The 54,122-nt window shown below is 61.7% G+C and carries 58 protein-coding genes, 1 tRNA gene and 3 pseudogenes (1 of these 62 running past the window's edge); 29 read left to right on the top strand and 33 right to left on the bottom strand.

The annotated features are described in order from the left end of the window. A protein-coding gene (gene hemB / locus AC0L2K_RS15605) for a porphobilinogen synthase (RefSeq protein WP_287237380.1) crosses the window boundary here: on the top strand, window positions 1-527 show its 3' portion. It extends 505 nt beyond the left edge of the window; the window shows 527 of its 1,032 coding nt (coding positions 506-1,032); the start codon falls outside the window, past its left edge; it ends in the stop codon at window positions 525-527. 418 nt (window positions 528-945) lie between these two features. Next, entirely contained in the window at window positions 946-1,590 is a 645-nt protein-coding gene (locus tag AC0L2K_RS15600; protein WP_287237379.1) for a dihydrofolate reductase family protein, read from the top strand. A 216-nt stretch (window positions 1,591-1,806) separates the two neighbouring features. Here the strand turns inward: AC0L2K_RS15600 and ppk2 are convergent, their stop codons facing one another. Further along, on the bottom strand, window positions 1,807-2,727 hold the full coding sequence (gene ppk2, locus AC0L2K_RS15595; RefSeq protein WP_287241815.1) for a polyphosphate kinase 2: 921 nt from the start codon (window positions 2,725-2,727) through the stop codon (window positions 1,807-1,809). A gap of 255 nt (window positions 2,728-2,982) precedes the next feature. Here ppk2 and AC0L2K_RS15590 point away from each other — a divergent pair, with 255 nt between their 5' ends. Continuing rightward, window positions 2,983-4,026 (top strand): aldo/keto reductase, encoded by a 1,044-nt coding sequence (locus tag AC0L2K_RS15590; RefSeq protein ID WP_473531731.1) that lies wholly within the window; start codon window positions 2,983-2,985, stop codon window positions 4,024-4,026. 34 nt (window positions 4,027-4,060) lie between these two features. On the opposite strand, the gene AC0L2K_RS15585 is transcribed toward AC0L2K_RS15590, so the two are convergent. After that, window positions 4,061-4,393: a glycosyl transferase family 90 gene (locus tag AC0L2K_RS15585; protein WP_473531730.1), complete on the bottom strand. Its 333-nt coding sequence runs from the start codon at window positions 4,391-4,393 to the stop codon at window positions 4,061-4,063. Next, window positions 4,329-5,030 carry a hypothetical protein gene (locus AC0L2K_RS15580; RefSeq protein WP_473531729.1) on the bottom strand — a complete coding sequence of 234 codons (702 nt, stop codon included), beginning with the start codon at window positions 5,028-5,030 and terminating at the stop codon, window positions 4,329-4,331. Before AC0L2K_RS15580 ends, AC0L2K_RS15585 begins: the two co-directional genes overlap by 65 nt. A 203-nt stretch (window positions 5,031-5,233) precedes the next feature. On the opposite strand from AC0L2K_RS15580, the gene AC0L2K_RS15575 reads away from it, so the two are divergent. Beyond that, window positions 5,234-5,392, top strand: a complete 159-nt coding sequence (locus AC0L2K_RS15575; protein ID WP_023798419.1) for a hypothetical protein — start codon at window positions 5,234-5,236, stop codon at window positions 5,390-5,392. 269 nt (window positions 5,393-5,661) lie between these two features. On the opposite strand, the gene AC0L2K_RS15570 is transcribed toward AC0L2K_RS15575, so the two are convergent. Beyond that, on the bottom strand, window positions 5,662-5,919 hold the full coding sequence (locus AC0L2K_RS15570) for a DUF982 domain-containing protein (RefSeq protein ID WP_023798420.1): 258 nt from the start codon (window positions 5,917-5,919) through the stop codon (window positions 5,662-5,664). Between the two features lie 148 nt (window positions 5,920-6,067). On the opposite strand from AC0L2K_RS15570, the gene AC0L2K_RS15565 reads away from it, so the two are divergent. Further along, complete coding sequence (locus AC0L2K_RS15565) at window positions 6,068-7,321, top strand: multidrug efflux MFS transporter (protein ID WP_287241809.1); 1,254 nt, start codon at window positions 6,068-6,070, stop codon at window positions 7,319-7,321. A 34-nt stretch (window positions 7,322-7,355) separates the two neighbouring features. Continuing rightward, window positions 7,356-7,730, top strand: a complete 375-nt coding sequence (locus tag AC0L2K_RS15560; protein ID WP_287241808.1) for a DUF423 domain-containing protein — start codon at window positions 7,356-7,358, stop codon at window positions 7,728-7,730. 32 nt (window positions 7,731-7,762) lie between these two features. On the opposite strand, the gene AC0L2K_RS15555 is transcribed toward AC0L2K_RS15560, so the two are convergent. Together AC0L2K_RS15555 and AC0L2K_RS15550 are read right to left on the bottom strand one after the other, a co-directional pair. After that, a complete protein-coding gene (locus tag AC0L2K_RS15555; protein WP_473523621.1) occupies window positions 7,763-7,918 on the bottom strand; it encodes a hypothetical protein in 156 nt (51 codons plus the stop codon). A 69-nt stretch (window positions 7,919-7,987) separates the two neighbouring features. Continuing rightward, window positions 7,988-8,131, bottom strand: coding sequence for a hypothetical protein (locus tag AC0L2K_RS15550; RefSeq protein WP_287241803.1), 144 nt, complete (start codon window positions 8,129-8,131; stop codon window positions 7,988-7,990). 121 nt (window positions 8,132-8,252) lie between these two features. Between AC0L2K_RS15550 and AC0L2K_RS15545 the strand changes: the two genes are divergently transcribed. Continuing rightward, window positions 8,253-9,335: a LacI family DNA-binding transcriptional regulator gene (locus tag AC0L2K_RS15545; RefSeq protein ID WP_287241801.1), complete on the top strand. Its 1,083-nt coding sequence runs from the start codon at window positions 8,253-8,255 to the stop codon at window positions 9,333-9,335. 318 nt (window positions 9,336-9,653) lie between these two features. Here the strand turns inward: AC0L2K_RS15545 and AC0L2K_RS15540 are convergent, their stop codons facing one another. Then, entirely contained in the window at window positions 9,654-10,868 is a 1,215-nt protein-coding gene (locus AC0L2K_RS15540) for an OpgC family protein (RefSeq protein ID WP_473531728.1), read from the bottom strand. 203 nt (window positions 10,869-11,071) lie between these two features. On the opposite strand from AC0L2K_RS15540, the gene AC0L2K_RS15535 reads away from it, so the two are divergent. Continuing rightward, the gene (locus AC0L2K_RS15535; RefSeq protein WP_473531727.1) at window positions 11,072-11,743 is read left to right on the top strand and encodes an alpha/beta hydrolase; all 672 of its coding nucleotides are present in this window, start codon (window positions 11,072-11,074) and stop codon (window positions 11,741-11,743) included. A 13-nt stretch (window positions 11,744-11,756) separates the two neighbouring features. On the opposite strand, the gene sthA is transcribed toward AC0L2K_RS15535, so the two are convergent. Beyond that, complete coding sequence (gene sthA / locus AC0L2K_RS15530) at window positions 11,757-13,145, bottom strand: Si-specific NAD(P)(+) transhydrogenase (RefSeq protein WP_091591857.1); 1,389 nt, start codon at window positions 13,143-13,145, stop codon at window positions 11,757-11,759. Window positions 13,146-13,365: 220 nt separating this feature from the next. Here sthA and AC0L2K_RS15525 point away from each other — a divergent pair, with 220 nt between their 5' ends. The 3 genes from AC0L2K_RS15525 to AC0L2K_RS15515 all read left to right on the top strand — a co-directional run bounded on the left by AC0L2K_RS15525 (window position 13,366) and on the right by AC0L2K_RS15515 (window position 15,757). After that, window positions 13,366-13,830: an RDD family protein gene (locus tag AC0L2K_RS15525; RefSeq protein WP_023798430.1), complete on the top strand. Its 465-nt coding sequence runs from the start codon at window positions 13,366-13,368 to the stop codon at window positions 13,828-13,830. A gap of 137 nt (window positions 13,831-13,967) precedes the next feature. Continuing rightward, complete coding sequence (locus tag AC0L2K_RS15520; protein ID WP_027154654.1) at window positions 13,968-14,732, top strand: arginyltransferase; 765 nt, start codon at window positions 13,968-13,970, stop codon at window positions 14,730-14,732. A 128-nt stretch (window positions 14,733-14,860) separates the two neighbouring features. Beyond that, window positions 14,861-15,757 (top strand): DMT family transporter, encoded by an 897-nt coding sequence (locus AC0L2K_RS15515; RefSeq protein ID WP_473531726.1) that lies wholly within the window; start codon window positions 14,861-14,863, stop codon window positions 15,755-15,757. Here the strand turns inward: AC0L2K_RS15515 and AC0L2K_RS15510 are convergent. Together AC0L2K_RS15510 and parC are read right to left on the bottom strand one after the other, a co-directional pair. Further along, the gene (locus AC0L2K_RS15510; protein WP_023798433.1) at window positions 15,745-16,953 is read right to left on the bottom strand and encodes an AI-2E family transporter; all 1,209 of its coding nucleotides are present in this window, start codon (window positions 16,951-16,953) and stop codon (window positions 15,745-15,747) included. The two genes, AC0L2K_RS15515 and AC0L2K_RS15510, sit on opposite strands and share 13 nt — an antisense overlap. A gap of 258 nt (window positions 16,954-17,211) precedes the next feature. Continuing rightward, a complete protein-coding gene (gene parC, locus AC0L2K_RS15505) occupies window positions 17,212-19,464 on the bottom strand; it encodes a DNA topoisomerase IV subunit A (protein WP_473531725.1) in 2,253 nt (750 codons plus the stop codon). A gap of 251 nt (window positions 19,465-19,715) precedes the next feature. Between parC and AC0L2K_RS15500 the strand changes: the two genes are divergently transcribed. Beyond that, a complete protein-coding gene (locus tag AC0L2K_RS15500) occupies window positions 19,716-20,906 on the top strand; it encodes a hypothetical protein (protein WP_128170676.1) in 1,191 nt (396 codons plus the stop codon). A 243-nt stretch (window positions 20,907-21,149) separates the two neighbouring features. On the opposite strand, the gene aspS is transcribed toward AC0L2K_RS15500, so the two are convergent. Further along, the gene (aspS, locus tag AC0L2K_RS15495) at window positions 21,150-22,940 is read right to left on the bottom strand and encodes an aspartate--tRNA ligase (RefSeq protein ID WP_473531821.1); all 1,791 of its coding nucleotides are present in this window, start codon (window positions 22,938-22,940) and stop codon (window positions 21,150-21,152) included. Window positions 22,941-23,198: 258 nt separating this feature from the next. On the opposite strand from aspS, the gene AC0L2K_RS15490 reads away from it, so the two are divergent. From AC0L2K_RS15490 to rnd, 3 genes are all read left to right on the top strand, one after another. Continuing rightward, window positions 23,199-23,702: a DUF3280 domain-containing protein gene (locus tag AC0L2K_RS15490; protein ID WP_473523625.1), complete on the top strand. Its 504-nt coding sequence runs from the start codon at window positions 23,199-23,201 to the stop codon at window positions 23,700-23,702. 161 nt (window positions 23,703-23,863) lie between these two features. Continuing rightward, a complete protein-coding gene (locus tag AC0L2K_RS15485) occupies window positions 23,864-25,108 on the top strand; it encodes an MFS transporter (RefSeq protein WP_023798438.1) in 1,245 nt (414 codons plus the stop codon). 97 nt (window positions 25,109-25,205) lie between these two features. Beyond that, window positions 25,206-26,357 (top strand): ribonuclease D, encoded by a 1,152-nt coding sequence (gene rnd, locus AC0L2K_RS15480; protein WP_023798439.1) that lies wholly within the window; start codon window positions 25,206-25,208, stop codon window positions 26,355-26,357. A gap of 375 nt (window positions 26,358-26,732) precedes the next feature. On the opposite strand, the gene AC0L2K_RS15475 is transcribed toward rnd, so the two are convergent. Then, on the bottom strand, window positions 26,733-27,272 hold the full coding sequence (locus AC0L2K_RS15475) for a hypothetical protein (RefSeq protein WP_031254642.1): 540 nt from the start codon (window positions 27,270-27,272) through the stop codon (window positions 26,733-26,735). Window positions 27,273-27,297: 25 nt separating this feature from the next. Beyond that, on the bottom strand, window positions 27,298-28,800 hold the full coding sequence (guaB, locus tag AC0L2K_RS15470; RefSeq protein WP_128170730.1) for an IMP dehydrogenase: 1,503 nt from the start codon (window positions 28,798-28,800) through the stop codon (window positions 27,298-27,300). A 378-nt stretch (window positions 28,801-29,178) separates the two neighbouring features. Between guaB and AC0L2K_RS15465 the strand changes: the two genes are divergently transcribed. After that, window positions 29,179-30,600: an MFS transporter gene (locus tag AC0L2K_RS15465; protein WP_128176023.1), complete on the top strand. Its 1,422-nt coding sequence runs from the start codon at window positions 29,179-29,181 to the stop codon at window positions 30,598-30,600. A 221-nt stretch (window positions 30,601-30,821) separates the two neighbouring features. On the opposite strand, the gene AC0L2K_RS15460 is transcribed toward AC0L2K_RS15465, so the two are convergent. Beyond that, window positions 30,822-31,532 (bottom strand): RlmE family RNA methyltransferase, encoded by a 711-nt coding sequence (locus tag AC0L2K_RS15460; protein ID WP_023798443.1) that lies wholly within the window; start codon window positions 31,530-31,532, stop codon window positions 30,822-30,824. A gap of 136 nt (window positions 31,533-31,668) precedes the next feature. After that, a complete protein-coding gene (locus AC0L2K_RS15455; RefSeq protein ID WP_128176027.1) occupies window positions 31,669-33,042 on the bottom strand; it encodes a Ppx/GppA phosphatase family protein in 1,374 nt (457 codons plus the stop codon). A gap of 514 nt (window positions 33,043-33,556) precedes the next feature. On the opposite strand from AC0L2K_RS15455, the gene AC0L2K_RS15450 reads away from it, so the two are divergent. The 3 genes from AC0L2K_RS15450 (at window position 33,557) to AC0L2K_RS15440 (ending at window position 35,266) form a co-directional block, all read left to right on the top strand. Beyond that, window positions 33,557-34,489: a lysylphosphatidylglycerol synthase domain-containing protein gene (locus tag AC0L2K_RS15450; protein WP_027154667.1), complete on the top strand. Its 933-nt coding sequence runs from the start codon at window positions 33,557-33,559 to the stop codon at window positions 34,487-34,489. 140 nt (window positions 34,490-34,629) lie between these two features. Next, a tRNA-Gln gene (locus AC0L2K_RS15445) sits at window positions 34,630-34,703 on the top strand. Between the two features lie 413 nt (window positions 34,704-35,116). Then, window positions 35,117-35,266, top strand: coding sequence for a hypothetical protein (locus AC0L2K_RS15440; protein ID WP_473531724.1), 150 nt, complete (start codon window positions 35,117-35,119; stop codon window positions 35,264-35,266). 297 nt (window positions 35,267-35,563) lie between these two features. On the opposite strand, the gene AC0L2K_RS15435 is transcribed toward AC0L2K_RS15440, so the two are convergent. Further along, window positions 35,564-35,914: a hypothetical protein gene (locus AC0L2K_RS15435; RefSeq protein WP_023803151.1), complete on the bottom strand. Its 351-nt coding sequence runs from the start codon at window positions 35,912-35,914 to the stop codon at window positions 35,564-35,566. Between the two features lie 227 nt (window positions 35,915-36,141). Here AC0L2K_RS15435 and AC0L2K_RS15430 point away from each other — a divergent pair. Further along, a pseudogene (locus tag AC0L2K_RS15430) lies at window positions 36,142-36,273 on the top strand (XRE family transcriptional regulator); the annotation flags it as partial. A 440-nt stretch (window positions 36,274-36,713) separates the two neighbouring features. Here AC0L2K_RS15430 and AC0L2K_RS15425 read toward each other — a convergent pair. After that, complete coding sequence (locus AC0L2K_RS15425; RefSeq protein WP_473523644.1) at window positions 36,714-37,094, bottom strand: hypothetical protein; 381 nt, start codon at window positions 37,092-37,094, stop codon at window positions 36,714-36,716. Between the two features lie 233 nt (window positions 37,095-37,327). Between AC0L2K_RS15425 and AC0L2K_RS15420 the strand changes: the two genes are divergently transcribed. Continuing rightward, entirely contained in the window at window positions 37,328-37,501 is a 174-nt protein-coding gene (locus AC0L2K_RS15420; protein ID WP_473523645.1) for a hypothetical protein, read from the top strand. Between the two features lie 361 nt (window positions 37,502-37,862). Here AC0L2K_RS15420 and AC0L2K_RS15415 read toward each other — a convergent pair whose 3' ends face one another. From AC0L2K_RS15415 to AC0L2K_RS15400, 4 genes are all read right to left on the bottom strand, one after another. Then, a complete protein-coding gene (locus tag AC0L2K_RS15415) occupies window positions 37,863-38,057 on the bottom strand; it encodes a hypothetical protein (RefSeq protein ID WP_023803155.1) in 195 nt (64 codons plus the stop codon). A gap of 123 nt (window positions 38,058-38,180) precedes the next feature. Continuing rightward, entirely contained in the window at window positions 38,181-38,987 is an 807-nt protein-coding gene (locus tag AC0L2K_RS15410) for an ATP-dependent DNA ligase (protein ID WP_473531723.1), read from the bottom strand. A 514-nt stretch (window positions 38,988-39,501) separates the two neighbouring features. Continuing rightward, complete coding sequence (locus tag AC0L2K_RS15405; protein WP_473531820.1) at window positions 39,502-39,720, bottom strand: KTSC domain-containing protein; 219 nt, start codon at window positions 39,718-39,720, stop codon at window positions 39,502-39,504. 87 nt (window positions 39,721-39,807) lie between these two features. Continuing rightward, window positions 39,808-39,993 (bottom strand): hypothetical protein, encoded by a 186-nt coding sequence (locus AC0L2K_RS15400; RefSeq protein ID WP_128170739.1) that lies wholly within the window; start codon window positions 39,991-39,993, stop codon window positions 39,808-39,810. A gap of 177 nt (window positions 39,994-40,170) precedes the next feature. Between AC0L2K_RS15400 and AC0L2K_RS15395 the strand changes: the two genes are divergently transcribed. Beyond that, the gene (locus AC0L2K_RS15395) at window positions 40,171-40,521 is read left to right on the top strand and encodes a hypothetical protein (RefSeq protein ID WP_473531722.1); all 351 of its coding nucleotides are present in this window, start codon (window positions 40,171-40,173) and stop codon (window positions 40,519-40,521) included. 106 nt (window positions 40,522-40,627) lie between these two features. On the opposite strand, the gene AC0L2K_RS15390 is transcribed toward AC0L2K_RS15395, so the two are convergent. The 4 genes from AC0L2K_RS15390 to AC0L2K_RS15375 form a co-directional block, all read right to left on the bottom strand. Next, complete coding sequence (locus tag AC0L2K_RS15390) at window positions 40,628-40,861, bottom strand: hypothetical protein (RefSeq protein WP_023803160.1); 234 nt, start codon at window positions 40,859-40,861, stop codon at window positions 40,628-40,630. A 231-nt stretch (window positions 40,862-41,092) separates the two neighbouring features. Then, window positions 41,093-41,392, bottom strand: coding sequence for a DUF1236 domain-containing protein (locus AC0L2K_RS15385; RefSeq protein ID WP_473531721.1), 300 nt, complete (start codon window positions 41,390-41,392; stop codon window positions 41,093-41,095). Between the two features lie 491 nt (window positions 41,393-41,883). Further along, the gene (locus tag AC0L2K_RS15380; RefSeq protein ID WP_473531720.1) at window positions 41,884-42,702 is read right to left on the bottom strand and encodes a DUF982 domain-containing protein; all 819 of its coding nucleotides are present in this window, start codon (window positions 42,700-42,702) and stop codon (window positions 41,884-41,886) included. Between the two features lies 1 nt (window position 42,703). Continuing rightward, window positions 42,704-43,132: a patatin-like phospholipase domain-containing protein gene (locus AC0L2K_RS15375; RefSeq protein ID WP_473531719.1), complete on the bottom strand. Its 429-nt coding sequence runs from the start codon at window positions 43,130-43,132 to the stop codon at window positions 42,704-42,706. A gap of 28 nt (window positions 43,133-43,160) precedes the next feature. On the opposite strand from AC0L2K_RS15375, the gene AC0L2K_RS15370 reads away from it, so the two are divergent. Further along, window positions 43,161-43,412 (top strand): hypothetical protein, encoded by a 252-nt coding sequence (locus tag AC0L2K_RS15370; protein WP_023803162.1) that lies wholly within the window; start codon window positions 43,161-43,163, stop codon window positions 43,410-43,412. On the opposite strand, the gene AC0L2K_RS15365 is transcribed toward AC0L2K_RS15370, so the two are convergent. Genes AC0L2K_RS15365 through AC0L2K_RS15355 form a run of 3 tightly spaced genes read right to left on the bottom strand, consistent with a single transcriptional unit; the run spans window position 43,409 to window position 44,139 of the window. Continuing rightward, entirely contained in the window at window positions 43,409-43,606 is a 198-nt protein-coding gene (locus AC0L2K_RS15365; RefSeq protein ID WP_473531718.1) for a hypothetical protein, read from the bottom strand. The genes AC0L2K_RS15370 and AC0L2K_RS15365 overlap by 4 nt on opposite strands. Beyond that, on the bottom strand, window positions 43,593-43,832 hold the full coding sequence (locus AC0L2K_RS15360) for a hypothetical protein (protein WP_023803165.1): 240 nt from the start codon (window positions 43,830-43,832) through the stop codon (window positions 43,593-43,595). Before AC0L2K_RS15360 ends, AC0L2K_RS15365 begins: the two co-directional genes overlap by 14 nt. Next, entirely contained in the window at window positions 43,825-44,139 is a 315-nt protein-coding gene (locus tag AC0L2K_RS15355; RefSeq protein WP_473531717.1) for a hypothetical protein, read from the bottom strand. Before AC0L2K_RS15355 ends, AC0L2K_RS15360 begins: the two co-directional genes overlap by 8 nt. A 1,024-nt stretch (window positions 44,140-45,163) precedes the next feature. On the opposite strand from AC0L2K_RS15355, the gene katE reads away from it, so the two are divergent. From katE to AC0L2K_RS15335, 4 genes are all read left to right on the top strand, one after another. After that, entirely contained in the window at window positions 45,164-47,275 is a 2,112-nt protein-coding gene (katE, locus tag AC0L2K_RS15350; protein WP_473531716.1) for a catalase, read from the top strand. Window positions 47,276-47,357: 82 nt separating this feature from the next. Then, entirely contained in the window at window positions 47,358-47,798 is a 441-nt protein-coding gene (locus AC0L2K_RS15345) for a hypothetical protein (RefSeq protein WP_473531715.1), read from the top strand. Window positions 47,799-47,913: 115 nt separating this feature from the next. Continuing rightward, the gene (locus AC0L2K_RS15340; RefSeq protein WP_128248427.1) at window positions 47,914-48,522 is read left to right on the top strand and encodes a cysteine hydrolase family protein; all 609 of its coding nucleotides are present in this window, start codon (window positions 47,914-47,916) and stop codon (window positions 48,520-48,522) included. 24 nt (window positions 48,523-48,546) lie between these two features. After that, complete coding sequence (locus AC0L2K_RS15335; RefSeq protein WP_023803170.1) at window positions 48,547-49,185, top strand: DUF6766 family protein; 639 nt, start codon at window positions 48,547-48,549, stop codon at window positions 49,183-49,185. A gap of 24 nt (window positions 49,186-49,209) precedes the next feature. Here the strand turns inward: AC0L2K_RS15335 and AC0L2K_RS15330 are convergent, their stop codons facing one another. The 5 genes and pseudogenes from AC0L2K_RS15330 to AC0L2K_RS15310 form a co-directional block, all read right to left on the bottom strand. Then, window positions 49,210-49,416 (bottom strand): KTSC domain-containing protein, encoded by a 207-nt coding sequence (locus AC0L2K_RS15330; protein WP_473531714.1) that lies wholly within the window; start codon window positions 49,414-49,416, stop codon window positions 49,210-49,212. Window positions 49,417-49,487: 71 nt separating this feature from the next. Continuing rightward, window positions 49,488-49,718 carry a hypothetical protein gene (locus AC0L2K_RS15325; protein ID WP_473531713.1) on the bottom strand — a complete coding sequence of 77 codons (231 nt, stop codon included), beginning with the start codon at window positions 49,716-49,718 and terminating at the stop codon, window positions 49,488-49,490. A 121-nt stretch (window positions 49,719-49,839) separates the two neighbouring features. Then, a complete protein-coding gene (locus AC0L2K_RS15320) occupies window positions 49,840-50,985 on the bottom strand; it encodes an extracellular catalytic domain type 1 short-chain-length polyhydroxyalkanoate depolymerase (RefSeq protein ID WP_473531819.1) in 1,146 nt (381 codons plus the stop codon). A gap of 150 nt (window positions 50,986-51,135) precedes the next feature. Further along, window positions 51,136-52,062: pseudogene (locus tag AC0L2K_RS15315) on the bottom strand (hypothetical protein). Between the two features lie 162 nt (window positions 52,063-52,224). Then, on the bottom strand, window positions 52,225-52,722 hold the full coding sequence (locus AC0L2K_RS15310; RefSeq protein ID WP_027153941.1) for a YciE/YciF ferroxidase family protein: 498 nt from the start codon (window positions 52,720-52,722) through the stop codon (window positions 52,225-52,227). A gap of 709 nt (window positions 52,723-53,431) precedes the next feature. On the opposite strand from AC0L2K_RS15310, the gene AC0L2K_RS15305 reads away from it, so the two are divergent. Together AC0L2K_RS15305 and AC0L2K_RS15300 are read left to right on the top strand one after the other, a co-directional pair. Further along, entirely contained in the window at window positions 53,432-53,644 is a 213-nt protein-coding gene (locus AC0L2K_RS15305; RefSeq protein ID WP_023803175.1) for a hypothetical protein, read from the top strand. 211 nt (window positions 53,645-53,855) lie between these two features. Further along, window positions 53,856-54,122, top strand: a pseudogene (locus AC0L2K_RS15300) (hypothetical protein); the annotation flags it as partial.

Here is a 54,122-nt window from a genome sequence, read left to right as displayed (position 1 = left end):
CCGTCATCCAGGCTTCTGCCGGCGCCGATATCATTGCCCCTTCCGACATGATGGACGGCCGCATCGGCGCCATCCGCGATGCGCTCGACGCCAATGGTTTTCAGGATGTGGCGATCATGTCCTACGCGACGAAATTCGCCTCCGCCTTCTACGGACCCTATCGCGAGGCGGTCGGCACCGCCGGCCTGCTCAAGGGCGATAAGAAGACCTACTATCTCGACCATGCCAATTCCGACGAGGCCGTGCGCGAGGCCGAGCAGGACCTCGCCGAGGGCGCCGACATGCTGATGGTCAAGCCCGGCCTGCCCTATCTCGACATCATCCGCAGGCTGAAGGACGAATTCCGCATGCCGACCTTCGCCTATCAGGTGTCGGGCGAATATTCGATGATCAAGGCGGCCGCCGCCAATGGCTGGATCGACGGCGACAAGGCGATGCTGGAATCGCTGCTCGCCTTCAAGCGCGCCGGCTGCGACGGCATTCTCACCTATTTCGCGCCTGAAGTGGCGGCGATGCTGAAGGGATGATGTGCATCTGTAGCGCCTAAATTTGGTCCTTCGTCCAAGCGCGCCATGGCCGCCGCAGGGCAAGCGTTTCAGGTTTGCGCTGCCCCTCATTGCCCTGCCGGGCATTTCTCCCCGTATAGTGACGGGGAGAAAGACGCCTTCGCAGAGGATTTCGCCAATCTCCAACATTGCAGAAGGCGAGCCGAGGTTGCGGCCAGCCCCTTCGCCCCGTCACTATACGGGGAGAAGGTGCCGGCAGGCGGATGAGGGGCGGCACCGACATCGACAATTGCTTATTCCAACACGAGTCGAAGCTTCTTTTACTGAATCCCTAGCGGCCGCCGGCCACCTCCACTCCTAAAATACCGCTTGCAAAATGCAATCAGTCTGGCTAATAACAACTGCTTGCATTTCACAACTGGATTAGAGGGAGGTCCTCATGTCAAAGCTTCGCGTCAACGCTTTCACCGTATCTATCGACGGCTTCGGCGCCGGTCCCGACCAGGACCTGAAAGAGCCGCTGGGCGTCGGCGGGGAAGCCCTGCACACATGGATGTTCGGCACCCGAAGCTTCCGCAACATGTCCGGCGAAGAGGACGGGACCACGGATACCGACGACGCGTTCGTAACGCGCAGCTTCGAAAACATCGGCGCGTGGATCATGGGCCGCAACATGTTCGGACCGATCCGCGGCGCTTGGCCCGATGACACCTGGAAGGGCTGGTGGGGAGACAATCCGCCCTACCATGTGCCGGTTTTCGTACTCACCCACCATCCGCGGGAACCTATCGTCATGGAGGGCGGCACGACTTTCCATTTCGTGACCAACGGCATTCACTCGGCGCTGGAAAAGGCAAAAGCCGCGGCTGACGGCAAGGATGTCCGGCTCGGCGGCGGCGTCGCCACGATCCGGCAATATCTGAGGGAAAAGCTCATCGACGACATGCATCTGGCGATATCGCCGATGCTGCTCGGCTCAGGCGAGAACCTTTTTGCCGGCATTGACATGGTCAAACTCGGCTACCGCTGCAGCGAGCAGGTGGGCACGCCGAATGCCATGCATGTCACCATCGAGCGGGCGTGAGCCTGGTTAAGTTCCCCTTCTCCCCTTGTGGGAGAAGGTGGCCGAGCGAAGCTCGGTCGGATGAGGGGTGTTCCAGCTTGGCGCAGACCTACGTTCAAATCGGGCGCACAGCGCCAGGATCACCAGCGCCTCATTTCTTCCAACACCCCTCTTCCGTCTCGGCGCTGCGCGCCGATCCACCTTCTCCCACAAGGGGAGAAGGAAGAGGCGCGCTCCTCAATACTTCTCCGGAACATACAGCTCGCGCGGCAGCACCTGGCGCTCGTATTCTGGATTGAAGACGCGATCGGGCAGCGTGATCTCTTCGTGCGGCACTTCCTCATAAGGCATCTGCTTGAGGAGATGATCGATGCAATTCAGCCGCGCCCGCTTCTTGTCGTTGCCCTCGACGATGAACCAGGGGGCTTCGGGAATGTTGGTGCGGGCGAAGGTCTCTTCCTTGGCCTTGGTATACTGTTCCCAGCGCACGCGCGACTGCAGGTCCATCGGCGACAGCTTCCACTGCTTCATCGGATCATGGATGCGCATCTGAAAGCGCATCTGCTGCTCCTCGTCGGTGATGGAGAACCAGTATTTGACCACGGTGATGCCGGAGCGGACCAGCATGCGCTCGAACTCCGGCACGTCGCGAAAAAACTCCTCGACCTGGTCCGGCTCGGCGAAGCCCATCACACGTTCGACGCCGGACCGGTTATACCAGGAGCGGTCGAACAGCACGATCTCGCCGCCTGCCGGCAGATGCGGCACGTAGCGCTGAAAATACCATTGCGATTTCTCGCGCTCGGTCGGCGCCGGAAGTGCGACGACGCGGCAGATGCGCGGATTGAGCCGCTGGGTGATGCGCTTGATGACGCCCCCCTTGCCGGCCGAATCGCGGCCCTCGAAAACCACCACCAGCTTCTTCCTGGTGTAAGCCACCCAGGACTGCAGCTTGATCAATTCGGATTGCAGCGTGATCAGGTCGCGAAAATATTGCAGGCGATCCATCGAGGGCGGATGCGCGTTCTTGTAGATCTTGGCGATTTCCAGCGACAGCGCCGGTTCCGACATCTCCAGCTCGTAGTCCTCGTCGAGCGTGTCGGCGAGTTCCGCTTCCAGCCAGTCCCTGGCGGGAGAATTCTGTTTTGCTTCGGTCATTTATGCTGCTCCGCGTGCACGCCCGCGTCGGCCTCGGCCTGCCGGCCGAGATCGGACACCTTGAGCCGACTTGCATATAGGCCGGCAATGACGGTTTTATTGCAGCCGGCCCGCACGCCGGTCGCCCAACTCCGCGAGATGGGATCGATCAGCCTCCTGGCACACACGACAAGCGGCTCGAATTGTCCTACAAATGCCAGGTTTCCCCGAGCAACCTTCAAAACACTCTTTTCAACGCAATCGCGAGGATCTGACATGGAATACCGCACACTCGGCCGTTCCGGGCTGAAGGTTTCGACGCTGACCATGGGCACCATGACTTTTGGCGGCGCTGGCGCATTTTCGGCGGTCGGCAAGACCGATCTCGACGAGGCACGCCGGATGATCGACCTCTGCATCGATGTCGGCATCAATCTCATCGACACCGCCAATGTCTATTCGAACGGGCTTTCGGAAGAGATCATCGGCGAAGCGCTCGGCGGCAAACGCAAGGGCGATGTGCTGATCGCCTCCAAGGCGCGCATGCGGATCGGCGACGGTCCCAACGATGAGGGCCTGTCGCGCTATCATCTGATCCGAGAGTGCGAGAAGAGCCTGAAGCGCCTCAGGACCGACGTCATCGACATCTATTTCCTGCACGAATGGGACGGCACGACGCCGCTCGAAGAGACCATCGCCGCGCTCGACACGCTCGTCAGCCAGGGCAAGATCCGCTATGTCGGCTGCTCCAACTATTCCGGCTGGCAAGTGATGAAGGCGCTGGGGATCAGCGACCGCCAGCACCAGCCGCGCTTCGTCACCCAGCAAATCCACTACACGCTGGAAGCGCGCGAAGCCGAATATGAACTGCTGCCGATCTCGGTCGACCAGGGGCTTGGCGTGCTGGTATGGAGCCCGCTCGCCGGTGGACTGCTGTCCGGCAAATACCACCGCGACCAGGCCACCGCCCGCCAGATCAGCGGCTGGACCGAACCGCCGATCCGCGACGAGGACCGGCTGTGGCGGATCGTCGACGTGCTTGCCCATATCGGCGAGAACCATGGCGTTTCGGCGGCGCAGGTGGCGCTTGCCTGGCTGCTCGGCCGGCCCGCAGTCAGTTCGCTGGTGATCGGCGGACGGACCGAAGCGCAGTTCAAGGACAATATCGCCGCAGCCAGCCTGGTGCTGACCAGCGATGAGCGCGCACGCCTCGACGCTGTGAGCCGCCCGCCGGTTCTCTATCCCTATTGGCACCAGCAATTCACGGCAAAAGACCGGTTTGGTCCGGCCGATCTGGTTCTTGACCGGGAAGACATCTGACAACGATCCGGATCAGCTCGAAGTCGCCGCGGGCTTAGCCTGAAATAAAACGCCAGACATCGGGATCAGGCTCGATCTGGCCGCTGAGCACGAAATATTTGTAGAGCACGAGCAAGCAGATCGCCTGCTCGGCCCGCTCGTCGGCGAACTTGCGGCAATAGGCGTTGGCGGCGGCAACGATGCGTTCGGCCTCAGTCGGATGCCGTTCGAGATATTGCACCCGCTCGGCAAGATCCGTGAAATCGGGTTCGAGCGGCACATAGTGAACACCAGCCACGAGTTCGCTTTCGGCGAACCATGTCTCATATGTCGGTGGCATCAGGCACAGCGAATTCGAACTCATGACCCATTTCAAGTTGGTCGCCACATCGTTGCCTTCGAGCGAAATGATGTAGCGACAGCGCCGCTGCTGGGTCGATGCTCAGATAAGACTTGCGATATTCCGGCGCTGCCGTCGGTTTGGGCGTTCCGACATCGCAAAAGGGCAGATCGCGCGCAACCTCCAGAAGCAAGGTCCTTATCGGGTTGTTGAGCTCGCCGCGCCACACCGCAACCGGAAGCTTGTCCGCGAAGGCTACATCGTCGGCGGGCATGTGGAAGTGGCGGAACTTGTTGAGCTTGAACAGCACCCCGTTGCTGTTGTCGCCGGCGATCGGCCGATCCTTGACGATCGACGGCATCGCAGGCACGTCGACGACGTCGCCGAATTCGAGATCGATGCGCAAATCGGGATCGAAGTAGCGGGTAAATTCCTTCAGATCGTAGTAATACATGCTCCGGCCTCTCGGTAGCCGGCTGACCGGCACGGCCCCGCCGCTCGGCGCGAAAGCGTCCTGCAATCTGTTGTAGCAGTTGAGACGCGCGCGGACCGATCCGTCCGAAAGCCTGGCCTGATCGAGCAACCCGGCGAGCCTGCGGCGGAACAGCGCCTGCGGTGCGATATCGCGCACGGCATTGCGCGCATAGTAGAATAGCTTCTGTGCGTTTCTTTGAAGGGTGGCCATCGGTCACTTGGTGAAAAATCGGCTTGTGATTTGCCCCCCGGTCCCTCCTACACCATTGTGCCGGCTATCTTGCAAGCCACGGAACCGTGTTCAGCCGGCCTGCCTGGCTGTCCATGGAGCCGATCGCTCTTTGCGGTGTTGTGTTTGTAGCCCAATGCTCCTAGGCAGGGCTAAGAACCTTTGGGATTGTGAAAGGAAGAGATATGGCGCGAGCACCGAATTACGGCCAGGAACGCAAGGAACGCGACCGGCAGAAGGCTGCCAAGAAGGCGGAAAAGCAAGCGGCCAAGGTTGCAGCCAAGGAACGTTCGAAGCCGGAAGACGAGACCACGTCCGAGACCGAAACGGAAACCGCAGAGTAAACTGCAGGGCAATCGCTTCATAGTGACGGCGAGAAGGGAACTGGCCGTAACTTTGGCGCGCTTTCTGCAACGCCGGAGATTGGCGAAACCCTTGGTGCAGGCCGCTTTCTCCCGTCCGGTGAGAAATGCCCGGTCCACCCTCCGCAGCTGCAGCGCAGCTGCTGCGGAGGACGGGCAGGGCAAGAGGGGCAGCGCAAGCTGAAGCGATTGCCCCTTAGTAAAAGCGCACCCGGCCCGCGAGGCGGATCAGATCAGATTTCGCTGCGTCTTCAGACCGGCGCCTTGTCGCTGACGAAAACGTTCACTTCGCGGGCGGCGGCGATGAAGGCACGCCTTGCGATCATTGCCGGTTTGTCGCCGGCCAGCGCATCATGGCAGGCCTGCAGCGCTTCGCGATGCTTGGGACTGCGCTTGCCGGGCCAGTTGTTGAGGAGGTAGTCGGAAGCCTCGCGGGCCGTGCGCAAGAGCTGAGTGGTTCCCGCCGCGCCCTTGACGGTCACGGGTGTTTCAAATCGGTTGTTTTCCATCGCCGCTCTTACGCCATCGCCGCTCGCGAAGCGAGCGCGAAAGTGGTTGCCACCGCAATCACGCCGCGAAGCTGCTAATCCCCTGGCAGGCAGGCCGCGCCAGTTCTTGTGCAATGATGCCGTCGAGAGGCTGCCGGACAGGACAGACATGCCGCAAGACCCTGCCACCCAAGGCGCCCACAATATCCATTGGCGCCGCAATCTCGCCGTGTGCTTTGCCGGCTCGTTCAGCACGCTTGTCGCCATGACTCTGCTGTTGCCCTTCCTGCCGCTTTACGTCGAGCAGCTGGGCGCCGAGGGCCACGCGGCTGTTGTGCAGTGGTCCGGCATCGCCTATGGCGCGACCTTCTTCGCCGCCGCGCTGGTCGCGCCGCTGTGGGGACGGCTTGGCGACCGCTACGGCCGCAAGCTGATGCTGGTGCGCGCCAGTTTCGGCATGGCCGTCTGCATGTCGCTCACCGGCATGGTGGAGACAGTCTGGCAATTGGTGCTGCTACGCCTGCTGATCGGTTTCGCCGGTGGCTATTCCTCGGGCTCGACCATTCTCGTCGCCATGCAGACGCCGAAGGAGCGGTCGGGCTGGGCGCTCGGAGTGCTGTCGGCCGGCATCACCGGCGGCGCTCTCGTCGGTCCCCTGCTCGGCGGCGCGCTGCCGCCTTTGATCGGCATCCGCGCCACCTTCCTGCTCGCCGGCGGCGTCATTTTCCTGGCGTTCCTGGCAACGACCTTTCTCATCAAGGAGAACCCTCGCCCGGAAACCGACAAATCGGCATCGACCGAGAAGCCGAAAGGCGGCTGGTCGCAAATCCCGGACAAGCGCCCGGTCGTCGCAATGCTGGTGACCGGCATGCTGCTGAGCTTCGCCACCATGTCGATCGAGCCGATCATCGCGGTCTATGTGCAGCAGATCATCGAGGACCAAAGCCGGGTCACGCTGATGTCCGGCGTGGTCATGTCGGCGGCGGCACTTGGCGCCATCCTGTCGGCCTCGCGTCTCGGCAAGCTCGCCGACCGCGTCGGCCATTGGAACGTCATCGTTGCGGCGCTGGCCGTTTCGGCGCTGCTGCTGATCCCGCAGGCTTTCGTCACCCAGGGCTGGCAGCTCGTCGGCCTGCGTTTCCTGATGGGACTGGCGCTTGGCGGCCTCCTGCCCTGCATCACCAGCGTCATCCGCCATAATGTCCCGGACGGCGTCGGCGGCAATGTGCTCGGTCTGTCGATCTCGGCGCAGTATGTCGGACAGGTTGCCGGGCCGCTGCTCGGCGGCTTCGTCGGCGGTCATTTCGGCATGCGCGCGGTGTTTCTCGGCACATCCGTGCTGATGGCGGGCGGAGCGGCGTATAATTGGCTGGTCCAGTCGCGCCGCGCACGCGACATGCTGGTGCAGGCGGGCAAATCCTGACACGGTTTGCGGGCCACTTCACGGAGTCCAAGACATGAGCACAGCCGACCACCCAGCAAGCGGCATCGGCCGCATCCTCGTTTTCGTCGGCGGTCTGTGCGGCGCGGCCGGTGTGGCGCTTTTTGCCGCGGCGGCACATCTGGGCGGCGCTTTCGTCGGCACGGTCGCGTCGTTCCTGCTCATGCATGCACCGGTCTTCCTGGCCGTCGGCCTCGTCGGCGCAAACCGGATCATGCGTACCGCAAGCCTTATTCTTCTCGTCGGGCTTGTCTTGTTCTGCGGCGACCTGCTCGCCCGCGACTTCCTCGGCTCGCGGCTTTTTTCGATGTCGGCGCCGATCGGCGGCACCTTGCTCATTGCCGGTTGGCTGGCGGTTGCGGCCTCGGCGCTGGTGCGCCCGCGCTCCTGAGGCAGCCGGATTCGGTTTCCGCCAAACGACGGTCAGTCAGACGATGGCCACTCTTGCCGGCGCTCGGGCAGGTCGCGATTGCGCGCCGCCGGCTTGGCCAGGCGCCGCCGCTCCGGCCTGTCGATGGCCGGCGAGATGCCCCAATAATTGCGATAGATCTCTTCGAACAGGTGATTGATCGGGTGCATGGCTTGGTTTCCTCTTCGATTTTTAGAATTGAATCGATCCAATCGACAGGCATAAAAAAGCGCTGCCGATCAGCTCCGCTTGCGCTCCACGAGAAAACGCAGATCGCGGATCCACGGGCCGGCGCTGCCGCGACGCGTCCGGGTCACCGCCTTCGAAATCATGCTCCAGTCGTTGCGATAGGTGTCTTCGAACAGGTAATTGACGGGGTGCATGGCTCACTCCTTGCTGACAACTCAATTGGATCGATTCAAAACTAGGTCTGGATTACGCCGATGTCAAGCAAAATTTGAATCGATCCAACAAAGGTGCTAGATGGCAGGCTGGAGCAGAAAAATGGCATCATCCAGCGAAAGCAATACCAGACCCATCCGGCTGGCCGACATCGCCAAGGCCGCCGGGGTTTCGCACGGCACCGCCTCCAACGTCTTCAGCCGTCCCGAGATCGTGCGCGAGGAAGTCCGCGAACGGGTCAAGGCGGCGGCCGAGGCGATGGGCTATGCCGGTCCCGACCCCAAGGGCCGGCTGCTGCGCGCCGGCAAGGTCAACGCGATCGGCGTCGCCACGACCGAGCCGCTGTCCTATTTCTTCGATGATCCCTTTGCCCGCGCGATGATGGCCGGCATTTCCGACGCCTGTGACGCCACCGGCGCGGGAATAGCGCTGGTATCGGCCGGCAACCAGGAAAAACTTGCCTGGAACATCCAGAGCGCGCTGGTCGACGGCTTCATCCTGTTCTGCATCGAGGGCGGTTCACGGCTTGTCGAACTGACGCGCGAACGCAAACTCCCCTTTGTCGCGCTTGAGCTCGGCTTCGACGACGACACTGTTTCGGCAATCGGCGTCGACAATGTCGCCGGCGCCCGCCTGGCGGCGCAGCATCTCGCCGAGCTTGGCCATCGGCGCTTTGCCGTGCTGGCGCTGCCTTTCGCCGACGGCAGTACCGGCCTTGTCTCGCCGGAGAAGGTCCGGACGGCCCTTTACACCGGCACGCGCGATCGCCTCGTCGGCTATTTCGAGGCGTTTTCCCGATATGGTGTCGATACCGCCGGGATGCCGGTATACGAGACCGAAAACGACGAAGCCAGCACAAGGGCCGGCCTCGAAACGATCTTCGCCTCGGCAGCGCAACCGACCGCCCTCCTGGCGATGTCGGACCGGATCGCCATGGTCGCGATCGAATGGTTGGCCGCGCGTGGCATTGCGGTTCCCGGCGACGTCTCCGTCGTCGGCTTCGACGGCGTGCCTGACGCCGCACTTTGCGATCCTCCGCTGACCACGGTCGCGCAGCCAATCGCCGAGATCGGCCGCCGGGCAGCGCGAACGATCCTCGATTTCGACGGCACGGTGCGGCGCGAGACGCTTGGCGTCGAGCTTGTCGTCAGGGCATCTTCGGGACCGCCGCCCAAGGCAGCCTGAGCCCGGTCGTCAAATTAATTTAATACGTGGCGCGGTTTCCTGCGCCTGGCCAGTGTTCTTGCCCCGCCCGCAGGGAGCGCGAGGTGACCCCCGCGTGTACAAGCCTCGGTCAGGGCCCGGACCTTTGGGCTCGTCACCCACAGCCAGCGCGACCGTAGCGCGACCGATCCGGCACCGCTGCCTCCCCGCCCTTTTTGTCCCGGTTACTATCCGGACTAGGGCGGGATGCATTCGAATTGAACTTGGGATCCCGCTCTATCTATTTGTTTTAGCCGCATTTCTGTGACGCCAAGTGATTCTACTCGGCTGCAAAAATCTCTAGGGGTTGATAGTTGCCATGCCGCCCACGCCGAAGGACGCATGGATCGGCGGCGCCTGGCTGCGGACCGGCTTGCTGTTGCCGCCAATAGAAGACAGCCATTCGAGATAATAGGCGAGCGCGAACTGCATGGCGATGCCGGCGGCGATCAGCAGGCTGTCATAGGCAAATCCGCCCGGGTTGATCAGCTTCATCACCTGCGCCGCCATGGCGATCAGCGTGCCGGCGATGAAAACCGGCAGCGATCGCTTGCCCAATATGGCGAGCGGATGATCGCGGCTGGTGCGGAACAGGTTGGAGACAGAAGGAAACGCCACGATCAGATAGCTCACCGCCAGGATGTGCAGCAGCCTGGGCAGCGACAGGAAGGTCTTGTCGAAGCCGGTCAGCACCACGGGCAGGTTCAGCCACGACACGTGCCCCCATAGCGGGCTGTGCACCCAGACCAACGCCGTCGCGACATAGGCTGCCGACGCGCCGACCAGCCAGCGATTGACCGGAATGACGCCGCCGCGCCTAATGTGCAGCATGCTCGCCAGGCCGATGTTGAAGAGGAACTGCCACGACAGCGGATTGAGGAACCAGAAGCCGGGCTCAGGGTAATTCGGCGGGGCGATCCGGTAGATCCCGGCAACCAGCCACAGAGTTCCGGACAGGGCGAGCGCCGTGAAAGGCCGGTAGCTGATGAACAGCAGGAGGGTTGGCGCCATCAGCAGCAGCACCGCATAGACCGGCAGGATGTTGTTGTAGCCAAGTTGATGGCCAAGCGTGACGATGCCGATCAGCACATGTTGCGGGTCCCTGATCAACGGCTCGATGTTGATCAGGGTCAGCATGTCCGGCCGCTTCGCGAACATCGCCGCCGCGCAGAAGATGGCCAGCACCGCCATCGTCGTGACGATGTGGGCGACATAGAGCACTCCGGCGCGGCGCCACAATTTCAGTGTCGCCAGGAGCCGGTCTCCGGACTGGAATTTTGCGCCGTAGGCGAGCGCGACGGACATGCCGGAGATCAGCACGAAGGCCTCGGCGGCATCCGAAAAGCCGAAATTCTTGTAGGTCAGGGTTTCGAAAACCGTGCCCGGGACATGATCGACGAATATGATCAGCAGAGCGAGAGCGCGGAACACATCAATGCGCGTATCGCGTTCCGCGGCACGCGTGCCGCGCTCCGGGATACGCGTGCCGCGATCCGGTGAAATTGGCATGGTCATTGATAAAAGGCCTCAAAGCTGATTGTTCATGCCGCGATCGATGCGACCGCCGGACGCACCGCTTCGATTCCTCCCGCAGGAGCATATCGGCAAACAAACGGACTGAAATGCGCCCGGTTCAATCAACTTTGAAGGAGCCCGAAAATATTCCGTTTTGAAGCCGGCAAATGAATAAAAACCACACGAAATCAAAAGGATGCAATATGGCCGAAAAACCTCCGGAAGACGGCTTTTTGCGGCGCGAGCTGCCGTTTTTCTACCGCCTTTACCGGCCCGTGGATGCGAACGGCGAATGCCTTTTCCTGCTGCACGGGTCCGGCGTCGACGAGACGACGCTGGTGGCGCTGGCGCGGCAAATCGCACCGCGCGCCGTGCTGGTGGCGGTGCGCGGCCGTATCGCCCAGGAGGACGGTTTCCGCTGGTTCGCGCGGATCACGCCGACGCGCTTCGAACAGGAGAGCATCCGCACCGAGGCGGACGCTTTCGCCGGCTTCATCACCGCGGCCGCGAAGCGCCACGGTCTCGATCTCGCCCGGACGAGTTTCCTCGGCTATTCAAACGGCGCCAATCTGGTTTCGAGCGTGATGCTGCTGCATTCCGGCCGCATCGAACGGGCAGCGTTGCTGCGCCCGATGCCGGTGCTCGACGACGTGCCCCCGGCCGATCTGTCCAAAGCGCGCGTGCTGATCATCGCCGGCGCAGATGACCTGACCTACGCGCCCTTCGCCCCGGCGTTGGTCGCATTGCTCGAATTGCATGGCGCCGCGGTCGAGGCCCACACCATCGCCTCCGGCCATGAAATCGGCGACCGGGATGCTGAAATCGTCGGGCAGTGGCTGGCAGGCCCGGCAGCCGCGATCGCGCAGGCGAATTGATGAGCCCGTCGCCCTATGCCCGCCCCATCCGGTTCCAGGCATCCAGCCCGGCGATCTTGTAGGCTTCGGCCAGCGTCGGATAGTTGAAGGTGTTGTTGACGAAAAAATCGACGGTGCCACCGAGATTGATCACCGCTTGGCCGATGTGGATCAGTTCGGTTGCGCCCTCGCCGACGATATGCGCGCCGAGCAGCCGGCGCGTTTCGATCGAGAACAGAAGCTTCAGGAAGCCGGTGTTGACGCCCATAATATGGCCGCGCGAGGTTTCGCGGAAGCGCGCCACGCCGACCTCATAGGCGCCGCCGCCCTCGCGCACCTGCTCCTCGGACTGGCCGACGGTCGAGATTTCCGGCACGGCGTAGATGCCGTAGGGAAAGGTTTCCGGCGGCGGTGGCAACGGCACGCCGAAGGCATGGCAGGCGGCCACCCTGCCCTGCTCCATCGAGGTCGAGGCGAGGCTCGGAAAGCCGATGACGTCACCGGCGGCATAGATGTTCGGCGCACTGGTCCGGAAGCTCTGCGGGTCGACCTTGATGCGGCCCCGGGAGTCGGCCTCGATGCCGACCACATCGAGGCCGAGCGCGCCGACATTGCCAGTGCGCCCCGCCGCATAAAGCACCATCTCCGAGCGTATGCTGCGGCCGTCGGCAAGCGTCACCTCGGCATAGTCTGGTTTCGAGGCGATCTCCTTGATCGCACTGCCGAGCCGGATCGTCATGCCGCGGTCGCGCATCTGATGGATGAAATCGTCGACGATCTCACGGTCGACGAAATCGAGGATGCTGTCGCGCGGCTCGACCAGCGTCACCGGCACGTCGAGCGCCGAAAAGATCGTCGCGTATTCGACGCCGATGACGCCGGCGCCGATCACCGTCAGCGTCCGCGGCAGGCGCTCGAGTTCCAGCATTTCGTCGCTGTCGAAGACACGGATCTTGTCGAAGGGCACGTCGCGCGGCCGGTGCGGGCGGGTGCCGACCGCGATCAGCGCATGCGCAAAACCGACCTCGCTGTAGTCGCCGGTATCCGTCGTCAGGCTGGCTCTGTTGGGACCGAGAAACTTGACTGTGGCGCGCGCGCTCTTGACCGTGTTGCGCATGAACTGGTGCTGCAGCACCTCGACCTCGTGATCGAGCGTTTTGTGCAGGCGTTCGATCAGATCACCGACCGATATATCCTGCTTGACCCGGTAGCCGCGCCCGTAGAAGCCGCGCTCGCGCCAGCCCGAGAGGTTGAGCACGGTTTCCCGCAAGGTCTTCGACGGAATGGTGCCGGTATGCACGGACACGCCGCCAAGGCGCCGGCCCCTGTCGGCCACCAGCACGGATTTGCCGAGCTTGGCCGACTGCACCGCGGCGCGGCGCCCTGAGGGCCCGCTGCCGATGACCAGCATGTCGTAGTCCATATTGGCCCTGTCCCTCGCCCCTTGGGCGCATTTGCCGTGTTTGTTGCGCTGCAGCAAACTAACGTCATCCGTGCTGCAAATTCAACCGATCCAGTCTACATTCGGCGTTGCCCGGTAGCAGGGCCGAAAAAAGGCTCGATCTTGATTCCGCCGCAGGACTTCACCATTTCAACACCAGGCGGCCCGCACCCTATGCCGGGCCTGATTGCGAGGAAATGACATGAACGCGCGCGTTCTCGACGGCGAAATCAGCAGGCTCGATGATGTCAGGGCCTATGATGGCGTGCGCACGCGGCGTGTCCTCGCCTTCATCATCGATTATTGCATCGTCGCGCTGCTCACCATTCCGTTCGCGATCCTGGTGTTCTTCCTCGGGATTTTGACACTTGGCCTTGGCTGGATGCTGTTTTCCATCCTCGTGCCGGCCGTCGCCATCCTTTACATCTGGAACACGCTCGGCAGCGCCGACCAGGCCACGACGGGCATGAAGATGATGGGGATCCGGCTCGACCGTCTGGACGGCACCCGCATCGACGGGCTGACGGCGGTGGTGCATTCGGTTCTGTTCTGGGCCGGCAACGTCATCCTGACGCCGCTGGTCCTTCTGGTGTCGCTGTTTGCCGACCGCAAGCGCACGCTGCACGACCTGCTGCTCGGCACGGTGGTCAGCCGCAGTGACCGCTGAAACAGCTTTTCACCAGCCCCAGCGAGCATTTATGTGCAAAGTGAAGGCGTCCGGTAGCCACGCTTTCACAATCCTGTTGAATTTTTCGCCGTGCGCGCCAAAGGTATGATGATTCGCAGGAGTGTTTCCAAGGGTCGATGACGCAGCATCCAACCCAGTCGCCGCAGTTCTTCCTGACCGCGCCGTCGCCATGCCCGTATCTTGAGGGCCAGTTCGAGCGCAAGGTGTTCACGCATCTGGTCGGCGACAAGGCATCGGAGATGAACGACCTGTTGACGCAAGGCGGCTTCCGGCGATCGCAGAACATCGCTTACCGGCCGGCCTGCGAGACTTGCCGCGCCTGCGTTTCGGTGCGCATCCTGGCGCAGGAATTCACTGCCAGCCGCAATATGAAGCGGGTGATACAGCACAATTCAGACCTCATCGGCGCGATGCACGACGCGCAACCGTCGACCGAGCAGTATTCGCTGTTCCGCAGCTATCTCGATGCCCGCCATCGCCGCGGCGGCATGTCCGACATGACGGTGCTCGACTACGCTATGATGGTCGAGGACACGCATGTCGACACCAAGGTCATCGAATACCGGCGCCGCGGCCCCGACAGCTTTATTACCGGCAAGGGCCAGGGCGAGCTGATCGCAGTCGCCCTCACCGACAAGATGGCCGATGGCCTGTCGATGGTCTATTCCTACTTCAACCCGGACTTCGAGGACCGCTCGCTCGGCACCTTCATGATCCTCGACCACATCGCTCGCGCCAGGGCGATGGGCTTGCCCCATGTCTATCTTGGCTACTGGGTCAACGGCTCGCGCAAGATGAACTATAAGATGCGCTTCATGCCGCAGGAGCATCTCGGCCCGAAAGGCTGGGAACGCTACGACCACGAAGCGGTTTCGCGCTGATCCGCTCTTTCGCCAACCATCCTTAAACTGCTTCAAGGGAGGATGCTTCTGGTTTTCGGCTGCGTGGCTGAAACGCCAGACGCTGGGCCAATTTTGCGCCTGCCTCCAAATTCATTGCGGGAACTGCCATGTCGTCCCACAACGATCATCAAAAAGGCCTTCTCATCACCGCCATCGGCGGGCTGACGCTGACCATCGACATTCCATTGATCCGGCTCGCCGACGGCGGCGCATGGACGATCCTCCTGCTGCGCACCGGCACCACCCTGGTCGCGGCGCTGATCATCTGGGCCGTGTGGCGCTCGCTGAGCCGTAACGCGCCGCAGCTCATCCCCGGCTGGTCAGGGCTCGTCGTCGCCCTGTGCTACGGCCTGACCTCGGCTACCTTCGTCATCAGTATCTATCACACCACGACCGCCAACCTGGTCTTCATCCTGGCCTTCAACGCCGTGTTCGCGGCGCTGCTGTCCTGGCTGTTCCTGAAGGAGCAGCCAAGACTGGTCACCGTGATGGCGATGCTGGTCATGATCGTCGGCGTCGCGATCATCGTCGGCGATTCGATCGGCACCGGCCACCTGTTCGGTGATCTCATGGCGTTGTGCTCGGCTTTCTTCATTGCGCTGGCCATCACCATCTCGCGCGCCAGCGGCAAGGACATGGGGTTCACTTCGCTGATCGGCGTGATCCTGCCCCTGGCCGTCGCGGTGTTCATGGTTTCGGGCGAAGGGTTCCAGGTGAACGCGCCGTGGTGGATCATCTTCAACGGCGCCGTCATCATGCCGATCTCATTCTTCTGCCTCGCCAACGGACCGAAATATATTTCGGGACCGGAAGTGGCGATGTTCTATCTGCTCGAAACCGTGCTGGCGCCGGTCTGGATGTGGATGATCTTTGCCGAGATGCCGTCGCGCAACAGCCTGATCGGCGGTGCGATCTTGATCGTCACGCTGGTCGCCCATTCGCTATGGCAGCTGCGTGAGGGGCGAAAACGCCGCGCCAGCCTTGCAGTCCGTCACCCGGCCTGAGACTTCTTCTCGGCAACGATTTCGATTTGCGGCGGCGCCCCTTCGAGTTCCGCCGGCGCTGCGGGGGCAAGCTCGTCGGCCAATTCCACCTCGCGCAGCCATTCGCGCCAGATCGCGACCAGCAACGCCATCAGCACCGGACCGATGAACAGGCCAAGAAAGCCCATCGTCTTGACGCCGCCGACCAGGCCGAAAAAGGTCGGCAGGAACGGCAGCTTTATCGGGCCGCCGACCAGCTTCGGCCGCAATGTCTTGTCGACGATGAACAGTTCGACGCTTCCCCAGATGAACAGCGCCAAACCGGCCATCGGCGAGCCGCTGGCGGCGAGATAGATCGAAACAAGCGTGAAGGACAGCGGTGCGCCGCCGGGGATCAGCGCCATGATGCCGGTCAGGGCGCCGAGCGTCACCGGCGACGGCACGCCGGCCAGCCAGTAGGCCACGCCCAGCACCACCCCCTCGCCGATGGCGATAATGGTCATGCCGGTCACCGTCGAGGAAATCGTCGCCGGCACGACGCGTGAAATCCGCTCCCACCTGGTCGGCAGGATGCGTTCGCCGAGACGGTCGACCTGCCCGGCGAAATGCTCGCCGTCGCGATAGGCAAAGAACAGCGCGATCATCATGAACAGCAGCGCCAGCAGAAGGCCGAAGGCGCTGCCGCCGGCGGCCAGCACGCCGCGGTAGATGCTGCCGATGTTGGCGCCGCTGATCAGCTGGATCAGCTCGCCGATGCCGCCGGGATGGCCGAGATTGCGCGTCCATTGCTCGTTCAGCCAGTCGCCGACCACCGGCAGCGTGGCGATCCAGTGCGGCGTCACCGCACCATGGCGGTTGGTCTCGATCGCCCAGCCAACCCATTCGCGGACTTCGTTGCTGGCGTAGGCGCCGGCGAGCGCGATCGGCACCACCAGGAAGGCGAGGATGAACAGGATCGCCAATGTCGCGGCGACCGTGCGGTTGCCGCCGACGGCAGCAAGCAACCGCCGATAGAGCGGCCAGCTGGCAAAGGCGATGACCAGAGCAGCCAGCACCGGGACCAGGAAACCATGAAAGAAATAGACCCCGGCGGCAACGATCAGCACCAGCAGCCACCGCGCCGCCGACAGCGGCGGAATGACTGCGGATCTGACCGGCGTCGACAGGCCGAACAGGCGTTGCTGCCCTTCCGGTTTCCGAACCCTGGCTTCTTTCAAATGCCCATTCTCCCAAACGCGTGTGTCCGCGCCTTATGTAGCGATGCTTATGCACCGACATAGTGCAGCAATCGTGACGACATTCCAAATGTTTGGATGGAGCTGCTAATCTCCTCCCTTGAGGGGGAGATGGCCGGCAGGCCAGAGGGGGTCGGAACGTTCAGACGCGACCCTAACAGAGGAGGCTGGAGCTTCACGCGCGACGACCCACTCTGTCGCCTTCGGCGACATCTCCCCCTCTAGGGGGGAGATTAGCAACTACCCGAATTTCCCCGTCCTCGGGAATCCCTTCGGCACCATGCGTCCAGCCGAGGCTCGGGCGCCGATCCATTCGACCAGCTCTTCACGTGATTTGGTGAAGGTGCGGTCGGCAGAATCCTGCCAGGAGAGACCGCTTTCGAGCGTGAAGGTCTTGAGGTCGAGGACGCCGCCATCCTTGTATTTCTGCAGGCGAACGCCCTTGCCGCGCCCCATCTCGGGGATTTCGGCGAGCGGGAAGATCAGCATCTTGCGGTTCTCGCCGACGATGGCGAGATGGTCACCGGCGACCGGCATACAGCGTTGGGCCTCGTCGGGCGCCTTGACATTCATCACCTGCTTGCCCTTGCGGGTGTTGGCGACGACTTCCTCTTCCGGCACGATGAAGCCGTTACCGTCGTGCGACACCAGCAGCAGCTTGCGCTTGGGATCATGGACAAAGGCGGTGACGATGTCCTGGTCGTTGTCCATGTCGACGATGATGCGGATCGGTTCGCCATGGCCGCGCCCGCCCGGCAGCCGGTCGGCGCCGATCGTGTAGAACTTGCCGCCGGTGGTGAAGACCAGCACTTTGTCGGTGGTCTGGGCGTGGAAGGCGAGCTTGAGGCTGTCGCCCTCCTTGAAGGTCAGCAACGAATGGTCGGTCAGATGACCTTTCATCGCCCTGAGCCAGCCCTTTTCCGAAACGACCACGGTGACCGGCTCGCGCTCGATCATGGCATGGGCAATGTCGGTCAGGTCATGTTCGGGGGCGTCGGCGAACTGGGTGCGGCGCTTGCCGAGCGCGGTTTCCGGTCCGAATTTCTCGCGGATGCTGGAGACCTCCCACTTGATCATCGACCACTGCCGGGCATCGGACGCGAGCAGCGCCTCGATCTGCTTCTTCTCGGTGGTGAGACCGTCGAATTCCTTGCGGATCTCGAATTCCTCGAGCTTGCGCAGGGCACGCAGCCGCATGTTGAGGATGGCTTCGGTCTGATTGTCGGTGAGCGACCAGCGCGCCATCATCACTTGCTTGGGCTCGTCCTCCTCGCGGATGATCCTGATCACCTCGTCGATGTTGAGATAGGCGATCAGATAGCCGGCGAGGATCTCCAGCCGCCTTTCGATCTCGCCGAGGCGATGCCTGGAGCGGCGGATCAGCACCTCGCGGCGGTGCTCCAGCCATTCCTTGAGCACGCCTTTCAGCGACAGCACGTTGGGTATCTTGCCGCGCGACAGGACGTTCATGTTGAGCGGAAAGCGGCTTTCGAGCTCGGTCAGCTTGAACAGCGATTCCATCAGGATGCCGGGATCGACCGAACGGCTCTTCGGCACCAGCACTACGCGGACGTCTTCGGCGCTCTCGTCGCGGATGTCCTCGAGCAGCGGCAATTTGCGCGCCATCAGCAGCTCGGCGATCTTTTCGATCAGCCGCGCCTTCTGGACTCCATAGGGGATTTCGGTGACGACGATGCTCCAGGTGCCCCTGCCCTGGTCCTCCTGGCTCCATTTCGCCCTGACGCGGAAACCACCGCGACCGGTCTCGTAGGCTTCGAGGATCGAGGCGCGGCTGTCGATGATGATGCCGCCGGTCGGGAAATCCGGGCCTTGGACGAAATCCATCAACGTCGTCACCGGCGCATCGGGTTGCTCGATCAGATGCAGGGCGGCGTCGCAAAGCTCGGCGGCATTGTGCGGCGGGATCGAGGTCGCCATGCCGACGGCAATGCCGGACGAGCCGTTGGCGAGCAGGTTGGGGAAGGCGCCGGGCAGCACGACCGGCTCCTCGTCCTCCTCATTGTAGGTCGGCCGGTAGTCGACCGCATTCTCGGTGATGCCGGACAGCAGCTCGGTCGCCACGTCGGTCATGCGCGCTTCGGTGTAGCGCATGGCGGCAGCGTTATCGCCATCGATATTGCCGAAATTGCCCTGGCCGTCGACCAGGGGATAGCGCATCGAAAAATCCTGCGCCAGCCGCACCAGCGCGTCGTAGATCGACTGGTCGCCATGCGGATGGAACTTGCCCATCACCTCGCCGACGATGCGGGCGCATTTGGCGAAGCCCTGGTCGGGGTTGAGCCTGAGCAACCGCATGGCATGCATGATGCGGCGATGGACCGGCTTCAGCCCGTCGCGCACATCCGGCAGCGCCCGGTGCATGATGGTCGACAGCGCATAGGCGAGATAGCGCTCTTCCAGCGCTTTCTTCAGATCGACCGGCTCGATGTTGTCGCCACCGCCATCGCCAGGCGGCAAAAGCCTTTTTCCCATAGGTTGGGACTAGCCGAGCGGGTGATTCGCGGCAAGAGGCGCCTGAATGGGGCAGCCTCTTGCGCAATACGAACCGGATGCCAGCAACATCACTCGGTTACATCCCGCTTCTATGACAATGGATCGGATTTGCCTTTCGCCGTGGTTTTCCACCATTGTGCGGCGGAACGCCTTTTTCCCGTCCAGTTCGTCACGGAAGGGTGACGGCGCAACAAATTGAAAAATCTTCAGCACACTCTCAGGGAACCGCGATGACGATCAGACGCTCGACACTCAACAAACTCGCTTTTTCGACCTTGCTGCTGACGCTGCCGCTGAATGCGGCCCTCGCGCAAGATGCGGCGGTCGCCGACCGGCTGAAGGCGGCTCTCGCCGCGCAGGGCGTCGACATCTCCTGGACCGGGGTGACGGGCGATGCCTCCAGCATGGTGCTGCAGGGCGTGGCCCTCAAACCGGCGGCCGAAAAGGAAGCGCTCAAGATCGGCGACATCAAGCTCGAAGGCGTGACCGAAGCCAATGGCGGTTATGAAATCGAAACCGTCTCGACTTCGGCATTCCAGCACAGCGAAAACGGCGTCACGCTCGACCTCAGCCCCTTCATCATCCACGACATGACGGTTCCGGCCGACGGCGCCACAGGCCCGCTCGGTTCAATGATGATGTATGAATCGGCCGAGCTCGACAACATGACGGTCAAGGTCGCCGACAAGACCGCCTTCTCGATGGACGGGCTCGCCATCGAAATCACCCCGCCAGCCGACGGCAAGGCGATGGCGTTTTCCGGCACCACGGAAAAGTTCAATGCCGACCTGACGCTGGTCGAGGACCCGAAGTCCAAGGACGTGATCAACGCGCTCGGCTACCAGAACATCACCGGAAACCTTGCCATGGAGGGCACCTGGCAGCCTGCGGACGGCAAGATGGAGCTGTCGAAATACGACATCTCCGTCGACAATGCCGGAACGCTCGGCATGACCTTCGGTTTCGGCGGCTACACGCTCGACGTCATCAAGTCGCTGCAGGAGATGCAGAAGAAGATGGCGGCGCAGCCCGAAGGCGCCGACAATTCGGCGCAAGGCATGGCCATGCTTGGCGTTTTGCAGCAGCTTTCGTTCAACAGCGCTTCGATCCGCTTTGACGACGATTCTCTGACCAACAAGGTGCTGGACTATGTCGGCAAGCAGCAAGGCATGTCCGGCAAGGACGTCGCCAACCAGGCCAAGGCGGTCGTGCCTTTCGGCATGGCGCAGCTCAACAATCCGGAATTGACGGCGCAGGTGTCGGCTGCGGTCGGCAAATATCTCGACGATCCGCAGAGCATTGAGATCCTGGCCGAGCCGCCGGCAGCGGTGCCGTTCGCGCTGATCATGGCAGGCGCCATGTCCAACCCGGCGGACCTGACGAAGACGCTTGGCGTGACGGTCAAGGCGAACGAAGACTGATTGGGGCGGGGGCCTCGGAGCGTCAGCGCCGCCCCTCACTGCCCTGCCGGGCATTTCTCCCCGGATAGTGACGGGGAAAAAGCACCGTCACAAAATGATTTCGCCAACTGGCAGCGTGGCAAGACGGGTGCCAACGTCGCGGCCATCTGTCCTTCTCCCCGTCACTATACGGGGAGAAGGTGCCGGCAGGGGGATGATGGGCCGCGCAAAACGACAGCGTTTAGCGTCGGTTGCGGGAGGCTTTTAACCTTCTTTCTTGGTCACGGCGACGCGCAGCGACAATTCGCGAAGCTGCTGCGGGCTGGCTTCCGCCGGCGCGCTCATCAGCAGATCATAAGCCTGCTGGTTCATCGGGAACATTGTTACTTCACGCAGGTTCCTGGCGCCGACCAGCAGCATGACGACGCGGTCGATGCCGGCCGCCATGCCGCCATGCGGCGGTGCGCCGTACTGGAAGGCGCGGTAGAGGCCGCCGAAGCGCTCCTCGACCGTCTCGCGATTGAGCCCGACAGTCTCGAATGCCTTGACCATGGTTTCCGGCAGATGGTTGCGGATGCCTCCGCTGGCGATCTCGAAACCATTGCAGACCATGTCATACTGGAACGCTTTGATGCCGAGCAGATCCTCACCGTTGAGCGCATCGATGCCGCCCTGCGGCATCGAGAACGGGTTGTGGGCGAAATCGATTTTTTTCTCGTCCTCGTTCCATTCGAAGAAGGGAAAGTCGACGATCCAGCATAGTTCGAAACGGTCGCGATCGACCAGGTTCAGCTCCTCGCCGGCGCGGGTGCGCGCCGCGCCCGCGAACGAGACGAACTTTTTCGGGTCGCCGGCGACGAAGAAGGCGGCGTCACCATCGGCAAGCCCGAGTTGGAGGCGGATTGCCTCGGTGCGCTCCTCGCCGATGTTCTTGGCGAGCGGACCGGCGCCTTCGAGCTTCTCGCCCTCCTTGCGCCAGAAGATGTAGCCGAGGCCCGGCTGGCCCTCGCCTTGCGCCCAGGAATTCATCCGGTCGCAGAAAGCGCGTGAACCGCCGGTCCTGGCCGGAATGGCCCAGACCTCGGCCTTCGGGTCGTTGGCAAGGATGTTGGCGAACACCTTGAAGCCGGACTCGCGGAAATGTTCGGAGACCGCCTGCATCTCGATCGGGTTGCGCAGGTCCGGCTTGTCGGTGCCGTATTTGCGCATGGCGACGTCATAGGCGATGCGCGGAAACTCCTGCGTCACCGGCTTGCCGGCGGCAAAGGTTTCGAACACGCCCCGCATCACCGGCTCCATGGTCGCCAGAATGTCGTCCTGCTCGACGAAGCTCATTTCCAGGTCGAGTTGGTAGAATTCGCCCGGCAGCCGGTCGGCGCGCGGGTCCTCGTCGCGGAAGCAAGGCGCTATCTGGAAGTAACGGTCGAAGCCCGACACCATGATCAATTGCTTGTATATCTGCGGCGCCTGCGGCAGCGCGTAAAAGGTGCCGGGATGGATACGTGACGGCACCAGGAAATCACGCGCGCCTTCGGGCGACGAAGCGGTCAGGATCGGCGTCGAGAATTCGGTGAAGCCGACCTCGCCCATGCGCTTGCGCATCTCGGCAATGATCTTCGTGCGCGCCACGATGTTCTTGTGCAGCGTGTCGCGGCGCAAATCGAGGAAGCGGTATTTGAGACGGATGTCCTCGGGATAGTCCGGCTCGCCGAACACCGGCAGCGGCAGTTCCTTGGCCGCCGACAGCACTTCGATCTCGCGCGCGAAAACCTCGATTTCGCCGGTCGGCAAATTGGCGTTCGCGGTCTCGGCCAGACGAGCCTTGACCTCGCCGTCGACGCGGACGACCCATTCGCCGCGCACGGTCTCGGCAATCTTGAAAGCCGGCGAATCCGGGTCGGCGACGATCTGCGTCAGGCCATAGTGGTCGCGCAAATCAATGAACAGCAGGCCGCCATGATCGCGTACGCGATGCACCCAGCCCGAAAGGCGAACGGAAGAGCCGACGTCGCTTTTCCTCAACTGGGCACAGGTATGGCTGCGGTAACGATGCATTGTCATGGATAAGTCCGGATGTCTGATTGCGGCCAAGGCATGATGGCCCGGCCCGAAAATTTGCGCGAAAAGCACATGAGAGGCCGCCTTTGTCAAGGCAGGCGTCGCCCGGGCAGCATCTTGATTCGAACTTCGGCATTCGTCCGTGGCTGTGTGAAAACTCCGCACCACAGTCAAAGTGTAGAATTTCCTCCGCCTGATCGTGATCAGCGTGGCCGAGCCGTGTACAATGGCCGTCACATTGGCGGGAGGACTACCATGCGCATTCGCACATTGACTGTCCTGGTGATGCTGCTTGTCGGCACCTGCGCATTTGCACACGCACAGACAAAGCCGATGTCCATCGAGGTGTTTCCTTTCGAATTGGAAGACAAGAGCGCTGGCGCAGGCATAATTCCGCCGGATGAACATGATAGGCGCTATCTGTCCGAGTCGGCACAAATGGCGAAGGACATGCTCTCCCAGTCAGGGCGCTTTACAGTGCTTGATGTGCCAGTCGGGGATGAGCAGGCGGTGGCGCCGCACGGATTGCGCAATTGCGGCGGCTGTGAAAGCAAGATCGCCAAAGAGCACGGCGCGTCTCTTGCCTTGCTGGGCGTCGTAACGCGCGTCAGCCGAACAGAGCATACGATGTTCATTCGCATCCTCGACGCTGATACCGGGCAACCTGTTTCGCAGGGGTTTACCGACCTGCGCATGGGTGCGAATTACGCGTGGCCCCGCTCCGTCAAATGGCTGATGAAAAACAGAATTCTTCGGTAGGGCGGCAAGCCACCCGAGTGCGCCATCGGCAGCGCGAAGGATTCCCAGCTAAAATCAAACTGATACGTTGATAGCCGGCGCTGGCCTGCTAACCGCCGGCAATTGCCGCTGGCATTGGCGTGGGCGATGGTTCAAGAAGGATCAACGACAGGCCCTCCTTCATGTCCTCCATGCGCCCGCTGATCCCGCTCCTTATTGCCGCCGGCATCCTGCTCGGCGGCAACGGCCTGCAGAGCACCTTGATCGCATTGCGCGGGGCGCAGGAGGGGTTTTCGGCCTCGACCATCGGCCTGATGGGGACGTTCTATTTCGCCGGCTTCCTGCTCGGCTGCCTCGCCGTCACCCACATCATGAAGGCCGTCGGCCATGTCCGCGCGTTTTCCGCGCTGGCGGCGATCGCTTCGGCCGGGACATTGCTTTTGGTGCTGGTCGTCGACCCGGTCATGTGGTGCGCGTTGCGTCTCGCCGGCGGCTTCTGCTTCGCCGGCCTGTTCACCATCATGGAAGCCTGGCTCAATTCCGGGGCCGCCAACAAGGACCGCGCGCGGGTGCTGGCCATCTACCGGATGGTCGACATCGGTTCGGTCACCGGCGCACAGTTCCTGATCCCGATCGTTGGCGCCGGCGGTTTCGCCATCTTCGCCGTCATGTCGATCATGATCACGCTCTCGCTGGTGCCGGTGTCGCTCGGCGATCGCTCCAACCCGACCCCGCCCGAAGACGTCAAGCTCGACCTCGCCCGCGTCTGGCGGATCTCGCCGCTCGGCTGCTTCGGCTGCATTGCCGTCGGCGTCACCAACAGCGCTTTTCGCACTTTGTCGCCGGTCTATGCCGAACAGATCGGCATGTCGGTCACCGACGTCGTCACCTTCGTCAGCGTCGGCATATTCGGCGGCGCCATCATCCAGTATCCGCTCGGCTATCTGTCCGACCGCTGGGACCGGCGTTCGGTGCTGCTGATAACGACGTGCTGCGCGCTGCTGGCGTCGCTGGCGCTGGTGTTCTGGGCGCGCAGCGATCCGTCCCTCAACTTCGTGATCGTCTTCATCTTCGGCTGCTTCGCCATGCCGCTCTATTCGCTGTCGGCGGCGCACTCCAACGACCGCGCCGACAAGGGCGAGTTCGTGCTGATCAACGCGGCGCTGATGCTGTTCTATTCCTTCGGCGCCATTGGCGGGCCGTTCGCCGCCTCGACGGCGATGCAGTATTTCGGGCCAAGCGCGCTGTTCGTGTTCACCGCCACCGTCTACGCCATCTTCGTCGTGGTCATCCTGTACCGGATGCAGGTGCGATCGGGCGTGCCGGCCGGCCATCGCAGCCGTTTCATCGGCCTTTTGCGCACATCGACGGTGTTCGCCCGGCTGGCCAAGCGCAACGATGATTCCGACGGGCCTGCCAGGCAATGATGACGGCCCGCCAGGTCTTGAAACCCGGACAGCGGCTTGACGAAAGCCCGCGCGGCTGAAATTGAAGGAGACCTTACACTTTGCCAAAAGCGATTTGATGCACGTCATCACCACCCAAAAAGAACTCGAGACCGCTCTCGCCGCGTTCGAAAAGTCGGATTTCGTCACCGTCGACACCGAATTCATTCGGGAGACGACCTTTTGGCCGATTCTCTGCCTGATCCAGATGGCAGCACCCGGGGTGACGGCGCTGATCGACCCGCTGTCACCCGATATCGACCTGAAGCCGTTCTTCAGGCTGATGGCCAACGAGGCGGTCGTCAAAGTCTTCCATGCGGCGCGCCAGGACATCGAAATCATCGTTCATCTCGGCGATCTGGTGCCGCATCCTGTGTTCGACACCCAGGTGGCGGCGATGGTTTGCGGCTTCGGCGACAGCGTCTCCTATGACCAACTCGTCCAGAAGGTCACCGGCGCCCGGCTCGACAAGTCCTCACGTTTCACCGACTGGCGCCATCGGCCGCTTTCCGAAAAACAGCTCGACTACGCGCTTGCCGACGTCACCCATCTGATCGAGGTCTACCAGCACCTCAGCGCGGAGCTGGTGCGGGAAAACCGCGCCCACTGGCTGAACGAGGAGATGGACGTGCTGACCGCCCGCGAAACCTACGATCCGCATCCGGAGGACGCCTGGAAACGGCTGAAGATGCGGCTGCGCAAGCCGCAGGAACTGGCGATCGTGCAAGCGGTGGCGGCATGGCGCGAGCGTGAGGCGCGCGAACGCGACGTGCCGCGCGGCCGGGTGCTCAAGGACGACGCCATCTATGAGGTGGCGCAGCAGGCGCCGCGCGATGCGGCAGCACTCGGCAAGCTGCGCACCACGCCGAAAGGCTGGGAACGCTCGGCGACGGCAACGGCGCTGCTTGGCGCGGTCAACAGCGCGCTTGCCTTGCCCAGGGAAGAGATGCCGAAGCTGCCGAAGAGTTTTCAGCCGCCCGAAGGCTCCAATGCCGCCGCGGAACTGCTGAAAGTGCTGTTGCGGATCGTCGCCGAAAAGGAGGGCGTCGCTTCGAAGGTGCTGGCCTCGAGCGACGACATCGACCGCATCGCCGCCGAGGGCGAGGACGCCGACGTGCCGGCCTTGCAAGGCTGGCGACGCGCCGTGTTCGGCGAGGCGGCGCTCAAACTGGTGCGCGGCGAGCTCGCCATCAAGTTCGACAAGCGCAAGATCGCGCTGTTCGATTTGTAGCGTCTGCGACGTCCTTCTCCCCTTGCGGAGAAGGTGGATCGGCGCGTTAGCGCCGAGACGGATGAGGGGTTCTGGAAGAAACGCCGCGTTAAAATATTGAATGATTTTAACGATTTAATGGCCGCGATCCTTCCAACACCCCTGCCATGAAAGTAACTTCAAACTCTGTTTCATTTCAATCGGATAGCGGCTTGGGGCCAAGGGCTCGATTTCAAAGCCGATATATCAGAGAAAGCGCCCGCGCACCTTTCATCTACGATGGCGCCCGGCGCCGGGCGATGTGTCTCATCCGACCGAGTTGAGCCTGTCCTCGGGCTTGCCAAAGGCATGACCCGTGGGCTCGGCCACCTTCTCCCACAAAGGGGAGAAGGGCAGTCAGCGCTGTTTCTGAGCGGCCAGGTGAAATACCGCGATGACGATCACGGGTATCGCCAGAAGCGCGAATTTGATGACGATCAGCGCCGAGGCGAAGGACAGCGAGTCCGGATTGGCCGACAGGAAATCGGAGAGCATGCGGGCCACCGCGATGTTCTGCGCATAATCGGCAAGCGTGTAGGGCAGCACCAGGACGAGCGCGAACAGCGACTGAAGCTGGGCCGACAGAGCCCGGAAGTTCTTCAGCCGCCGCCCGGCGGCAAGGATCAGGCTGACCAATGTGAGCGACAGCAGCGCCGGAAATAGCAGGTCGAAGGTCAGGTAATGCCAGACCAGGATGATCTCGCTGCCGCGACGCCCGAGTGCCGTCAGCCAGGCCATGCCCTCGTCCGGGGTGAACCCGGCAAAGCGCAAATCGAGCGACGGCAGGCCGCCGCTCAGCTGGCGGAAATAGAGGAACTCCATCGCCGTCATGGCGACGAAAACCCCCGCGCAGACAAAACAGAGCGCGGCAGCGTGGCGCGACAGCCGCAGCATCATTGCCGTCAGGCTTCGTGCGAACTGGTTAGGCTCCGCCGGGGTAATTCGGGCTTTCGCGGGTGATCGTGACGTCATGGGCGTGGCTTTCACGAAGTCCGGCGTTGGATATGCGTACAAACGTGGCGCGGTCGCGGAAATCGGCAAGGTCGCGCCCGCCGACATAACCCATAGCGGCTTTCAGGCCGCCGGCAAGCTGGTGCAGCACGCCGGACACAGGTCCTTTGTAAGGCACCTGGCCTTCGATGCCTTCCGGCACCAGTTTCAGCGTGTCGCGAACCTCGGCCTGGAAATAGCGGTCGGCGGAGCCACGCGCCATGGCGCCGACCGAGCCCATGCCGCGATAGGCTTTGAACGAGCGGCCCTGGTGCAGATAGACTTCGCCCGGGCTCTCGTCGGTGCCGGCCAGCAGCGACCCGATCATGGCGGCACTGGCGCCGGCGGCGAGCGCCTTGGCGAGATCGCCGGAATATTTTATGCCGCCATCGGCGATGACCGAGACGCCCGATTTCTGCGCCGTCTCGACCGCCGACATGATCGCGGAAAGCTGCGGCATGCCGACGCCGGCGACGATGCGGGTGGTGCAGATGGAACCCGGCCCGATGCCGACCTTGACGGCATCGGCGCCGGCGTCGATCAGCGCCAGCGTGCCTTCTGAAGTGGCGACGTTGCCGGCCAGGATGCGGACCGAATTGGACAGTTTCTTGGCCCGCGTCACCGCATCGAGCACGCGTTGCGAGTGACCATGCGCGGTATCGATCACCAAAAGGTCGACGCCGGCATCGATGAGCCGCTCGGCGCGCTCAAAACCGTCATCGCCGACGCTGGTGGCGGCCGCCGCGCGCAAGCGCCCCTGCACGTCCTTGGTGGCGTGCGGGTTGAGCTGCGACTTCTCGATGTCCTTGACGGTGATCAATCCGACGCAATTGCCGCCGCTATCGACCACGACCAGCTTCTCGATGCGGTGCTGGTGCAGGAGCCGCTTGGCCTCGTCCTGATCGACATTTTCCTTGACCGTGATCAGGTTCTCACGGGTCATCAGCTCGTAGACTTTCTGGGCCGGGTCGGAGGCGAAGCGCACGTCGCGGTTGGTCAGGATGCCGACCAGCCGTCCGACCGTGTGCCCGCCAGCGCCGCCATTCTCGACCACCGGAATGCCCGAGATGCTGTAGTTGCGCATCAGCCCCAGGGCGTCGGCGAGCGTCGCATCGGGGCCGATGGTGACGGGGTTCACCACCATGCCGGATTCGAACTTTTTGACTTGCCGCACCTGCTCGGCCTGTTCGGCAGGCGAGAAATTGCGGTGGATGACGCCGATGCCGCCGGCCTGGGCCATGGCGATGGCAAGACGCGCCTCGGTGACGGTATCCATGGCGGCGGAGAGGATCGGCACGTTGAGGTCGATGTCGCCGGCAATGCGGGTGCCGATATCGGTTTCGCCGGGCATGACCTCGGAATGACCCGGCTGCAGCAGCACATCGTCAAAGGTCAGCGCCAATGCGCCCGTGGACGTTTCGATAATCTTTGCCATGGCCAGCCCTCGGAATGCATGAAAAGCGCTGGACCGGATGGACAGCGCCGACTCGTCTTCTTCCCTTTCAGGATTGGCGCTGGCTCGTAACACGTCCCGTCGCCGTTGAAAAGCCGATTGCTTGTGCACGACAGGGCCGCGAACTCAGCTTAATGCCTTTCGCGGTGACGGATGGCGACCGGCATTCACCGCTGGTGATTGGCGAAAGCCGAAGCGGCCGCCTCGCCGACGGCGCTGCTCCGGAGTTTTGTTGGGCATGCCCGGTGCCAGGTCGCACAAATGTGACAGCAAGTTAAGGCGACATCCAACGCAACCCGTGGTAACCGCCCTGCCTGTCGGCTTGCCCCGGTCGGCAACAATCGAATCCGGACGCGCTCCATGAACCGCACCATTCCGCTTATCCTGGCGGTCGCCCTTTTCATGGAAAACATGGATTCGACCGTTATCGCAACGTCGCTGCCGGCGATCGCCGTCGACCTCCAGACCAGCCCGGTGGCGCTCAAGCTGGCGCTGACCGCCTATCTGGTGTCGCTGGCGGTGTTCATTCCGATCAGCGGCTGGATGGCCGACCATTTTGGCGCCAAGACCGTGTTTCGCGCGGCGATTGCCGTGTTCATCGTCGGTTCGGTCGCTTGCGCGGTGTCGAACTCGCTGCCGGCCTTCGTGGTCTCACGCTTCCTGCAAGGCATTGGCGGCGCCATGATGACGCCGGTGGGACGCTTGGTGCTGGTGCGCGCCACGCCGAAGAGCGAGCTCGTCGCCGCGATGTCGTGGCTGACCGTTCCGGCATTGGTCGGGCCGCTCGTCGGGCCGCCGGTCGGCGGTTTCATCACCACCTATTTCAGCTGGCACTGGATCTTCCTGATCAATGTGCCGATCGGGCTGATCGGCATCTGGCTGGCCACGCGCTTCCTGCCGGAGACCGAAGCGGCGCCAACGCCGCCGCTCGATTTCATCGGCTTCGTGCTGAGCGGCCTGGCGGCATCGGGCATCGTTTTCGGCCTGTCGGTGGTCAGCCTGCCGGCCTTGCCGCCGATTGCCGGCTTCCTCACCGTGGTTGTCGGGCTGGTTTCTGCCGTGCTTTACCTCCTGCATGCGCGCCGCGCCAAAAATCCGCTGCTGGCGCTCGAACTGTTCCGCAACCAGGTGTTCCGCGCCTCGGTCCTCGGCGGCGGGCTGTTCCGCATCGGCATCGGCGCCGTACCCTTCCTTTTGCCGCTGATGTTCCAGATCGGCTTCGGGCTGACGCCGTTCCAGTCGGGAATGATCACCTTCGTGGCGGCGATCGGGGCCATCGGCATGAAATTCGTCACCGCGCTGATCTTCCGGGTCGCCGGCTTCCGCCGCGTGCTGATCTTCGGCTCGTTGATCGCGGCGGCGTCGATTGCCATCAACGGCCTGCTGACGCCCGAGACGCCATATCTGCTGATCCTCGCCGCCTTGCTCGCCGGCGGCTTCATCCGCTCGATGTTCTTCACCGGCATCAACGCGCTAGCCTATGCCGAGATTTCGACCGCCGACACCAGCAGGGCAACGCCGATCGCCGCAGTGTTCCAGCAACTGTCGATCGCGCTCGGCGTGGCGCTGGCCGGCGGCATTCTGGAAGTGTCGACGACAATCCATGGCGGGGCGCTGACGCTGAGCGACTTCCACATCGCGTTCTTCATTGTCGCGGCGGTGTCGGCCGCCGCATCGCTGTCATTCATGCGGCTGGCGCCCGATGCCGGCAACGCCGTATCGGGACATGGCGGGCTGACGGCGCCGAAGACGCTGGGGGTGTCTGGTCCGCAGGGCGGTTGAGGGCGGGCGGTGCAGAACCTTTTGGTGCCGGCGGGACAGCGCCCCCCTCTGTCCTGCCGGACATCTCCCCCACTTGGGGGGAGATCGGCCGTCATCCCGGCTTTCGCCAATCGCCTACGCTGAGGAAGAAGGTGCGGCCGACGAAGCTGCCAATCTCCCCCCTCGTGGGGGAGATGTCCGGCAGGACAGAGGGGGGCGCAAAGGATCGCTACAGAGCGGTTTTACCCTGCCCCGCTTCCGCCTTTAAAATCCTTCGCCAGCAGATAAAGCTCCACCGACTCGTCGCGCGAGGCCGGCGGTTTGACGTGGTGGACCGAGCGGAAATTCTGCTTGAGCCTGGCGAGCAATTCGTTCTCGGCGCCGCCCTGGAAAGTCTTGGCGAGGAAATGGCCGCCCGGCTTCAGCACCGACAGGGCGAAATCGGCGGCCACCTCGCACAGATACATGGTGCGGATGTGATCGGTCCGGCGATGGCCGGTGGTGGGTGCGGCCATGTCGGACAAAACGATGTCCGGCTGGCCGCCAAGCGTTTCAGCGAGCTTTTGCGGCGCCTGCGGGTCGAGAAAATCCATCAACAGCACCGGCGCGCCGGGCACCGCGTCCATCTCCAGATAGTCGATGCCGACGACATGCGGGTGTTCGGCCGTCGATTTCGTGCGCGCGGCGGCGACCTGGCACCAGCCGCCGGGTGCCGCGCCAAGGTCGATGACTTTCATGCCGGGCTTGAGCAGATGGTGCTTGTCGTCGATCTCGATCAGCTTGTAGGCCGCGCGCGAGCGGTAGCCGTCGGCCTTGGAGCGCTGGACATAGGGGTCGTTGATGTGGCGCTGCAGCCAGCGGCGCGACGATTCCTTCAGGCCGCTTTTCTTCTTGATCCGCGTTTTCAGCACGCGAATGCCGGCAGAGCCTGGTTTTTCCGGTTTCCTGGTCATTGCCTGACTTCTTGTTTGAGCATGATATTTTCCGAAAACCGGCTGCCACTTTTCGCTGACGCGGTCCTGCGGTTCGGGATCATGCATTCTGGTCTGAGCATGATCTTTTCCGAAAACCGGCTGCCACTTTTCGGGATCATGCTCTGCCCCGCCCATTGTTGCGCCAGACACCGTCGTCGGCCATCAATTCGCTCAATATGCCCTCGCGCAGGCCGCGGTCGGCGACGCGCAGCCGCTCCGACGGCCACACCGCGCGGATCGCTTCCAGAATGGCGCAGCCGGCCAGCACCAGATCGGCGCGATCGGCGCCGATGCAAGGATTGGCGACGCGCTGCTGAAAATCCCAGCCGACCAGTTTTTCGACCATGCGGTCGACGCTGTCGCGGTCCATCCACAGCCCGTCGACGCGGCGGCGGTCGTAGCGGTCCAGGTCGAGGTGGACGCCGGCCAGCGTCGTCACCGTGCCCGAGGTGCCGAGCAAGTGGAATTTCGGGCTGGCGAGCACATGGCTCAGCCGGTCGCGCCCGTCGAAGGCGTGCAGGCGCACAGCCACATCCTCGACCATGGCGGCAAAGATCTCACGGGTGACGGCGCGGCCGCCGAAGCGCTCGGCCAGCGAGACGACGCCGACCGGCAGCGACGTCCAGGAGACGATGTGGTTGGCGAGCCTCGGCGAGCGGTGGCCGGTGAGATCGATCAGCGCGATTTCCGAGGAGCCGCCGCCGATGTCGAACAGGACGACGCCTTGCGTGTCGCGGTCGACCAGCGAGCCGCAGCCCGACACCGCCAGCCGCGCCTCGGTCTGGCGGTCGATGATCTCGAGTTTCAACCCCGCCTCGCGCTCGACGCGGTCGAGGAACTCGGCGCCGTTGGCGGCCGTGCGGCAGGCTTCGGTGGCGATCAGCCGGGCCTTCCTGATCTTGCGGTTGCGCAATTTGTCACCGCAGATCTTCAGCGCCTCGACCGCACGGTCCATCGCCGGCTGCCCGAGCCGGCGATTGGCGGTGAGGCCCTCGCCCAGCCTGACGATGCGCGAGAAAGCGTCGATGACGCGGAACTGGCCGTGGCGCGTCGGCACCGCCACCAGCAGCCGGCAATTGTTGGTACCGAGATCGAGTGCCGCAAACACCGGCAGTTCCTGCAGCGGCGGGCGGCGAGCAGCCGGCTCCGGCCGGCCTGGCGCAACCGAAGGCAAGGGCGCGACGATCGCCGCGGGCGGGCGGCTGGCTGGAGCGCTGACAGCAGCCACCGCCACTCCGGCCGCAGCGAGACGAGCGTCGTCGCGCGCGAAAACCTTGCGGCCGCGCCGACGTTTGCGCCGCTTCCTGGTCTTGGCCTTCTGGCCATTCTGATGCTGGGACGCGTCGCCTGCCTGTCCGTGACCGGACCAAGGCTGCACCGGGCGGCCATTGTGCCGGCCGGCGGGTGGGCTTGCCTGACCCGAAGGCGGCGGCGAAGCCCTGGACACGCCCACTTCCGGCGCGCCGGCGCCGGTGTCGTGGTCTTCCACTTCAGTTCCTTCCGCGCCGCGCGAACCGGAGACCGGACGCAGCAGGCGCTTTCACGTGTTCTAAGTTGCCGCCAGACTAGCAGCGCCGGGCCGGATCACCAAGAGCGCAGGGGTCGAATTTTGTCGCTGGCATTGTCTCGCCGCTCCGCTCGTCCCGATGATGGCGGGACAGCGCCCCCCTCTGTCCTGCCCTCTTTGCCAAAACTTGGCATCTCCCCCACTTGGGGGAGATCGGCCGTCACCGCCGCTTTCGCCAATCCCTACCGTCGCAGAAACGGGCGGAGCGCCAAAACTGCCAATCTCCCTCCTTGTGGGGGAGATGTCCGGCAGGACAGAGGGGGGCGCGAAGGATCGCCAGCCTTTCCTTCTCCCGCAGCAACGCGCCTTCGCAGTTGAATAGCCGGCTTCGATAAGGCATTTCTGAAATGGCGGGGATGAAACATTCGAAATCGCGGGCAGAGTTCCTGACGCGAACCGAACGGGCAACGGGGCTGCAACGCATGATCGTCACGCCATGAACTGGAGGCGTTATTTCTGGCCGGTCGTCGGCGTTGCGGCGGTCGTCTTCTCGCTATGGCTGCTGCTGCACGAACTGCGTGGCATCTCGCTCGACGACGTCTGGGACGGCATCGTCGCCATCCCTGCCCGCGGCTGGGTGCTCGCCGCTTTGAGCTCAGTCATCGCCTATGCGTCGCTGGCCGGCTACGATCATATCGCGCTCCTGCATATCGGCAAGAAAGTGTCGTGGCTGTTCGTCACCCTGTGCTCCTTCACCACCTACGCGCTGTCGCACAATATCGGCGGCTCGGTTTTTTCAGGCGCGGTGATCCGCTACCGCGCTTACGGAACCAGGGGGCTGACCGGACAGGACGTCGGCATTCTGGTGGCGATCTGCTGGATCACCTTCGTGCTGTCGACGGTGTTGGTTTCAGGCATCGTGCTGGTGCTCGCACCGGAGATCGTCGACCGTTTTTCCGGCACGCCGCATCATCGGCTTTCGCAGGCGGCGGGGCTCGCGATGCTGCTCGTGGTGGCGGCCTATGTCTTCGGCAGCTGGCTGCATCTCAGGCCGCTGAAGATCGGAAGGTTCCAGGTCCATTATCCGGCGCTGCCGATCGTCGCGCGGCAATTGCTGATCGGCCCGATCGAGCTGCTGGCGGCGGCGGCGATCATCTTCTTCGCCCTGCCCGAAGCTGGCAATCCCGGATACTTCGTCGTGCTCGGCGTCTTCCTGATGTCGTTCTCGGTCGCCCAGATCTCGCATGCGCCGGGCGGGCTCGGCGTGTTCGAGGTCGTCTTCCTGACCGGCCTGTCGCATATGGACCCGGTCGGCGTGCTGGCAGCACTGCTGGTGTTCCGGCTGTTCTACCTGATCATCCCGCTGGTGATGGCGCTCGGCGTCGTGCTGTATTTCGAGCACTCGCAGCTCGGGCGAAGGGAGAATTGAGGGGCGGCTTTGAACCACGCCCTTATGAAACGTGCCGATTGAAATGCCTTCGGCAGGCTTGACTATTTTCCGACGGCGGCTACAAGGCACGCGCGGCGCCATCGTCGCCCTGCCGCGTGGTTTTCAACAGCCGCGCCTGCTGGGGAATAGGTTAACGGTAGACCCACGGACTCTGACTCCGTTAGTCCTGGTTCGAATCCAGGTTCCCCAGCCAACAGTTTCCGCAATTAAATCAGCCCCTTATGCAGAACAATCGCGACCGAAACGTGTTGCATGGGTTTTCCTGCCCTGTAGCGCGCAAACCCTTGCATTCCGGGCATGTCCCGCCCCGTCCCTTTCTGTCCATGCAACACGATTGCAACACGGATCAGCCAATTTGTTCCCGCCATGTTCCTAGAGAGCGCGCCTTCGCCGGTGCCAATTGCGGTGCCCATTTTTTTCCTGCGACTGTCGGCAGGTCCGTGCGACAATCCCGCCGGGGAATCAACGCGGGATTTCATACATGACGAAACTGAGCACTCTAAAACGACGATGATGGACAGCGATAGCGCGGCTGCATTAGTTTACCACGATCTCAAAACGTCTCAGCGCGCGACTTTCCAGGTTGCCGCCGAGTGAGGTCGTTGGTTGACCGCGTCGCTGGTGCTAGTCCATTCTGGTGGGCTGTTCGGCATGTTTTCGTTGCTGAACAATCCAGCCAGCCAACCTGCGACGCTGGAAGCACTCAAAGCCCCGGTCTGGTGCTTCGTGGCTGGCCTTCTGCTGGCGCTGGCATAGGGTTTCTTCGCTTGGATCAACTGGTCGATGCACTCGTTCAATTACGCGTCCTCGGCACGATACGATATGCTATGGACGCTGAGAAGTGGATCGATCCTCCACCCTTCCAAAGGGCGTTGGACATCACGAACTGAGGCAGCATCGCTTGCGGTTTGCTTTCTGCCCTATCCATTGCGGCGGGCGCGGCTTTGATCCTGCATGGGGACTATCTATATCTAGCTGCAATATTCGGAATTTGATCCCGCCCATAGACCGCCACCGTGAGGGCAGCGGAATCTCTGGGCTCAGTTGGGCGTGTTAGAACCAGCGCTCCCGGCGCTGGTCGCCGGCCACAAGAACAAGGCCCAACAGCAAGCCTACAGCCGCGCCCAGCATGAAGGCGGACGATAGCGTGCCAGGATTTTCTTGAACGACACCGGAAGCAGTAGACGCCCTTTTGCGAAGTGCTTGCGTTGTCCGAGACACGCTATCGGCCGCGCCCTCATACCAACCAGTAGCTTCCTCGACCACCTCTTCAGCGTGCTCCGCGAGCGTCCGATTGATCTTGTTGATCTCGCGTTTCAGTTGCGCAACTTGCTTCTCCAAGGCCTCCTGCGCTTCGCGCTGCGTCTCCGTCGGCTTTGCGTCTTCGTTTGGGTCGTCGGCCATTGTGATGATCTCCGTTTTGGGTGGGGGCTCAACGGCCGCCGCCGCGTATGGTTCCTCAGCGACAAAAAGCCCGCCACCTTGAAGGCAGCGGGCTAGCAGCGGCAGAGTTTGCCGCCCGTCAGTGACGCTCTGCCGGTGCTTCGAGAAACTCCATGAAGTTCTCAACCACCTTGTCGATCGGCATTGACCGCGCATTGCATCCGCGAAGAATGGCGGGCGGCGATCTTGACAATTTTGAAGCTGGGAAGCGGGCGCCGTATGACCGCACTCTGCTTGACCTTCAGGCAGCGCTCGAATGGGCCGGCGTCGAGTTCATCCCCGAGAACGGCGGCGGCGCCGGTGTGAGGTTGCGGAAATGAAGACGAGCGGATTTGACTCGCTAAATTCGTCCGGAAGCGTACAGAAGCATCGTCGCCATCCAACACGGGCGCTGGCGCTTGGAAGAGTCGATCACGCTTTCGCCCCACGCGAGGGATAAAGCGATGTCATTTGACAATCATCTCGACTCCGAGCAACTCGCCACGCTGGCAAAGGTTCTCAAGGACTTGCGCAGAGGCAGGAATTCCCGAAGGCCATCCGGCGTGGGAACACTTCGGCCGGCGGCTCATGAGCCTATTCCAGTCCGGGATACATCATCCCGATGAACTCACGTCCAAAATGAACACTGGCTACGAGGATTGGCTAGGCGAGATCGGCGCTACCGGTCCTTTCATACCGCCCAAACTATCGTCCGAGGACCGTCTAGTAGGTGACAATATCTTGCCAGGATCGGACCGCAGAGGCAGGCCAGCGGTCGGCATCACGGCTTAGCTGACTTCGCCATCCGACAGATGATCTGTTTTGCGTCTAGGAGGTGCGTCGGGTCCGCTGTCGACGGCTCCAAGTGGCGCCGGCCACTTTCAGCCCCCTCGTTCGAAAGTTGGCTTCCAGTCGCGATTGCGCGCCCGCTGCTCGCGTTCGTAGTGAAGAACACCTGCCGTCGATCACCACCGGCAGCCTTGCAGTTTGAGCAGATAAAGAGCCCGACCAGGTCGTCATGCATCGGGCCGTGGTCACGGCCGAGCCTGTCAATCAGCGCCTGGATGTCGAGCTTCGTCGATTTGCAACACATCGGGTGCGCACAATTGACATAGATGGTCTCGCGGGCGGCCAGGGTGTCGGCGAGGGTCTTTTTGGGCATGGCGATCTCCGTTGAGGGCTCGCCGCAACGGGGAGGAATATAATCCTGAAAACGAGGGCGTCGGCAATAGGGGACGCCCACTCTTTGACATTGGGTTGATATTAGCTCAGGGGCCTCATTTCTTTCGGCCGGACTCTTTGCAACCTTCTCGCTCTCGTGTGCGGCAACGGCGCGGCGTCTTGAAGCATTCGCTTCATCGGCTCGTTGCGTTTTTCGTCAGTGTGAGCACGATAATGGAACGTCCAAAATCCGTATCGGAGATGATCGAGCGCTACGACAGCGATTTTTACGAGCCGATAGGGGCGCTTGATAATGCAGTTTGGATTTCTGGAATTCCATATCGATCATTGGCTGTCCGCGCTTGGCGCCGACCAACCGAAGCTGCGGAAAGCGAACAACTTGAATAACAAAATCACTCTGTATGGTCAGATCATCGACCAACACACCACCGAACCCGAATGACCTTGCCGAGCGCGATCGCCTCGTCCAGCAGATGCGCGAACTCAACACGTTTCGCAATCGTGTCGTTCACGGTCCGTGGAGCGTATACCTCGGAGAAAAGAAGGCTTGGCAGAAACTCTCAGTCAACCGGCAAAATGCAACACACCAATTCTTTGAGGTGACTGCCGATGTAATTCGGGCGGCTGCTAGCGACCTCGCGAAAATCCAGGTAGAGGCGTCTCACTTTGCCTTTGGCTTTCTAGTACCGAAAAAGGCATAGCAACGAGCGTGGCAGGCGACGAAAGACTAACGGCTGGGTAGCTCTAGCTACTTGCGCACGATCCATTCCAGCAAGTCAGGATCGACGTCATCGCTCCCGGTAAAGTCGCTGATCAAAAGCGCGGCAACCGACCGCCATTTGTCTTCGGGGATATTCTCTTCGATCACGGTTTTTATGAAGGCGCTGCGCAGGATATCGCAGTCAAAAACCGATACCTGGGCGCCTGCCTGGGCTTTCGCCATCTCAGCCCTCCTGCCTCTAGGGCGGAAGCACTGCCATCTCCCAAGCGTCCGCGGTGCCTCTATTCGGTACGGACGACGTTGGGATTGTACGCTTTATTGCGAATTTCGCGAGTCCGGCCTCGCTCAATCTGGCGCGGCCTTCAATCCTCTTCCCGGAAATCCTGCAGCGATGCGTGCCGAAGATCCTCCTCGCACCTTAGATGCTTCACGCGGGCCTTGATGCCCCGGCTTGACCCACTGCGTTGCCGGCCGCTTTGGCATATCCTTGGGCGGTGGCCCGGCATGTTCCTGCACGCGCTTCCACAACCGCTCCCGCATCTCGCGGTTGACGCTCACAAACGCACTGCCGACATACCTGCGAGTCCCCGGCTCGGCCATCAGAGCAAACGCCGCCTTGCCCCTCTCGCGTTCAACTCCGAGAAGCTCGAATTCGCTTTCGGTGAAGGACTTGGTTTCAGCCAATTGGTGGTCGGACCGCTGCGATATTTGCTGTCTCGACGCTTCGAGACCATCCCCTCCGGGCCGGTAGCGTCGATCAGATGATCGCATTAGCCTCGCCTGGCATCGTCTCGCTGAACTGGATTCGACTATCAGACCCAATAAGGCCAGCCAGGATTTCCCGCCGATCCTCAAGTGCCATGTCGCGCAAGTCGTGGCCGTTAAGATGCAGCAGATCGAACGCGACGAAATAGAGGTCGTGCTGGCGCTCGTGATTGCCTTGCGCGGCGCGGCAAAATCCGAAAGGCCAGCGTCATTTAAGACGACGACTTCGCCGTCGATGATGGCGTTCTGTACGTTGAGACCTTTGGCTGCCTCGACCAGATCGCGGTATTTGGAGGTCCAGTCGAGTCCGCGGCGGGTGAAGATCCGCACACCGCCGGCGCCGATGATGATTTGGGAGCGGTAGCCGTCGAATTTGGCTTCATGCATCCAGTCATCGCCTTGAGGCGGCTTGGCCACCAATGTTGGCATCATCGGAGGAATGAACTCTAGCCGGCCAGCACCGGCACTCACTCGTTTACGCACGGAATCGAGTCTAGGCCCGTCCTATCTGGTGGCTAGGGGAACGGATCATGATCATTTGCTAAATTAGCAATTATGCATGAAACGGCTTATTATTCGTCCCAGCCGGAGGACACGCCCACACCCCGCCGGTTAGGCCCGACGGTCGGTTGCCTACCCCGCAGCGGCTGTCGGGCCGTCCCTATCACAGTTCGGGACAATCAACGTGGGCCGAGATAGAACCAACAACCCCGCAACCGGATCAAGGGCAAGCGCCACGGGCCGCCTGCAAAGGACGAAGCAGAGCATTTCGAGTTCTGCCCCGTGTGTGGCCAAAGGTTCGACAAGCGAAACCTTGGCGAGGTGCTGCATCATTATCTCCCCGACCATGAGCCGTTGAAGCTCGATGGATAGGTGAGTTGGCTTTCGCACACGGCTGGGGTCATCCAGAATTGTTGGCGGTCCCGACCAGGCGGTACCGGAATCGATTGCGGATGCGCTCGTTGAAGAAGCGGCGCTTGGCGAATGCGGCTCGGAACTCGGCGAAGGTCTCCGGCGGCACATCCTCAAACTGGTAGCATTTGCCGCTGGCCACGAACCACACCGAGAGGGTCCTACGATCCGGATCGTATTCCGTTTTGCTTATCGAGGTGGACGGCATGACGTTCACGCCTTGGTTCGGCGCGGAATTGTGGCCCCGTTGGTTCCCAGCACGGCAATTTAAAGGTCGGCCAGATGACCCATGCAGCTAGGGGGTTTCGTCCCGACCAGCCTTACCAATCGCCTCAAGCAATGAAGCTAGAGTTGGCGGCAGTTCTGGTTCGACCTCCAGCCCAAGCAGCTTATGTACGTTACGACGATTGTCTTCGGTGCCGATCAATTCGCGAACGGCATCGGCAAGGGTCTTATGGCCCGCGGCGTCACGCTTTGCCATGTCTGCATGTCCCAACCCCGCCCGAGCCGCAACTCGCAGGTCACGGAATGGTTCCGTTAGGGGGGAATGTTTGGGACCTAGTGGTCAAAATCCAACGCTTGGTACCCATACCGGCGATTGCCAGAGTGTCCCTGTGTCGGGGTGGAGAGCGGACGTTTCTAGCGGTATTGTTTCCGCATGCTGATGCTCGCTGCTGTGCTCGATCTTGCCTTCGCCGCCTTCCATCTAGGATTTTGGGGGCTTTTCGGATGGCCGGCCCGGCTGAAGGGTTCGGGCAACCTAAACGCAGCAATCACTCAAACTCTGAATGTCATGCTGACGTTCACCTTTGTGTCTTACGGCGCAACATTGCTTTGGCTTTGGTACCGGGGGCTAATTTGGCCGCCACTTCTGTTTTTCGGAGCCGCTTTCTGGGCCATTCGCTTGGCTGCACAGTTCGCGCTCTTCGATATGCGGCATTGGCAATCCAAGCTGATCTCGACAGTCTTCGCCGTCTCGGCTTCTGCCCATGCCCTCGCAGGGTTATAGGAGGCAGAACAGTAAACGTCGGCTTCTGGTCGCTTTCGGACGAAAGCACTCCGGGTACCAAGCGTTAAATTTTGACCAACAGGGCCACGCATGTCGACCATCAATCTTAATCAGATTGTTGTGTCCGCTCTGCCAACGCAAAAGCCTGCAAGTTCCTCGATTTGCCAATGGCTTGGTCAGCGTTCGCAATGATCGAGAAGAACGCAGCGCGAGCGATGTCCTTTTTTGACGCGTCCGGATGCTCCTTTTTTGCAGCCTTTAGGAGCTGTTTTGGTGTCATCTCTGGCGTCACTACCCGCATCAGCGTATCGCTAATCGCCTGCAATTCGGTCGGGTTCATAAGAGCATCCTCAATAATGGCCTGCTGGCTTAGTCTTATCTAAAGGTGTCTTCTCTGTGTCGTAGCGCTGGGGCAATCGGACCAACAACGAAGGCACGGGCTTGTCCTCATCCGGCGATACGGCGCCTTGTTGGCAACCCGAACCATTGTCCCCAGATCGCGTTCCTCCAGAAAAGAGAAAAGCCCGCCGCACCCTTTCGGCACGGCGGGCGGTCTTCCCAGTCGCTTACGTCATTCGATGATCTTGATGATCTTGCGTGTGCCTGGGTCAACGACAACGGTCCGGTTGTCGACGACAACGGTGCGGTATTTGGTGTTGGGGACTTCATGAAGTTCGACAGTCTGGGGCAGGGTTGAGCCGATATTGAGCTCCACTCCAGGGATTTTCACCGATGCGAGCGGCTGCTTTTTGACGTATTCCCTAATGACCGTCTCCTGTTCAGGCTCGATGACTACGTCCTGAGCGGCAGCGGCACCGAGGCCCGCCAGCAGCAGAAATCCCGCGGCTGCAGTGGAAAGATGCATTCTCATAAGTGCCTCCTTTGTGTAGCTCTGTTCCGCTGAACGCGTCTTCGCGCCAGACTTAACAAACCCCAGCCAGCTGCATTTGTTCCCCAAAAGTCCCTCAAGGCTGATGCGCGACAAGACCTAGGTCTCGCCTGTTTTGGCATAATAGGCCGGACATAGCGCCACCCGGAACCGCCGCTGCGCATAGTCGTTGATCCCTGCAAGTTCACGGGAAGGAGCCCATGGAAAATAGTGTCCACCAAGCTCGCTGGTTACTCGCTCCAGTCTTCACAGTTTCGATCACATTCCTTGCGATTGGAATAATCGTTAGTTAGGGATCGCGGACTTGACGATTGGACGGAGCGACGAACTGATATCTGCGCAGCTAAGTTAAGTCCCTTCCTGCGCTGATAAAGGACCACCCGCCATTCCTCGATTTGGCGGGTGGTCCGTGCGGCTGACCAAGTCCGCTCAGGAGGCCTGTCAACGGTTTAAGGTCGCGAGGCAGCATCACCTCACAGCAGGTCTTCGGCAACCCCGTCGAATTTCCTGAGGCCTATGCTTGGAGGCTTTCGCTTAAGAAGCCCCTGTTCACTTGCGGCCGCCTTGAAGGCATCGAACGCGGCTTGTTGGGTGCAGTGTCCAGCCAGGCATTCCTCGATCATTCGAATTGCTTCAAGTCGGGATGGCTTGTCCATGAATGGCCATGGTTGCTGAAGCGCCGTCTCAGCATCGGGGATCGACGCAATCAGCATCGATCTGTCATTCAGGGAGATTGTAATCGGAATAAACGCCGGCATCTTTGTCGCTCGCCAGGATTGAAGGCGGCTAAACGCGAAGACAAGGCAGTGGTTGCATCGTTGTGAATTCCGAGCGCCGCTGTCCGATACGGAGGGACGATGGCGGACGAAGACGATGACTATGAACCGGTCCAAGCGAGAATTATCGGCATCGACCACCCTCTGAACGCGAGGATGATCCTGCGGCGTGTGTTTCCAGCCCTTCGTGATGGATTCCGCCCTCACCGCGCCCTTGGCGATCGCCTGCTGAAATGCGATGTCTTTCGAAGCTCCAAGCGCGGCAAACGTCTCGTGCAGTCCAATCGTGTCGGCGCGGAGCTTCAAAAGGCTGTCGGAATATCGGCCAATGATCCGCGCCACCAGGTTGGTAGGGATTGGTTTACCATCTCGGATCGCAGTTGTGATCGTGCGGTTGAAACGTTTGTCGCGTCGCTTCCGATTCAGATAGGCCCGCAACTGGTCGGGCTCGCCGGAAAGCAGTTCATCGCGGGCTCGGGCAACATAGTCGCTCTGAACTGTGGTGAGCCCGATCACCCTACCTTCTCCGCGGCCAGTCACCCTGTTGACGCGGCCTACTACCTCCAATGCGGCCCTCGTTGGTGACCAGTTGCGCCGAGTGCTCGCGCAACCAGGTCTCAGCCGTAAGATTGCGCGCATCACAACGAAGAACGACCTGAAGGCCGCTCGGATCGCGCAGCGCCGGCATCTGTTCGACCGTGGCGACACCGCCGCCGTTGTAGGCCTGCCGGATGGCTTCTTCCAGCGGCCGAAACGCGGCCTCGTCGAGGTTCATGGCTGCAATGGCGTCCTTGACGTCGCCGCGCTCCAAGCTCTCCACCACACGGCGCAGAACGATGTTGGAGCGGATGTCGTCGATCGCCTCGAAAAACGCGGTCCGCAGCATCGGCTCATAGGTCGAGACAAGCTGTTCGAAACGATCACGGGGGAATAGGCGTTTGAGCATTCGTTCCGGACCTTAAAAGGAGACTGGTATGGATGTCTTGGCCCATCATTCGACGGAGCTTGTGGTGCTTCGCATCGCACTCATGGCAATTGCATCAATGGTTGCTGAGCAATCGGATGACCCAGATCGGGCATTGGCTGACATGGAAGAGCGGGCACTGTCCACGTTCGATCATATGGAGATCGATTTTTCCGGTTTCGAAGGGGACATCGCTGTTGCCAAGTCTCACATGCGGTCGTCGCTGGCGTCGCTCTTTTCTGGGATATCGCTCCGCGGCTAACCCGCCACGAAAGCGATATACGCGACCGGCGGGCCGGCCGGCGGGATCGGCCGTAGGTCCTTCATGACCAACTCGACGCCGTCGATGACGAGTGTGTCCGTCATGGCGGAGACGATCGAGGGTACTGCGAAAGTGATCTGGTTGTCGATCTCGGCCGCGCGGATGAAGCGCTCCGCGATTTCACCGATGTTCATGGCGCGCCTCTTTTTCCTGGCTGTTCTGCTCCTCGCCGCCGTCCGTCCGGTTGATTGTCACCGTGCACGTAATCAGGGTGTTCCAGTCCGGGCCGTGTTCAATGACGTTATGGAGCTCGGAAATTTCTTCCAAAAAGTGCTCGATCGTGATGGGGCCGTTCTGGTGGTCGTAGACGAGAACAGCTTTCCAGCGCTTGTCGCCATGAAGCGATACGACGTTACTCATGCCGAATTTCTCCTGCGGTCATCGAACAAATCCGGCTGGATGCTCGCGGGCCAAATGCCTTGACCACCCGCTCGTATAGCATACCGACGAATGCAAATATTAGTGGCACGAGGCCGCGCAGATCCTGGGCAATGAACTGCAGCTCGCCGAGCGGGCAAACATCCCACATCGTCAGCCAGTCGCCGGCGCGGCGCTCGAGTATCTCAGGGCACGCCCGCACCATGTCGGATGCGGCCCAAAATGGAACCTCGTCTAGTTGGCCCTTGTTGTTGTCGGTCTCGGCCAAGGTCGAAAGCACCAGGCGCAAGTGCCCTTCCCCGTGCCGGCGTATGATGCGAGCCAGCGTCTCGATCCGCGCGCGCCTCTCCCGGCTCCGGATAGCGATGCCGGTCGACAATCTTGATGCCGAGCTCATCACATAGGGCTTGGACGCGCGGGTCGGTCAAAGCATCCCCGCTTCCTGAGCGCATGTTGCACCGTCGACGGATCACGATTGAACAGCAACCCTATCTGCCCCCTAGGCAAGCTCGGCTTCAGCACCATCACGGCGCACATGGCCGCGTCTCGCGTTGCCACGATACTATACTGACGCGACGGTCCTCTCATCACGGCATACGTGCAGCCGTGCATGGCATACGTGCAGCCATGTATGCGGGCCACGAGGTCGATGACATGCCGAGCCGTCACCAGCTTGACCACCGTTGGAAATCTCAGGCGTGGCCCCTGGAGCGGGTTCTGGCTTCGGCGGCTTAGGAAACGGCGCAGACCTTCATGCCCGCACCTTCCTGCGCTCGACGGCCACCTGCTTACCTTTGACAATGTCGGAGAACGCTTAAAAAGGACGCTCACAACGGAACACGAAATCCGCCGATCCCGGGTGACTACGTAGTTGTTGCCTTGTCGGTTTTTCTTCGGTTTCGCTACCAATGCAGCAGGAGGAGCGGTTTCAGCCTTAAGTCGTTGCTCTCGCAGCCGAGCAGTCTTTGCATCTCGTGCTGCGCGCTCAATGTCTGTTAATGCCCTTGCAGCATCCGACGTGCGCTCCTGCCTATTGTATTTTTCTTGATGGGGTAAGCCCTTGTCTTTCCCGCATTTCCTGTCCTCGATCTGACGGTATGCGCTCTGTTGGCGACCCGAACGATCGTCGCGAGATCGTGTTCCCCCAGACAACGAAAAAGCCCGCGCCTCTGGCGGAGCGCGGGCCCGATGTTCCGGCAGCCGAGTGCTATTCTTCGAAATGCGGGCCACGTGACACCCACCAGGAACTTAAGTGGGTGTCCCAGCATTGAGGGAGACCTGAAGCCGCCCCCTCCTTTTCAAGGAATTCAAGCATGGCCAAGACAACCAGACAGTCGTCGGGCAAGCCCGCGACGATCCATGATCAAAAGCTCGTGCGGGGGAACGGAGGCGAGCTTCACCAGATCGTCGAAGGCGACAGCGAGATCCTGACGACCGCCCAAGGCGGCCCAGTGGCCGATGACCAGAATACTTTAAGGATTGGCCAGCGCGGACCGTCACTAATCGAAGACTTCCACTTCCGTGAGAAGATTTTTCATTTCGATCACGAGCGCATTCCCGAGCGCGTCGTGCATGCACGCGGCTATGGCGCGCACGGCTTCTTCGAGACCTATGAATCGCTAGCGGCTTACACCCGCGCGGATATCTTCCAGCGTGCCGGCGAGAAGACGCCGGCCTTCGTGCGGTTCTCCACGGTGGCCGGTTCGAAGGGCTCGTTCGACCTGGCGCGGGACGTGCGTGGGTTCGCCGTCAAATTCTACACCAACGAAGGCAATTGGGATCTCGTCGGCAACAACATCCCAGTTTTCTTTATTCAGGACGCAATCAAGTTTCCCGACGTCATTCATTCAGTGAAGCCGGAGCCTGATCGTGCCTTCCCGCAGGCGCAATCGGCACACGACAATTTCTGGGACTTCATCAGCCTGACGCCCGAATCGATGCATATGGTCATGTGGGTCATGTCGGATCGGGCGATACCTCGGTCCTTCCGGTTCATGCAGGGATTCGGCGTTCACACGTTCCGGCTGGTCAATGCGAAGGACGAATCCACCTTCGTCAAATTCATCTGGAAACCGAAGCTCGGCATGCAGTCGGTCGTTTGGAACGAAGCGGTCAAGATCAACGGCGCTGACCCCGATTTTCATCGACGCGACCTTTGGAATGCCATCCAGTCTGGTGATTTCCCGGAATGGGAGCTCAACCTCCAGCTCTTCGATCAGGACTTCGCGGACAGTTTTGACTTCGACGTTCTGGATCCGACCAAGATCATTCCGGAAGAAATCCTCGCGCCGGTCCCGGTCGGCCGCTTGGTGCTCGATCGTATGCCCGACAATTTCTTCGCCGAAACCGAGCAGGTCGCGTTCATGACGCAGAACGTACCGCCCGGCGTCGACTTTTCCAACGATCCCCTGCTGCAGGGTCGAAACTTCTCCTACCTGGACACGCAACTGAAGCGTCTCGGCAGCCCCAATTTCACCCATATCCCGATCAACGCACCCAAATGCCCGTTCCACCACTTCCAGCAGGATGGCCTCATGGCGATGCGCAATCCGGTCGGCCGCGTGGACTACCAGCCGAATTCATTCGGCGAAGGCCCGCGGGAATCGCCGCAGCACGGTTTCCGGTCGTTCGCCGAGGCCGAGGAAGGCCAGAAAGTCCGTCTGCGCGCAGAGAGCTTCGCCGACCACTACAGCCAGGCGCGACAGTTCTTCAACAGTCAGACCGCGCCTGAGCAGAAGCATATCGCCATGGCGCTGTCCTTCGAGCTCTCCAAGGTCGAGACAACGGTTATCCGCGAGCGCATGGTGTCGCATCTCCTCAACATTGATGAAGGCTTGGCAGAAACTGTCGCTGACAAGCTTGGCATGAAGCAATTGCCCAAGCCCGCGGATGCGGCGGTCGCGCCGAGGGACGATCTCGAACCATCGCCGGCGCTCAGCATCATCCGGAACGGGCCTCACAGTTTTGCTGGCCGCAAGGTCGGTGTGCTTGTCAGTCCCGGCGCCGATGCAGCGCTGCTGAAGAACCTCCAGGCAGCGATCGAGAAGGAAGGCGCAGTGATGGAGGTCATAGCGCCCAAGGTGGGCGGCGTCGAGGCGGCGGATGGAAGTCTCATCGCTGCAAAGCACATGATCGACGGCGGGCCATCGGTCCTGTTCGACGCAGTAGCGCTGATCCTCTCCGAGGAAGGAGCGGAGCGCCTGACGGGCGAGGCCGCCGCGCGCGATTTCGTTGCCGACGCTTTTGCTCATTGCAAATTCATCGGCTTCACGTCGGGCGCCGTCCCGCTGCTGCAGAAGGCCGGCGTCGATCCGGAAGCCGATGAAGGCATGATTGGTCTCGATGATCCCAAGGCGATTACCGGTTTTATCGAGGGCTGCCGCAAGCTGCGTCTCTGGAGGCGGGAAATGGCCGTCAAACTCTAGCGATGGTGACGGAGTTTCTCATGCAGATCATTCGAACCGAAGTTACCAGGCAACCGCCCCGACCGGACAGCCCATCCTGCGCGTGATCTTCTGCGGCGAAGGCGGTGACTGCGTTGCCGTCGACCTGGCACGCGTTGACGGCGGAAACAACGAGGCCGCTATCAATCGAGCGAAGGCGGTCCTGGTCCAGATCGCGACCTTCGATTTGGCTGTGAACGACTATGATGCCCGAAGCAATGGCAATTTTGACGAAATCGCCGTCACAGCGGCGAATGACGAAAACGGCGGGCTCCATATCTTCGAGTATCGGCGGACGCGGCCGTCAGGTTCTTCCCTCCAGGATGCCAAGTTTAGAGGCTGCGCGGGAGGAAGCGGTTCGATGCGCTATCGATCTTCTGGTCGACCTTCAGCCGGGCACGGACGATCTTCAGGTTGGCTCGTGCGCCTGCGCGACGAGAACGGCGAACTGCTGTACGCCATCGACGTGCAGGAGGCGCAAGCGGCCCGCCTGACAAGACCATGAACCGGCAACGGCTAAAGGCGGATTGGCAGAGATGCGAGGCTACGGCGGGACCTCCCGGGCTACGCCCGCGCTCAGATAGAGACTATGCATCACCCCACCGCGGCCGCGGCTGATCATGGCCGCCCTAGGCCTGGTACACGGTCCGCTTGGTGAGAATTCCCTACATCTTTGCGTTGACATGCAGCGCCTGTTCGCGCCGGGCGGGCCTTGGGCCGTGCCGTGGGCGCAAAACGTGCTGCCGGTCATCGAGCAATTGACCGCAAGACATCCGCAGCAAACGCTGTTCACACGTTTTGTTCCGGCCGCTCGGCCTGGCGAAGGACCGGGCATGTGGGCGCGGTATTATCAGCGTTGGGCCGAGGTCACCCTTGCCAACATCGATGCCGGCCTCGTCGATCTGATGCCTTCTCTGGCGCGGTTCGTGCCGCCGGCAAAAACGCTCGACAAGCATGTCTATTCGCCGTGGACTGAAGGCCGGCTCGACGCGATGCTCAATGGGTCAGGGATCGACACGCTGGTCATCACCGGCGGCGAAACCGACGTCTGCGTGCTTGCCACGGTCCTCGGCGCCATCGACCGTGGTTTTCGTGTCGTCCTTGCGACCGATGCCATCTGCAGTTCGGTTGACCAGACGCATGAGGCACTGTTGGAGCTCTACCGCTCTCGCTTCAGCGAGCAAGTCGAGGCGGTGATGATCGAAGAGGTTCTGGAGAACTGGCGTTAGCCGGAGCTGCCGAGGGAGACGACCATGAAAAGTTTTTTCCGGGACAATGGACTGACGATCGCCCTGCTGGCGATGTTCTTGTTCAGTGTAATTGGCATGATCTGGTCGGGTCATACGGCCTACAATGAAGAGCTTCAGAACCACGGTTCGGCATCGATTGGGCTGCTCTCCTATCTTGCGAGCGGCGACTTCCTCTCGGCGCTGTTCGAGAACTGGGAAAGCGAATTCCTGCAGATGTCGGCCTATGTCATGCTGACTGCAATGCTGTTCCAGCGCGGTTCCGCCGAGTCTCGTGATCCCGATGATCCCAACCGGCCCGAGGACGAACTTCCGACCGCCACCCGCAGGCGCAACCCGATCCTGTCGTGGCTCTATTCATACTCGCTGGGCTTGGCGCTGGCCCTGCTGTTCATCATCTCATTTGCCTTGCATTGGTGGGCGAGCCTGGCGGCCGCGAACGAGGAGGCGCTTCGGCACGGCGGCGAGGTTCAATCCCTGGGAGACTATCTTCTCGACGCCCAGCTATGGTTCGAGTCCTTTCAGAACTGGCAGTCGGAATTCATGTCGACGGCCGTCCTGGTCCTGCTGTCGATTTTCCTACGCCACAAGGGCTCCCCGGAATCAAAGCCAGCCGGCGCGTCAAACTCCGAAACCGGCGCATGAGTCTCCGCGTGCAGGCAACGCTCGCTATGCTTCGGCAGTGGGGCGGTGCCGGCAACGGTCGCGAAAGTGGTCGTTGAAGAACCGGCCCTTTATGAAGGCGTTTCGGAACGCCGCATAGGTCTCCGGCGGCACAGCCTCGTAGTCATAACGCGTGCCGCTCGCGACGAACCACACCGAGAGAACCCTTGTCTCCGGATCGTACTCGGTCTTGCGGATAAACGTTGATGGCATGATATCGGCGCTCTATACGAGCGCCATTGGCATGTAGCGGGCGATCACCGTGTCCTGCCGGAACCGCCGTTCTAGCTCGGCGCGCCGTTTGCGCCATCATCCACCATCACTTCGAAGATGACGATTTCATCTGTGCTGGACTGCTCGCCATCCTGCCACTGACCTTCCGCGGGCGCCTGCAGGTAGGCTGTGACGCCGTGGAAACGGCTGGCCAGGTCTTCCTTCACACGGTCGAAATCTTCCCGGCCAAATGGGCGACCGGTGTTGTCCGCGCGGGGAAGCAGGATCTGGACGAGGTGCATGGCGACCGCTCAATGGAAAGCGGTCACCGATTCCAAAGAACGACGCGTTCCCTTGCCTGGTCGGAGCCGCTTGACCTTCGCGGGCCGGCGAGACAGTCGGCGAGCGATTCGCGCCGTCCGCCTAGCGCATCAGGCCCGCCGCCCGCAGGGCATCTTCAATGATCTTCTTCACGCCGGGCTGGCGCGATTGATGGATGGCAGTCGGCTGCGGGGGCTTCGTCTTCGCATTTTGTATACTTGGCGCCGGTGACTGGGGTAGTTGCCGTTGGCTGGCGGGCAATTGCGGCCTCGATTTCCGGGAGGCGCTATCCTCGGTTGCCGCGATCCCCCAAAACTGCGCGATCTCGCGTGTGGAGGCGATGCCGACATCAAGCATATAAGGTCCCGGAGCGCCGAGGCCGTTGCCGAGCGGCGTGCCGTGGCCCATCCCGGCGATCATGTTGATTTCGATCAAGGCATCTCCCGCCCCGTTACGCCAGACCTGCTTTGCGTGCGGTCCGGCAGCTTCCCGACGCGTCGGCGCTTTCTCAAGCCGGTGGACTCCCCGCCACTGGCCTGCGATCGCTTCCGCGTTGGAAGGCGAAACCGTGTGGTCAGCGGCACCGTGCCAAATCGAAATCCTCGGCCACGGTCCCCGATGATCCGATGCGCCGCGGAGGGCCCGTTGCAGATCCTGTTCCGAAGGACCGCCGTGGCCGCGCATGCGATCGAAGGCCTCCGGGATTGTCGTTGCGCTGCCGTAGGGCAGGCCGGCAATTAACGCACCGCCGGCAAACACTTCCGGATAGGTCGCCAGCATGGCCGCTGCCATTGCGCCTCCGGCCGAGAGGCCGGTGATGAAGATTCGCCTTCGGTCGAGACCGTGGGTGACGACCATCGTCTCGATCATCTGGCGAATCGAAAGCGCCTCGCCCGAACCACGCTTGGTGTCGCCAGGCTGGAACCAGTTGAAACAGAGGTTCGGATTGTTGCCGCGTTGCTGTTCGGGAAAGAGCAGCGCGAAGCCAGCCTCGTCGGCGAGTTGGGACCAGCCGGAATGATGGTCATAGCCGGCCGCGTTCTGGGTGCAGCCATGCAGCACGACGACGAGCGGGGTGCCCTTGGATAGGTCATTGGGAATGTGGAACTTCGCTTCCAACCCGCCAGGATTGATACCGAAGTCGGCCAGCGTCCGGAGGTGGTCTGACGCACCGAGGTCGGCGGGATGTGCGGCATGTCGCGCCTGCAGCGCGGCAAGGCGGGCGATAGTGTCAGAGATTTTTCGCAATGGAGCCGTCCCTGTTGTGACGCCCGGAATGGACGGCCATCCGTGCAACGCACGTGCAGCAATATCGTTGCTGCGTTGCACAAAAACAAGGGAGCGCGGCGGGAGAATGGAGTCCGGCCGATCCTCTCGGTCGGCCTGGAGTAGACGTCTTCAGCTTCGACTGGCTGTGAGATGGAGCGCGTCTTCTTCGTCGTCGCGCTGCTTGCCGCCTAACGCTGCCGCTGCGCTGGCGATGAACGCACCGATCATGAGAGAAAGCGCGCCAACCAGCGCGAAGCTGGCGCCGGCTTTTCTAGCTGTGTCGGCTGCTTCCTGTGCTTGGACTTTGGCCGCCTCGACCTGAGCAAGCACCGCATCAACCCGGGCAGTAGCATCCGCTTGCGACAAGCCAGTGCGAGCGGCCACGAGATGGCCCAGATAAGTCTTGTCGTCGGCCGAGACTTCGCCGGCCGCCGCTTTCGTAATGAGGATGCGGGAGGCTTGTGCGGCTGCTGTCGCATCGCCCTCCGCGCCCGGCGCCGCCAGCCTGGAAGGATCGTTCGGACGGAACAGCGCATCGACGAAATACGACGCCGCGCCGCTGCCTCCGTCGTTCCCGCCGTTTGCGGTCGCCCCCTGCCGAGGCACCCATTGCTGCTCGCGAGGCCACTGTCGAGGCCGCCTTGACGCCGGTGCCGATTGCCGCGGACAGCGCCGAACCGAGCACGAGCACGACCAGAAGCGTCGCCAGCGCCCAGGCCATGAATCCGTGCGCGGTATCCCGGAAGAACGTCTCGTCCGTATGAATGCCGACCCATTTGGTGCGAAGGCGCCCGGTCAGGTAACCCCCGAGCCCGGATGACAACCATTGCACGATGACCAGCCAGATCGCAGTGGACACAGCGAAGGTGGTGACGCTGGCGCTTTCGTTGGACCATGGAGACACCATCGTGAGCCCGAGGCCGGACCCGAGAAGCATCAGGATGAACGTCAGGGTCGAGGCAGCGAAGGCGCCGGCGATGATCGGTCCCAGTTGACTGCGGATGACGAGGACTCGACCGGCGCGGCGCCGTCGGTCGCCAGGATGGTTGATGCCATGGATTCCTCCTACCGCATGAACAGCGCGAGAAGGATGACGATCTCAATAGGAACTCCGAGCAGCCAGAGTAGAATGCCGCGACCCATGATTGCCTCCTATCGAAAGACGGATGTTGGAACTAAAATAGCCACCCCAACACAGTTGGGGTGGCTGGTGTGTGATCAGGCGGCCTTGGCCATTTCGTTGGCCGAGGCGTCCGCCAATCCGGTGAGCGCCTCGTCTGTCATAGACTCTTCGCCGAGCGTCTGTTCGATCAGCTTGGCGGCGTCGCTCATGCCCAAAACCTCGGCCCAGCGTTTCAGCGTGCCATAGCGGGTGATCTCGTAGTGCTCGACAGCCTGGGCAGCGGAGATCAGACCGGCGTCCAGTGCGGGAGTTCCCTTGAACTCCTCCATAATCTCCTCGCCCTCCTCGATGATGCCGTCGATCGCGGGACACGTCTTGCCCTGTGCCCGCTTGCCAAGGAGCTCGAAAACCTGCTGCAGGCGCTCGACATGACCGTCGGTTTCGTCCTTGTGCTTCTCGAAGGCTGCCTTCAGATCGGCCGATGAGGCGGCGCGCGCCATCTTGGGAAGCGCCTTCAGGATCTTCTTTTCCGCGTAATAGATATCTTTGAGCGTATCGAGGAAGAGATCATCCAATGTCTTTTCTTTCGCCATGGCGGATTTCCTTTTGGTTCCAGCATTTTTTGTTGTCGCTCACGGGGTTGTGAAACGCATGCTCAACAAGCGCACAACGCCGGAAAGGTTCCCTTGAGACGTCTCGCTGCACGTCACTCTGACTTCGTGGGGTCAACCCCTGGTTCAATTCACTTCCCGCTCCGCCAGGCATTTCGCTATCGAGGGATCGCATCATGCTCTGATACTTGGCGTCTCTATCTGTCGAGCTTCTTGAGAATATTTTGTCGGCGCAGCCATGAACGAGCGCGCCTGACCTTGGGGATGCTGCTCGCCAAAGTCGCCGGCGGCGAGACCAGCCCTTCCACCTAAAAGAACTCTCTGCGAGAACGATGCCTCCCGCCAATCGTGACACCGCCTGACCTCCGATCCGGTTGCTCCTGGCGGCCAACAATGCCCACGGCGAAATAGACGTCCGGTCGTTTTTCGAATTGGCGCGCTGGGGAAGACCAAGGAACAACGTCCAGCGGTGATGTCTGCGGGTCAACCGCGCGGTGGGCGCTCGCCGTCGCTTTCGCACAGGTAGTTGTGAATGTCGGTTGCAGCGACCGCTGCGTGCCCGAATGCGACCGCGAGCTGGTTGAAAGACACAGGAGGCGAATGGGCTTCGCTTTGGATAGTGAGGGCGCGCCGCCTGGCTTGATCCGGCGACGCGAGTCCGACGGCGAGGGATATCTATGAGGAAGCCTGAATGATCAGACCGCCAAGACGACAGGGCGAATACGCGGATCGGGAGATCGATTGCCAAGAGGCCATGGAGCCCGGCTTTCAGGCTATCGTCGGTTGCATGCTGGAGCGGCTGGACGCCAAGAGGCACCAGCTCCCGACCGCCCACGCCCAGAATCCCCGCCGGCCGGCCGCGCCAAAGTTAAAACGCAATCAGCCGACCACCACGATTGGCTGAGATGGTAGAAAGCTGATTATTCTCATTGGTCGCTCGAACAAGCCACTGAGGTCCTGGGCAGGGCAGTGTTGCTATTAAATAAACTCGTCGCATGTGGATGGCGCAGTGTTCTGCAGTCGCTGGATGTTTATTTGTGAGCGCAGGTCTGCACCTGCATCCTTTGGCGCTTTCATACGTTTGGCCGCGAAGAAGATGCTCCGGACCGGCAGCCATGTCGAAAAAAACAACCGACGACGCTTACGAAGATCAAGTGCAGCTTGAGCGGCGGGCCAGACGGCAGGGCCGCGGACGCAATGCCGAATGGCCGTCAGAGATCCCCAGCCGTGGCTGGAAAGACGTGCTGTGGCGGGTCTTTGCTGAAGTAAACGAGGACCGTGTTATGCTGATCGCGGCCGGGGCCGCATTCTATCTGCTCCTTGCCCTCTTTCCCGCGCTTGCCGCGTTCGTGTCCATCTACGGTTTTGTCGCCGATCCTCAG

This window comes from Mesorhizobium sp. WSM4817, assembly GCF_055811135.1.
This window is presented reverse-complemented; position numbering and strand designations above follow the sequence as displayed.

Excerpts from the sequence above, each read along its gene's own strand:
- AC0L2K_RS15410 (WP_473531723.1), bottom strand. The coding sequence starts at position 38,987 with ATGCATGAAGCCAAATTCGACGGCTACCGCTCCCAAATCATCATCGGC.
- AC0L2K_RS15520 (WP_027154654.1), top strand. The coding sequence starts at position 13,968 with ATGACGCAGCATCCAACCCAGTCGCCGCAGTTCTTCCTGACCGCGCCG.
- AC0L2K_RS15535 (WP_473531727.1), top strand. The coding sequence starts at position 11,072 with ATGGCCGAAAAACCTCCGGAAGACGGCTTTTTGCGGCGCGAGCTGCCG.
- AC0L2K_RS15490 (WP_473523625.1), top strand. The coding sequence starts at position 23,199 with ATGCGCATTCGCACATTGACTGTCCTGGTGATGCTGCTTGTCGGCACC.
- AC0L2K_RS15500 (WP_128170676.1), top strand. The coding sequence starts at position 19,716 with ATGACGATCAGACGCTCGACACTCAACAAACTCGCTTTTTCGACCTTG.
- AC0L2K_RS15335 (WP_023803170.1), top strand. The coding sequence starts at position 48,547 with ATGAAAAGTTTTTTCCGGGACAATGGACTGACGATCGCCCTGCTGGCG.
- AC0L2K_RS15415 (WP_023803155.1), bottom strand. The coding sequence starts at position 38,057 with ATGGCGAAAGCCCAGGCAGGCGCCCAGGTATCGGTTTTTGACTGCGAT.
- AC0L2K_RS15395 (WP_473531722.1), top strand. The coding sequence starts at position 40,171 with ATGCTGATGCTCGCTGCTGTGCTCGATCTTGCCTTCGCCGCCTTCCAT.
- AC0L2K_RS15550 (WP_287241803.1), bottom strand. The coding sequence starts at position 8,131 with ATGCACCCCGTCAATTACCTGTTCGAAGACACCTATCGCAACGACTGG.
- AC0L2K_RS15305 (WP_023803175.1), top strand. The coding sequence starts at position 53,432 with ATGATCAGACCGCCAAGACGACAGGGCGAATACGCGGATCGGGAGATC.
- AC0L2K_RS15400 (WP_128170739.1), bottom strand. The coding sequence starts at position 39,993 with ATGGCAAAGCGTGACGCCGCGGGCCATAAGACCCTTGCCGATGCCGTT.
- AC0L2K_RS15575 (WP_023798419.1), top strand. The coding sequence starts at position 5,234 with ATGGCGCGAGCACCGAATTACGGCCAGGAACGCAAGGAACGCGACCGG.
- AC0L2K_RS15360 (WP_023803165.1), bottom strand. The coding sequence starts at position 43,832 with ATGAGTAACGTCGTATCGCTTCATGGCGACAAGCGCTGGAAAGCTGTT.
- rnd (WP_023798439.1), top strand. The coding sequence starts at position 25,206 with ATGCACGTCATCACCACCCAAAAAGAACTCGAGACCGCTCTCGCCGCG.
- AC0L2K_RS15485 (WP_023798438.1), top strand. The coding sequence starts at position 23,864 with ATGTCCTCCATGCGCCCGCTGATCCCGCTCCTTATTGCCGCCGGCATC.
- AC0L2K_RS15515 (WP_473531726.1), top strand. The coding sequence starts at position 14,861 with ATGTCGTCCCACAACGATCATCAAAAAGGCCTTCTCATCACCGCCATC.
- AC0L2K_RS15325 (WP_473531713.1), bottom strand. The coding sequence starts at position 49,718 with ATGCACCTCGTCCAGATCCTGCTTCCCCGCGCGGACAACACCGGTCGC.
- guaB (WP_128170730.1), bottom strand. The coding sequence starts at position 28,800 with ATGGCAAAGATTATCGAAACGTCCACGGGCGCATTGGCGCTGACCTTT.
- AC0L2K_RS15405 (WP_473531820.1), bottom strand. The coding sequence starts at position 39,720 with ATGCCGTCCACCTCGATAAGCAAAACGGAATACGATCCGGATCGTAGG.
- AC0L2K_RS15570 (WP_023798420.1), bottom strand. The coding sequence starts at position 5,919 with ATGGAAAACAACCGATTTGAAACACCCGTGACCGTCAAGGGCGCGGCG.
- AC0L2K_RS15600 (WP_287237379.1), top strand. The coding sequence starts at position 946 with ATGTCAAAGCTTCGCGTCAACGCTTTCACCGTATCTATCGACGGCTTC.
- parC (WP_473531725.1), bottom strand. The coding sequence starts at position 19,464 with ATGGGAAAAAGGCTTTTGCCGCCTGGCGATGGCGGTGGCGACAACATC.
- AC0L2K_RS15370 (WP_023803162.1), top strand. The coding sequence starts at position 43,161 with ATGGATGTCTTGGCCCATCATTCGACGGAGCTTGTGGTGCTTCGCATC.
- katE (WP_473531716.1), top strand. The coding sequence starts at position 45,164 with ATGGCCAAGACAACCAGACAGTCGTCGGGCAAGCCCGCGACGATCCAT.
- AC0L2K_RS15465 (WP_128176023.1), top strand. The coding sequence starts at position 29,179 with ATGAACCGCACCATTCCGCTTATCCTGGCGGTCGCCCTTTTCATGGAA.
- AC0L2K_RS15555 (WP_473523621.1), bottom strand. The coding sequence starts at position 7,918 with ATGCACCCGATCAATCACCTGTTCGAAGAGATCTATCGCAATTATTGG.
- sthA (WP_091591857.1), bottom strand. The coding sequence starts at position 13,145 with ATGGACTACGACATGCTGGTCATCGGCAGCGGGCCCTCAGGGCGCCGC.
- AC0L2K_RS15540 (WP_473531728.1), bottom strand. The coding sequence starts at position 10,868 with ATGACCATGCCAATTTCACCGGATCGCGGCACGCGTATCCCGGAGCGC.
- ppk2 (WP_287241815.1), bottom strand. The coding sequence starts at position 2,727 with ATGACCGAAGCAAAACAGAATTCTCCCGCCAGGGACTGGCTGGAAGCG.
- AC0L2K_RS15545 (WP_287241801.1), top strand. The coding sequence starts at position 8,253 with ATGGCATCATCCAGCGAAAGCAATACCAGACCCATCCGGCTGGCCGAC.
- AC0L2K_RS15590 (WP_473531731.1), top strand. The coding sequence starts at position 2,983 with ATGGAATACCGCACACTCGGCCGTTCCGGGCTGAAGGTTTCGACGCTG.
- AC0L2K_RS15340 (WP_128248427.1), top strand. The coding sequence starts at position 47,914 with ATGGCCGCCCTAGGCCTGGTACACGGTCCGCTTGGTGAGAATTCCCTA.
- AC0L2K_RS15450 (WP_027154667.1), top strand. The coding sequence starts at position 33,557 with ATGAACTGGAGGCGTTATTTCTGGCCGGTCGTCGGCGTTGCGGCGGTC.
- AC0L2K_RS15525 (WP_023798430.1), top strand. The coding sequence starts at position 13,366 with ATGAACGCGCGCGTTCTCGACGGCGAAATCAGCAGGCTCGATGATGTC.
- AC0L2K_RS15390 (WP_023803160.1), bottom strand. The coding sequence starts at position 40,861 with ATGAACCCGACCGAATTGCAGGCGATTAGCGATACGCTGATGCGGGTA.
- AC0L2K_RS15375 (WP_473531719.1), bottom strand. The coding sequence starts at position 43,132 with ATGCTCAAACGCCTATTCCCCCGTGATCGTTTCGAACAGCTTGTCTCG.
- AC0L2K_RS15475 (WP_031254642.1), bottom strand. The coding sequence starts at position 27,272 with ATGATGCTGCGGCTGTCGCGCCACGCTGCCGCGCTCTGTTTTGTCTGC.
- AC0L2K_RS15435 (WP_023803151.1), bottom strand. The coding sequence starts at position 35,914 with ATGGCCGACGACCCAAACGAAGACGCAAAGCCGACGGAGACGCAGCGC.
- AC0L2K_RS15420 (WP_473523645.1), top strand. The coding sequence starts at position 37,328 with ATGGAACGTCCAAAATCCGTATCGGAGATGATCGAGCGCTACGACAGC.
- AC0L2K_RS15580 (WP_473531729.1), bottom strand. The coding sequence starts at position 5,030 with ATGGCCACCCTTCAAAGAAACGCACAGAAGCTATTCTACTATGCGCGC.
- AC0L2K_RS15460 (WP_023798443.1), bottom strand. The coding sequence starts at position 31,532 with ATGACCAGGAAACCGGAAAAACCAGGCTCTGCCGGCATTCGCGTGCTG.
- AC0L2K_RS15310 (WP_027153941.1), bottom strand. The coding sequence starts at position 52,722 with ATGGCGAAAGAAAAGACATTGGATGATCTCTTCCTCGATACGCTCAAA.
- AC0L2K_RS15425 (WP_473523644.1), bottom strand. The coding sequence starts at position 37,094 with ATGCCCAAAAAGACCCTCGCCGACACCCTGGCCGCCCGCGAGACCATC.
- aspS (WP_473531821.1), bottom strand. The coding sequence starts at position 22,940 with ATGCATCGTTACCGCAGCCATACCTGTGCCCAGTTGAGGAAAAGCGAC.
- AC0L2K_RS15565 (WP_287241809.1), top strand. The coding sequence starts at position 6,068 with ATGCCGCAAGACCCTGCCACCCAAGGCGCCCACAATATCCATTGGCGC.
- AC0L2K_RS15385 (WP_473531721.1), bottom strand. The coding sequence starts at position 41,392 with ATGAGAATGCATCTTTCCACTGCAGCCGCGGGATTTCTGCTGCTGGCG.
- AC0L2K_RS15365 (WP_473531718.1), bottom strand. The coding sequence starts at position 43,606 with ATGAACATCGGTGAAATCGCGGAGCGCTTCATCCGCGCGGCCGAGATC.
- AC0L2K_RS15560 (WP_287241808.1), top strand. The coding sequence starts at position 7,356 with ATGAGCACAGCCGACCACCCAGCAAGCGGCATCGGCCGCATCCTCGTT.
- AC0L2K_RS15330 (WP_473531714.1), bottom strand. The coding sequence starts at position 49,416 with ATGCCATCAACGTTTATCCGCAAGACCGAGTACGATCCGGAGACAAGG.